General features: G+C 61.8%; 52 protein-coding genes and 1 tRNA gene (2 of these 53 cut by a window edge). 31 read left to right on the plus strand and 22 right to left on the minus strand.

Annotated features, from left to right (window positions below):
* Positions 1-200 carry the beginning of a PhoH family protein gene (locus VGU25_11380; protein ID HEV2577801.1) on the minus strand. It extends 826 nt beyond the left edge of the window, so only the first 200 of its 1026 coding nucleotides appear in the window; its start codon is at positions 198-200; the stop codon falls past the left edge of the window.
* Positions 201-651: 451 nt separating this feature from the next.
* On the opposite strand from VGU25_11380, the gene rpsT reads away from it, so the two are divergent.
* Positions 652-927: a 30S ribosomal protein S20 gene (rpsT, locus tag VGU25_11385; protein HEV2577802.1), complete on the plus strand. Its 276-nt coding sequence runs from the start codon at positions 652-654 to the stop codon at positions 925-927.
* Positions 928-994: 67 nt separating this feature from the next.
* Here the strand turns inward: rpsT and VGU25_11390 are convergent, their stop codons facing one another.
* A complete protein-coding gene (locus VGU25_11390) occupies positions 995-2794 on the minus strand; it encodes a hypothetical protein (GenBank protein HEV2577803.1) in 1800 nt (599 codons plus the stop codon).
* Between the two features lie 387 nt (positions 2795-3181).
* On the opposite strand from VGU25_11390, the gene VGU25_11395 reads away from it, so the two are divergent.
* The 3 genes from VGU25_11395 (at position 3182) to VGU25_11405 (ending at position 7011) form a co-directional block, all read left to right on the plus strand.
* Entirely contained in the window at positions 3182-5296 is a 2115-nt protein-coding gene (locus VGU25_11395) for a M13 family metallopeptidase (GenBank protein HEV2577804.1), read from the plus strand.
* Positions 5297-5540: 244 nt separating this feature from the next.
* Positions 5541-6455: a DMT family transporter gene (locus tag VGU25_11400; GenBank protein HEV2577805.1), complete on the plus strand. Its 915-nt coding sequence runs from the start codon at positions 5541-5543 to the stop codon at positions 6453-6455.
* Between the two features lie 58 nt (positions 6456-6513).
* Complete coding sequence (locus VGU25_11405) at positions 6514-7011, plus strand: DUF3761 domain-containing protein (protein ID HEV2577806.1); 498 nt, start codon at positions 6514-6516, stop codon at positions 7009-7011.
* A gap of 65 nt (positions 7012-7076) precedes the next feature.
* Here VGU25_11405 and VGU25_11410 read toward each other — a convergent pair whose 3' ends face one another.
* Entirely contained in the window at positions 7077-7298 is a 222-nt protein-coding gene (locus VGU25_11410; protein ID HEV2577807.1) for a hypothetical protein, read from the minus strand.
* 44 nt (positions 7299-7342) lie between these two features.
* Between VGU25_11410 and VGU25_11415 the strand changes: the two genes are divergently transcribed.
* The 20 genes from VGU25_11415 (at position 7343) to VGU25_11510 (ending at position 25693) form a co-directional block, all read left to right on the plus strand.
* Entirely contained in the window at positions 7343-8245 is a 903-nt protein-coding gene (locus tag VGU25_11415; protein ID HEV2577808.1) for an HAD family hydrolase, read from the plus strand.
* A 32-nt stretch (positions 8246-8277) separates the two neighbouring features.
* A complete protein-coding gene (locus VGU25_11420) occupies positions 8278-9219 on the plus strand; it encodes a hypothetical protein (GenBank protein HEV2577809.1) in 942 nt (313 codons plus the stop codon).
* A gap of 137 nt (positions 9220-9356) precedes the next feature.
* Positions 9357-10019 carry a lytic transglycosylase domain-containing protein gene (locus VGU25_11425; protein HEV2577810.1) on the plus strand — a complete coding sequence of 221 codons (663 nt, stop codon included), beginning with the start codon at positions 9357-9359 and terminating at the stop codon, positions 10017-10019.
* Positions 10020-10054: 35 nt separating this feature from the next.
* Positions 10055-11092 carry a lysylphosphatidylglycerol synthase transmembrane domain-containing protein gene (locus VGU25_11430; GenBank protein HEV2577811.1) on the plus strand — a complete coding sequence of 346 codons (1038 nt, stop codon included), beginning with the start codon at positions 10055-10057 and terminating at the stop codon, positions 11090-11092.
* Between the two features lie 56 nt (positions 11093-11148).
* On the plus strand, positions 11149-11634 hold the full coding sequence (nrdR, locus tag VGU25_11435; GenBank protein HEV2577812.1) for a transcriptional regulator NrdR: 486 nt from the start codon (positions 11149-11151) through the stop codon (positions 11632-11634).
* Between the two features lie 31 nt (positions 11635-11665).
* Positions 11666-12691 (plus strand): isocitrate/isopropylmalate dehydrogenase family protein, encoded by a 1026-nt coding sequence (locus VGU25_11440; GenBank protein ID HEV2577813.1) that lies wholly within the window; start codon positions 11666-11668, stop codon positions 12689-12691.
* Positions 12692-12745: 54 nt separating this feature from the next.
* Entirely contained in the window at positions 12746-13525 is a 780-nt protein-coding gene (locus VGU25_11445; protein HEV2577814.1) for a carboxypeptidase regulatory-like domain-containing protein, read from the plus strand.
* A gap of 70 nt (positions 13526-13595) precedes the next feature.
* Entirely contained in the window at positions 13596-13913 is a 318-nt protein-coding gene (locus VGU25_11450; protein ID HEV2577815.1) for a hypothetical protein, read from the plus strand.
* 35 nt (positions 13914-13948) lie between these two features.
* Positions 13949-15094 carry an aspartate-semialdehyde dehydrogenase gene (gene asd, locus VGU25_11455; GenBank protein HEV2577816.1) on the plus strand — a complete coding sequence of 382 codons (1146 nt, stop codon included), beginning with the start codon at positions 13949-13951 and terminating at the stop codon, positions 15092-15094.
* Positions 15091-16542 carry a lysine-sensitive aspartokinase 3 gene (lysC, locus tag VGU25_11460; protein HEV2577817.1) on the plus strand — a complete coding sequence of 484 codons (1452 nt, stop codon included), beginning with the start codon at positions 15091-15093 and terminating at the stop codon, positions 16540-16542. The genes asd and lysC overlap by 4 nt, the downstream gene beginning before the upstream one ends.
* A gap of 14 nt (positions 16543-16556) precedes the next feature.
* Positions 16557-17246: a dihydrodipicolinate reductase C-terminal domain-containing protein gene (locus VGU25_11465; protein ID HEV2577818.1), complete on the plus strand. Its 690-nt coding sequence runs from the start codon at positions 16557-16559 to the stop codon at positions 17244-17246.
* A gap of 63 nt (positions 17247-17309) precedes the next feature.
* Entirely contained in the window at positions 17310-18581 is a 1272-nt protein-coding gene (locus VGU25_11470; protein HEV2577819.1) for an aminopeptidase, read from the plus strand.
* A complete protein-coding gene (locus VGU25_11475) occupies positions 18565-19047 on the plus strand; it encodes a GNAT family N-acetyltransferase (GenBank protein ID HEV2577820.1) in 483 nt (160 codons plus the stop codon). The genes VGU25_11470 and VGU25_11475 overlap by 17 nt, the downstream gene beginning before the upstream one ends.
* A 15-nt stretch (positions 19048-19062) precedes the next feature.
* A complete protein-coding gene (locus tag VGU25_11480; GenBank protein ID HEV2577821.1) occupies positions 19063-20694 on the plus strand; it encodes a trehalase family glycosidase in 1632 nt (543 codons plus the stop codon).
* A 24-nt stretch (positions 20695-20718) separates the two neighbouring features.
* The gene (locus VGU25_11485) at positions 20719-21333 is read left to right on the plus strand and encodes a TMEM175 family protein (GenBank protein HEV2577822.1); all 615 of its coding nucleotides are present in this window, start codon (positions 20719-20721) and stop codon (positions 21331-21333) included.
* A 13-nt stretch (positions 21334-21346) separates the two neighbouring features.
* Positions 21347-22261: a 4-hydroxy-tetrahydrodipicolinate synthase gene (dapA, locus tag VGU25_11490; GenBank protein HEV2577823.1), complete on the plus strand. Its 915-nt coding sequence runs from the start codon at positions 21347-21349 to the stop codon at positions 22259-22261.
* Between the two features lie 7 nt (positions 22262-22268).
* Positions 22269-22865: a hypothetical protein gene (locus tag VGU25_11495; GenBank protein HEV2577824.1), complete on the plus strand. Its 597-nt coding sequence runs from the start codon at positions 22269-22271 to the stop codon at positions 22863-22865.
* Positions 22862-23740, plus strand: coding sequence for a 2,3,4,5-tetrahydropyridine-2,6-dicarboxylate N-succinyltransferase (locus VGU25_11500; protein ID HEV2577825.1), 879 nt, complete (start codon positions 22862-22864; stop codon positions 23738-23740). The genes VGU25_11495 and VGU25_11500 overlap by 4 nt, the downstream gene beginning before the upstream one ends.
* A gap of 67 nt (positions 23741-23807) precedes the next feature.
* Positions 23808-23999: a hypothetical protein gene (locus VGU25_11505; GenBank protein ID HEV2577826.1), complete on the plus strand. Its 192-nt coding sequence runs from the start codon at positions 23808-23810 to the stop codon at positions 23997-23999.
* A 32-nt stretch (positions 24000-24031) separates the two neighbouring features.
* Positions 24032-25693 (plus strand): ribonuclease J, encoded by a 1662-nt coding sequence (locus tag VGU25_11510; protein HEV2577827.1) that lies wholly within the window; start codon positions 24032-24034, stop codon positions 25691-25693.
* Between the two features lie 10 nt (positions 25694-25703).
* On the opposite strand, the gene VGU25_11515 is transcribed toward VGU25_11510, so the two are convergent.
* The 12 genes from VGU25_11515 to VGU25_11570 form a co-directional block, all read right to left on the minus strand.
* Entirely contained in the window at positions 25704-26258 is a 555-nt protein-coding gene (locus VGU25_11515) for a DUF2059 domain-containing protein (protein HEV2577828.1), read from the minus strand.
* A gap of 26 nt (positions 26259-26284) precedes the next feature.
* Positions 26285-28540, minus strand: coding sequence for an oligopeptide transporter, OPT family (locus tag VGU25_11520; protein ID HEV2577829.1), 2256 nt, complete (start codon positions 28538-28540; stop codon positions 26285-26287).
* A gap of 130 nt (positions 28541-28670) precedes the next feature.
* Entirely contained in the window at positions 28671-29579 is a 909-nt protein-coding gene (locus tag VGU25_11525; GenBank protein HEV2577830.1) for a tetratricopeptide repeat protein, read from the minus strand.
* Between the two features lie 184 nt (positions 29580-29763).
* Complete coding sequence (locus tag VGU25_11530; GenBank protein ID HEV2577831.1) at positions 29764-31215, minus strand: hypothetical protein; 1452 nt, start codon at positions 31213-31215, stop codon at positions 29764-29766.
* Positions 31212-32414, minus strand: a complete 1203-nt coding sequence (locus tag VGU25_11535; GenBank protein HEV2577832.1) for a glycosyltransferase family 2 protein — start codon at positions 32412-32414, stop codon at positions 31212-31214. Before VGU25_11535 ends, VGU25_11530 begins: the two co-directional genes overlap by 4 nt.
* Before the next feature lie 193 nt (positions 32415-32607).
* Positions 32608-32683, minus strand: a tRNA-Thr gene (locus VGU25_11540).
* 620 nt (positions 32684-33303) lie between these two features.
* Positions 33304-34410, minus strand: coding sequence for a DUF6599 family protein (locus tag VGU25_11545; GenBank protein HEV2577833.1), 1107 nt, complete (start codon positions 34408-34410; stop codon positions 33304-33306).
* Between the two features lie 83 nt (positions 34411-34493).
* A complete protein-coding gene (locus tag VGU25_11550; GenBank protein HEV2577834.1) occupies positions 34494-36773 on the minus strand; it encodes an N-acetylmuramoyl-L-alanine amidase in 2280 nt (759 codons plus the stop codon).
* 165 nt (positions 36774-36938) lie between these two features.
* Positions 36939-39638 (minus strand): alanine--tRNA ligase, encoded by a 2700-nt coding sequence (gene alaS, locus VGU25_11555; GenBank protein HEV2577835.1) that lies wholly within the window; start codon positions 39636-39638, stop codon positions 36939-36941.
* A 19-nt stretch (positions 39639-39657) separates the two neighbouring features.
* Positions 39658-40587 (minus strand): hypothetical protein, encoded by a 930-nt coding sequence (locus VGU25_11560; GenBank protein ID HEV2577836.1) that lies wholly within the window; start codon positions 40585-40587, stop codon positions 39658-39660.
* 13 nt (positions 40588-40600) lie between these two features.
* Positions 40601-41068 carry a regulatory protein RecX gene (locus VGU25_11565; protein ID HEV2577837.1) on the minus strand — a complete coding sequence of 156 codons (468 nt, stop codon included), beginning with the start codon at positions 41066-41068 and terminating at the stop codon, positions 40601-40603.
* 261 nt (positions 41069-41329) lie between these two features.
* Positions 41330-43678 (minus strand): S9 family peptidase, encoded by a 2349-nt coding sequence (locus tag VGU25_11570; GenBank protein ID HEV2577838.1) that lies wholly within the window; start codon positions 43676-43678, stop codon positions 41330-41332.
* A 179-nt stretch (positions 43679-43857) separates the two neighbouring features.
* Between VGU25_11570 and VGU25_11575 the strand changes: the two genes are divergently transcribed.
* The gene (locus tag VGU25_11575; GenBank protein HEV2577839.1) at positions 43858-44748 is read left to right on the plus strand and encodes a hypothetical protein; all 891 of its coding nucleotides are present in this window, start codon (positions 43858-43860) and stop codon (positions 44746-44748) included.
* 3 nt (positions 44749-44751) lie between these two features.
* On the opposite strand, the gene VGU25_11580 is transcribed toward VGU25_11575, so the two are convergent.
* Positions 44752-47139, minus strand: a complete 2388-nt coding sequence (locus tag VGU25_11580; GenBank protein HEV2577840.1) for a M1 family aminopeptidase — start codon at positions 47137-47139, stop codon at positions 44752-44754.
* 109 nt (positions 47140-47248) lie between these two features.
* On the minus strand, positions 47249-48427 hold the full coding sequence (locus VGU25_11585; GenBank protein HEV2577841.1) for an acetyl-CoA C-acetyltransferase: 1179 nt from the start codon (positions 48425-48427) through the stop codon (positions 47249-47251).
* A 403-nt stretch (positions 48428-48830) separates the two neighbouring features.
* On the opposite strand from VGU25_11585, the gene VGU25_11590 reads away from it, so the two are divergent.
* Positions 48831-49538: an RsmE family RNA methyltransferase gene (locus VGU25_11590; GenBank protein HEV2577842.1), complete on the plus strand. Its 708-nt coding sequence runs from the start codon at positions 48831-48833 to the stop codon at positions 49536-49538.
* 90 nt (positions 49539-49628) lie between these two features.
* On the opposite strand, the gene dnaJ is transcribed toward VGU25_11590, so the two are convergent.
* The 5 genes from dnaJ to VGU25_11615 form a co-directional block, all read right to left on the minus strand.
* Positions 49629-50768: a molecular chaperone DnaJ gene (dnaJ, locus tag VGU25_11595; protein ID HEV2577843.1), complete on the minus strand. Its 1140-nt coding sequence runs from the start codon at positions 50766-50768 to the stop codon at positions 49629-49631.
* Between the two features lie 60 nt (positions 50769-50828).
* Entirely contained in the window at positions 50829-51392 is a 564-nt protein-coding gene (grpE, locus tag VGU25_11600) for a nucleotide exchange factor GrpE (protein HEV2577844.1), read from the minus strand.
* 99 nt (positions 51393-51491) lie between these two features.
* Entirely contained in the window at positions 51492-52559 is a 1068-nt protein-coding gene (gene hrcA, locus VGU25_11605) for a heat-inducible transcriptional repressor HrcA (protein ID HEV2577845.1), read from the minus strand.
* Positions 52560-52595: 36 nt separating this feature from the next.
* Positions 52596-53429, minus strand: a complete 834-nt coding sequence (locus VGU25_11610) for an Mrp/NBP35 family ATP-binding protein (protein ID HEV2577846.1) — start codon at positions 53427-53429, stop codon at positions 52596-52598.
* Positions 53430-53473: 44 nt separating this feature from the next.
* Positions 53474-53995: an acyl-CoA thioesterase gene (locus VGU25_11615; protein HEV2577847.1), complete on the minus strand. Its 522-nt coding sequence runs from the start codon at positions 53993-53995 to the stop codon at positions 53474-53476.
* Positions 53996-54140: 145 nt separating this feature from the next.
* On the opposite strand from VGU25_11615, the gene VGU25_11620 reads away from it, so the two are divergent.
* The 5 genes in view from VGU25_11620 to VGU25_11640 are tightly spaced (at most 60 nt apart) and all read left to right on the plus strand, a layout consistent with a single transcriptional unit that may run on beyond the window.
* The gene (locus VGU25_11620; GenBank protein ID HEV2577848.1) at positions 54141-55100 is read left to right on the plus strand and encodes a zinc-binding alcohol dehydrogenase family protein; all 960 of its coding nucleotides are present in this window, start codon (positions 54141-54143) and stop codon (positions 55098-55100) included.
* Positions 55101-55111: 11 nt separating this feature from the next.
* The gene (locus VGU25_11625) at positions 55112-55495 is read left to right on the plus strand and encodes a tetratricopeptide repeat protein (protein ID HEV2577849.1); all 384 of its coding nucleotides are present in this window, start codon (positions 55112-55114) and stop codon (positions 55493-55495) included.
* A complete protein-coding gene (locus VGU25_11630; protein ID HEV2577850.1) occupies positions 55495-55812 on the plus strand; it encodes an ABC transporter in 318 nt (105 codons plus the stop codon). The genes VGU25_11625 and VGU25_11630 overlap by 1 nt, the downstream gene beginning before the upstream one ends.
* A 46-nt stretch (positions 55813-55858) precedes the next feature.
* Positions 55859-57430 carry a sigma 54-interacting transcriptional regulator gene (locus VGU25_11635; protein HEV2577851.1) on the plus strand — a complete coding sequence of 524 codons (1572 nt, stop codon included), beginning with the start codon at positions 55859-55861 and terminating at the stop codon, positions 57428-57430.
* Positions 57431-57490: 60 nt separating this feature from the next.
* On the plus strand, positions 57491-57671 hold the 5' portion of the coding sequence (locus VGU25_11640; GenBank protein HEV2577852.1) for an alginate lyase family protein. 917 nt of this gene lie beyond the right edge of the window; 181 of the gene's 1098 nt are visible here — the first part of the coding sequence; the start codon lies at positions 57491-57493; the stop codon falls past the right edge of the window.

Raw genomic sequence — 57671 nt, forward strand, 5'->3', positions numbered from 1 at the left:
CCGTTCCGCCGCAGGTACTCAAAATCCGCAAATATCCCCTCCACCCGGGCCACCTCTGCCGCCTCGCCCAGCACATGGATTGAATCCGAACGGAGGTCAATCTGCACCCCCAGGCCGTCTTCCATCAGCCGAAGGTTCTCGTCGCGAGTGCCGTACAGCGGCTCGATTCCGGGGGTAAGCTGCAGCGATTTTTTCACCAAGGTTGGACCTGACCTCCAGCAGAGAACTGCCGTTTGTTTGTCTGAGGATTAGATGTTGAAAACAGGACACAGTTGCGGATCGCGAAAGGACAATCAGCGGACGCATCACGGCTCTGGACCTGGCCGCCGCGCCTGCTTCCCGCCGCAGCCCCTGTCCCACCCGTAATGGTCAGAATTCCCAAATCTGTGCCGATTGTTGGCTGTACAGTAACCCCGCCACTTTCCCTCGTCAAGCACCATTGTGTGAAAAGAGGTACCCAACTCACTCCGTTACCTTTGGATCGCTGCACGACTACGTTCCCGGCTGGCTCGCTAACCCGCTGACTTGCTAACACACTCCCTCCCACGTTATCCTTAGGTGTTGCAGAGGATGCGGCCGCGCTGTGTCCACACCAGCCCTCCGGCCTGCAGCCCAATCTCCCGCTAAGTCCGGGTAAAAAGAGAGTTTTCGATGGCAAATCATGTCTCATCCTTGAAGCGCGCCCGCCAGACCGTCACCCGCACGGCCGTCAACCGCGCCAACAAGTCCAAGCTCCGCAGCGCCCTCCGCTCCATGCGCGAGTCCATCACTGCCGGCGACCACAAGTCCGCCACCGAGGCCTACCGTTCGACCGTCTCCATCCTCGACAAGAGCGTCCAGAAGGGCGTGCTCCACAAGAACACTGCCAGCCGCTACAAGGGCCGCCTCAACGCCCGCGTCAAGGCCATCGCCCCCAAGGCCGCCTAAGCGTCTTCCACCCGACACACCAAGGCCGGCATCAGCCGGCCTTTCTGATTCCGCCATCCCGAGTCCGCTACCTCGAGCTCGACTGCTGCGTTGGTGGCGATTTCACCTTCTCCACCGTCTCGCCCGGCCCCAGCAGCGTCGGCGGCTTGCGCCTCGCCGCATCGCCCGGTCCCGCATCACTCGCCGCTGCTCCCGCATCCCCACCTGCCGGACCATCTGCTGCCGCGCTCTGATTCGAGTGCGCAACATCCTTCCTCATCGCGGCCATGGCTGCCTCATCGCTGATCGAACTCGCCGACTCATCCGCAGCCGCAACCTTCCCGCCGCCATCCCCGCTGCCACCAGACCCGCCCGCGGCCGGCCCCGTCAGCGACACATCCTCCTTCTTCGCCTCCGCCGCAGGCGCCGCGCTCGCACTCGCCGGAGCCGGCGTCGCCGAAGAAGCCACATCCGTCGTCGTCGCACTATCGCCAGCCTCGCCCGCCTCTTCCATCTTGGCGAGCGTCACCTGCGCCTCAGACTTCGGCGGCGAGAAACTCTTCGCCAGCTCCAGGTCCTTCACGTCCTGCGCGCTCGGCTGCGGCAGCTTGAACACCATCACCGTCCCTGCGCTCACCGCGGCAGCCACCATTCCGTCGTCACTCAGGTCGAAGTTCTCCGCGAACCGGGTCACCGGCGTCGTGGGCACCCTCAGCAGCAGGTCTCCGCTCTCCGTCTGGTACACCCGCATCTCCTGCGTCGCTCCATCCGGAATCATCGACCCCAGCATCAGGTCTCCGGTCGGTGACACGATCCGGCTCATCGCGAACCTGCCCGCCTCCGGCGCAAACACCATCTCCGGTACGCCGTACGTTCCATTCAGCGTCTCTTCCCAGGTCTCGTGCCCATCCATCCCGAACGACTGCATCCTCGACCGCGTGTCCGACACCCTGCACGTGAACGCCAGAAATTCGAAACGGCTCACCATCTGCAACCGGGGCAGGCAGCTCGAATCCAGTTGCGTGATCTTCACCTCGCGCCCGCCGAACTCGTTGAACGTCACCGGCCAGCGCCCATGTCCACCATCATCCGGCCACAGGTATCCGTCCCCATCCATCGGCAGCAACACCGGCTGCGGTGATTTCACCACTCCTGCCGGCCTCACTTTGAGCGGAACATCCGGGGCATCGCCCCCGCTCACCCGATAAAAATCCACCATCACTACCTGCCGCGGGTCGGTCACAATCATCCCGCTCTTCGAAGGCACCACCATGTCCTTCGTCTTCGGCGCGATCGTCTCAACCGTCACCACGCTCTTGTCCGGCGAGATCATCGCCGCTACCGGAATTCCCTCCCGCTTCGGAAACGGTATGAGTCGCAGGGGATCATCCGCGTGCAGTCTGTTCTCCGGCAACAGCAGAAACAGGTTGTTCTTCCTGCGCACCAGGAAGCGGCCCTTGCCCAACCGCCACAGGTAGCGGCTGTGGTCGTTCATCTTCCAGTCCGCGCGTGCCAGGATCCTTCCCGTCGGCAGCTCCACCAGCTCCGCGGCCACCATGCGGCACTCTTCTTCAGGAGAGTCACTCGGGTCGCGCGGCACCAGCCCGCGCGAGCTGAACGTCAGCAGCAGATGCGTGTCATCCACCAGGTCCAGCGTCAGCATCGAGCTGCCCACCTGCAGAAACGCCTGTGGAATCGCGGGCACACCCAGCGTCCCCAGCGACATCGTCACCCATGGCTGTATTGTTGGGTCTCGTCTATCTGCAGGCCGCTCCGCACCCCACGCGGTCGCGCTCAACATCACCAGCGCCGCCGTCACGCACGCGCCAATCAATCTGCCGCCAACCCGGCAGGCAGAGCCTTCCGTTTGTACGCTGGCCCGGATCATAGGAACCGCCTGCATTACTCTTGCACAAATCCCCCGCGCTCTGCCAGTGCCGGGGTCCCCGTGGAACTGTGCGCTGGGGGACGGAGTGCTCAGGTCCGGCGGGTGCTCGAAGAACCCCAACTCTGCCCTTGCCGCGAAAACCGCTCGAGCCTTTTCCACCCGATCCAACAACCAGCAGAACTGGCACATTTCCCGCCGGCCAACAGCGTACACGCCTTCGCTCCTCATATTGTCATCCGAATGTCATCCCGGCCACGAGGGCCTGGGAACCTGGCACTGGACCCGAAACCTGGCCGTTGGTCACCGAAACCCCCGTCACGGAACCACAGCCCCATCCATTCGTATACAAATATCAAGGCTACCCGCCACACCTCGGAGACTCTCGTTATGCCGCATCTCCGGTCGTCTTTCGCGACCTCCTCGCTCGTCACGCTTTCGTTCGTCCTTGCCTGTACGCCTCTCCTTCGCGCCCAGACCGGAGCGACACCCGCAGCCACCCCGGCCTCTCCTGCGACCGCCGCCGCGCCTGTCACTCACTATGTGCCCGGGCCAGCCTTCGACGCCTCCGCCATCAACAAGGCCGCGGATCCCTGCACCGATTTCTATAAGTTCGCCTGCGGAAACTTCGCGGTCGAGCATCCCATCCCCGCCGACCAGACCGGCGTCGACCAGTTCTATCTCCTCTACAACGTCAACACTCAGGAGCTGAACGGAATCCTGACCAAGTACTCCGACCCCGCCAACCAGAAGAGCTCCAACGAGCAGAAGATCGGCGACTATTACGCCGCCTGCATGAACACCGACCTTATCAACCAGAAGCAACTGGCGCCTATCCAGCCGTTCTTCGATCAGATCGACAAGGTATCCAAGCACGGCCTCGCCTATCTTGCAGGTGAGCTTCAGCGCGACGGTGTCAACGTCTTCTTCGGCTTCGGCGAGATGCAGGATTTCAAGGATTCGACCAAACAGATCGCCGTCGCTTCCCAGGGCGGCCTTGGTCTTCCCGAGCGCGACTACTACACCCGCACGGGCGACAAGGACGTCAAGCTTCGCCAGCAGTACGTTGACCACATCGCGAAAATGCTCACCTTCGCCGGCGAAACACCCGAGCAGGCCGCCACCGACGCGAAGAACATCCTCGCCTTTGAGACGAAACTCGCCGAAGCATCACTCACAATCACCGAACAGCGCGACCCGCAGAAAATCTACCATCCCACGACACTCGCCGACTTTGAGAAGACCGAGCTCAGCAACGTTCCCTTCGCCAGCTTCCTCGAAGCCATTCACGCGCCCCAGTTCACAACACTCAATGACTACAGCCCCGGGTTTTTCCCCGCGATGGTCCAGGCTGTCAGCGATACGGACATGCAAACCCTGCGTGCCTACATGAAGTTCCACACGATGAGCGATTTCGCATACGATCTTCCTTCGCAGATCGATGCCGAGCACTTCAACTTCTACGGCCGCATCCTCTCCGGTCAGCCCGAGGAAAAACCGCGCTGGAAGCGCTGCTCCGCCGGTGTTGATGGCGCTCTTGGGGAGGCTCTTGGTCAGGTCTACGTCGACCAGTACTTCCCCGGCGATGAGAAGGCCAAAACCCTGCAGATGGTCCACGACATCGAAGCCGCGATGGATAAGGACCTCGACACGCTTCCATGGATGAGCCCCGAGACGAAGGAGAAGGCCAAGGCCAAGCTCCACGCCGTCGCCGACAAGATCGGCTACCCCGAGCATTGGCGTGACTACTCCAAACTCGAAATCTCCCACACCGATGCCCTCGGCAATCTCGAGCGCGCCAATGCCTTCGAGAACGACCGCGAGCTCAACAAAATCGGACAGCCGGTCGACAAACTCGAATGGGACATGTCGCCGCCCACCGTCAATGCCAACTACAACCCGTCGATGAACAACATCAACTTCCCCGCCGGAATTCTGCAGCCCGGTTTCTATGATCCCAAGGCCGACCTGGCGACCAACTACGGCCATATCGGCTCCATCATCGGCCACGAACTCACTCATGGCTTCGACGATGAGGGCAGCCAGTTCGACGCCACCGGCAACCTCAGCGACTGGTGGACCGCCGCCGACAAGAAGAACTTCGAGGCCCGCACCGGCTGCCTCGTCAACGAGTACGGCAGCTTCGTCGCCGTCGACGACCTCCACATCAATGGCAAGCTCACCCTCGGCGAAAACACCGCCGACAATGGCGGGCTCCTGCTCGCCTACATGGCCTACCTCGACCGCGCAAAGAAGGATGGCCTCGACATCAACAAGAAGATCAACGGCTTCACCGGCCCGCAGCGCTTCTATATCGCCTACGCGCAGAACTGGTGCGAGAACGCCCGCCCCGAACAGGTCCGTGAACAGGTCCAGACCGACCCCCACTCACCGGATCACTTCCGCGCCGACGGTGCCATCGTCAACCAGCCCGGCTTCGGCCCGGCCTTCGGCTGCAAAGAGGGCCAGCCCATGACCCCGGCCAAAAACTGCCGCGTCTGGTAGCGTTCTACAGCGCTGGGTGCCCCCATTCATGGCGACGTCTTTTGTCGTCATGGGTGGGGGTCCACAGAGCCACCTGAGGAAATCCCCTTGACGCCGCCGATATACTTAACTTAAGGGAACAACTCTGGCCCGGCCCACGCCGGGCCTTCGCTTTTGAGCCTCCGGAGACGCCTTAGGTCCACCCCTAAAGTCTCTCGTTCCAAGATTTTGCGCAAAAAGTACGGGGGGGGGGGAGGGGGTACCACTGGAGCCGCACGAAAAAACACAACGCTCCCTCGGCTTCGCCGCCTGCTGCCTCGCCAGCATGTTCTGGGGCTGTGGATTCTTCTTCGGCAAAATCGCCCTCGCCGAGATGAACTCCGGAGCGATGGTTTTCTACCGGTTCGTCTTCTGCGCCCTCGCCCTGACTCCTTTCCTCATCACGCATCGCCCAGGCCTGAACCGCCGCGAGTGGCTCATCCTGCTGCTCGCCTCGGTCCTGGGCGTTCCGCTCCAGTTCCTCTTCCAGTTCCACGGCCTCGCGCTCACCACCGTCTCCCACGCCTCGCTCATGGTCGGCACGATGCCCGTAATCCTCGCCGTCGGCGCCACCATCTTCGCCCACGAGCGCCTCCACCGCCTCGGCTGGATCGCCCTCTTCGTCTCCACCACGGGCGCCGCGCTGATCGCCCTCGGCGGAACCCACCACGCCTCCGCCAACGGCCCAACCCTCCGCGGCGACCTGTACGTCGTCTTCTCCCTCTGCATCGCGCTCTTCTGGGTGCTGCTCAACCAGCACCTCGTCATGACCCACAGCGCCGTGGTCGTGACAGCGTACGGTCTCTGCGCCGGGACGCTGATGCTCATCGTCGTCGTACCGCCGCTCTACGGCCTTCCCCCCATCCACCACATCTCGCTGAAGGCCTGGCTCGCGCTGGCCGCCAGCGGTCTGCTCTGCACAGCATCCTCCACCTTCCTCTGGAACTGGGGAATGACCAAGGTTCCGGCCTCACAGGCCGGAGTCCTGCTCAACATGGAGCCCCTCATCGGCTCGCTGCTGGGCATCTTCGTCCTGCATGAGCACCTCGGCCCCATAGCGTGGCTCGGCGGCGCCCTGATCCTCATTGCGGCCATCGTGCTCACCACGCGGGAGCACCCGCCCGTGTCGCCCGTGGGCTGAAGCTGGTAGCATTGCCGCCGTAGCCGGCCCCGAACACAACATCTACGAGGAGACACTGATGCGCGCACGACTCTCGATCATCGCACTCGGCTGTATGTTCTTTGGCTCACTCGCCGCCCTTGCCCAGGCGCCCGCCAAACCGGCCAATGCCACCGCCCAGTGCAAGGACGGAAGCTACTGGACCGGCACCACCAAGAGCGGAGCCTGCCGAGGCCACAAGGGCATCCAGACCTGGTTTGCCGACTCCGGGGCTGCCGCAGCACCCGCCGTCAAGCCCAGTCCTGCCGCGCCCTCCAAAGCAGCCAGCAGACCGACTCCTCCTCCTCCTGCTCCGGCGAAGACCGCAGCGGCCACGCCAAAGTCCATGCCAGCCCCGGCAGCCAACGCAGCCGCGGGCGGTGGCCCCGGCCTTGTGTGGGTGAACACCTCCACCAAGGTCTACCACTGCTACGGCGATCGCTACTACGGCAAGACCAAGGATGGGAAGTACATGACCGAGGCGGATGCGAAGGCCATGGGCGCACGCGGTGACCGCGGACAGACCTGTTCGAAGTAATAAATGACCGCAGGCAGCGAGATGCGACTCCGACGTTGATCTGAAGTGGCATCTCGCTTCGGCGGTTAGACCGGCGTAATAATCCCGCCGACAGGCATCGACGTCGGCAATAACTTCAGCCGCTCAAGACGTAGCGCCGCTGCTGTCGAGCGGTCGTCGCCCGTTATCGAGCGGTCCCCCAAAGCGGGGACGATGTCCGCAAGTGCCTCATCGTTCTCAGCGGAATCTACAGCAAGCATTTGCGGATGACCGCAGCGGGCGCAGGCGAGATGAACGACTCGGGCCATGCTCTCGATGGTACCGGATAACGCGCCAGCTATTCTTGAAGCGGATGCCTAAACCTCGCCTCATTGCCATCGACGTTGACGGCACGCTCCTTCACTCGGATGGTCATGTCAGTGAACGTAACCTCAAAGCGATTCGTGAGGCCGAATCCCGCGGGATTGAAGTCGCGATTGCAACTGGCAGGCGGCATTGTTATGCAATGCGTGTCCTGCGTGAACTCGATCGGCCGGCAGACACTGCGCTGATCAGCTCAAACGGCACGGTGATTCGTACGCTCGGATCGGAGTTGCTGCATCGATCGCATATGCCGGTGGAGACCGCTCGCTGGCTGTGCGAGCACGTGAAGGAGTTTCGCGGCACGCTCGTGCTGACCTTCGACAAAGTTCTTCCTGATGGCGAAGATGAGCGCGGCGCGCTGGTGTGCGAAGGGGTCGACGAGCTGAATGCGAGCATCATCCGGTGGATGGAAGTCAACGAGCCCTACATGGAATATGTCTCACCCATCGAACTCGCGCTCGAAGATGCGGCGCCCATCCAGATGATGCTCTGCGGACCGATCGATCGCATGCGTGAGGCTGAGGCGCACCTGCTGAGCGATCCAAGGATCACAAACGTGGATGGAGAATGCGCGCCGGGGATTGAAGTAACGCTGCACCGAACGGAGTATCCGCATCGCGATCTCTGCATCCTCGATATTCTGCCGAGCGGATGTTCAAAAGCCTCGGCGCTTCTGCATCTGGGTGAGCTGCGCGGGATTGGGGCGGACGAGATTCTCGCGATCGGCGATAACTGGAACGACGTGCCCATGTTGCAGATGGCGGGTCAGGCCGCGGTGATGGCGAACGCTCCGCCGGATCTGCGAGCGCTGGCGGCGGAGCGCGGATGGATGATCGCTCCTTCAAACGATGAGGATGGCGTTGCAGTTGTGATCGAGGCGGCGCTCACCTGATGCACCGGTCGAATCGGGAAAGGAAGAACTGGATGGCAGTATTTCGCTCGCGCCTGCATCTCGCGCTTCTTTTGACAACCTGCCAACTCTTGATCGCGACGACATTGGCGATGGCACAGACGACCGTGCTGCGCGTCGATCCTCACGACACGGATGTTTCGATTGAGACGGTGCACGGGCCGCACCTCGCCGTGTACGATCGCCAGGCGTTAAAAGCGGCGCAGCCTCGTCTGCTGCTCTTCCTGGTTGGCACCCACGCAAAGGCTGAAGGCACTCTCAAGCTCGACACGGCGTTCAGTCGAGGGGGATTTCACGCGATCAGTCTGGACTACGAAAACAATGTGGTCACGGTGATCTGTGCACACAGTGAAGATGCCGGGTGCTTCGACCGATACAGGCAGACCATCGTGACGGGTGCAAGCGGAAGCGAGAAGATCCAGGTGGATCCGGCGAACTCGATTCTCAACCGCTTCGACAAACTTCTGGCTTACCTGGTCGAGCACGATCCGACGGGTGGATGGGACGACTTTTTCGCGAACGGCAAACCTGTCTGGAGCCGGATTGTTATTGCGGGCCACTCGCAGGGCTCCGGACATGCAGCGTTCATCGGCAAGATGTTTGCAGTAGAACGCGTGCTGATCCTTTCCGGTCCGCAGGACTTCCTTGACGATCTGCATGAGCCTGCGCCCTGGCAGTCGCGTCCGAGCGCGACGCCTGCGACACGCATTTTTGCTTTCCTGAATCTCAAGGACGAGTTCAATGAGCAGCATCAGGTTGCAAACTGTTCGGTGTTGATGAACCTGTCTCCGGAGCAGGTGAAGCAGGAGACGGCAATGGTCCAGCCCGGCGAGTCGATTCAGGGCAGCCCGAGGATTCTGGTCAACGACATAGCCACGAAAGACCATCACAACTCGACTGTCCTGCCGGAATTCGAGAACGTCTGGAAGTACATGGCTACCACGGACGTTCACTAAGTACGCTGCAACTGCTTTCGTTCGTGCAGTTTGCGGAGGCGATCGCAGGCACGAGCGAGGCAGAACGGGGTATCTGCTTACCCGGAGCCCGAATGGTAGTCTCATATTCAGTGCTTCCCCGCCGGTTCCAGTGTGGCTTGAGTCTCGCCATTTTCGCGCTCGCGGGCGCGTCTGCGCATGCGTTTGATCGCGTGACGCTGCGCAATGGATTCAGCTACGACTGCAATCACCAACAGGCGCTGGAGGATGGCCGCGTGCGGCTGTTTCTTGCCAGCGGCGGCGATGAGAGCTATATCGATCTGCCGGTGACAGAGATTGAGTCTGTCGCGACGTTGCCGGATCCACCTGCTGTTGGAGCGTCACCTAAGCCGGCCGCCGCTTCCAATGCTGACGTGCGGACTTTGTTGAGTCATGCGGGCGAGCAGCACGATATCGATGTAGAGCTGCTGGCGAGCGTCGTGCACGCGGAGAGCGGTGGACGAGCGACGGCGGTTTCGCGCACAGGCGCGCGGGGCCTGATGCAGTTGATGCCAGGCACGGCTCACACTCTGGGCGTGAAAGACAGCTTCGAGCCCGCGCAGAACATCAATGGCGGCACGGCGTATCTGGACGAACTGCTTACGCGCTACCACGACAATCTGGCACTCGCGCTGGCGGCGTATAACGCCGGTCCAGCGGCCGTCGACAAGTACCATGGGATTCCGCCGTATCGCGAGACGCGCGCGTATGTTGCGCGCGTGATGAATGAATTCAAGCGGCGCAAACTTGTGGCAGAACGCAGCGCGATCGCCTCCAGGTAGATAACTTTCCGAAACAAGCAGGAGTCAAGGGACTGATGAGCAAGTCCGCCAGAAATGCTGTGATCGCTGTCGTGCTTGTCGGCCTGTTGGCCGCGTGCGCCTGGTTGGCGCGAGGGCGGGTGCACTTCGACTTCGCCAATTTGAAGGTGCAGCTACGGGCAGTTTCATGGGCGCGGGTGGCGCTGGGTGTCGCCCTGATCTGGCTCTCGGTCGCGATTCGTGCGCCGCGCTGGCGGGTGCTGCTCGGGTCCTCGAATACAACCGGCACAGCGAAACTTCTTGGACCGCAATTTATAGGCTTTACGGTGGTTGCGCTGTTCGGAAGAGCGGCTGACCTCGCTCGCCCGTACCTCACTGCAAAGCGTACGGGGACACCGATCGCCACGCAGTTGGCGGTCTACTTCATCGAGCGGGCGCTTGATCTCGGATCCGCTGCGATCCTCTTCGCTATTACGCTCGCCCTGGCTCCGAAAAACATGCCTCACCATGAGGAGTTCAAGAAGGCCGGGCAGGGGGCTCTCATTCTGATGGCAGCGATTGTTGTGTTCCTGCTCGCCGTTCGCTTTGCGGGACCCGCGGTTGCGGGATTTGCCCGCAAAACGCTTCGGGTGGCTTCGAAGACATTTGCTGAATCAGTGGCTGTCAAGATTCTCGAATTTCGCGAGGGGCTGCGCACGATCAAGACATTCGGGCAGTTTGGCGCGGCGCTCATCCTGTCCCTGCTGATCTGGGCGATGATCGCTGGTTCGTACTTTGAAACCACGCGGGCTTTCCGTGACTCTGCCCAACTTGCCTATTTCTCTGTGCCGCAGACAATGCTTCTACTGGCTTCGAGCATGGCGGGTTCACTGATCCAGTTGCCGGTGATCGGCTGGTTTTCGCAGATTGGCGTGCTTACCGGAGCGTATCTCGCATTTTTCTCTGTGCCGGTCGAGATTGCGTCGGCTGCCGGCGCGATCCTGATGGCGGTCACGACGCTCGGTATCGTGCCTGCAGGTCTGGTTGCAGCGCGCATCGAGGGCGTGAGCCTGCGTGATGCGGCGCGCAGCAGCGAAGCTGTAAGCATCGCTTAGGATCTGGTTCGGCGAAGCGCGAGCATTTCGTCAGTGCTTGCTAAGATTGAAGTTGCATGAAGTGTCCCTACTGCGGCTTTACTCAGGACAAGGTGATCGACTCCCGCGAGAGTAAGGACGCCGACTCCATTCGCCGACGCCGCGAGTGCGAGCGCTGCACGAAGCGCTTCACCACCTATGAGCGGCTCGACGAAATTCCCTACATGGTTGTGAAGAAGGACGGCCGGCGCGAGAAGTTCGACCGCCAGAAGTTACTCGCCGGCCTGCTGCACTCGTGCCAGAAGCGCACGGTATCGGTGGCGCAGATGCAATCGATCGTGGATGCGGCGGAGGCGTTTGTTGTGGATTCGCCGGAGCGCGAGCGGTCGACAACCGATATTGGCGAGCTGATCATGCAGCGGCTGAAGGAGATCGATACGGTTGCCTACATCCGATTTGCCAGTGTCTATCGCGACTTCAAGGACGTGAACGAGTTCAAGGAAGAGCTCGAGGGCCTGCTGCGCGGCAAGGACCCGAAACCCAAGCGACACAACGTGCGCTAAGCATTCGAGAAAAATAGAAGGAAGTTTTGCAATGAAGGCAGCAACACGCACACACAAGATTACGTTGATTCCGGGTGATGGCATCGGGCCGGAGGTTACGGCAGCGACGTTGAGCATCCTGGAGGCCGCGGGCGCTGCGACCGGATGCAGCTTTGACTGGGATCGCCATGATGCGGGCGCGGATGCGTTCGCCAAGACGGGCGAGTACATTCCGCAGGCGCTGTATGACTCGGTGACACAGAATAAGGTGGCGCTGAAGGGCCCGGTGACGACGCCGATCGGGCAGGGATTTTCGTCGATCAACGTGACGCTGCGCAAGAAATTTGACCTGTATGCGAACTTCCGGCCGGTGAAGTCGCTGCCGGGGTTGAAGACGAACTATCCGAAGATTGACCTGGTGATCTTCCGCGAGAACACGGAGGATTTGTACGCGGGGCTCGAGGTGATGGTGCAGCCGGATGTGGCGCAGTCGCTGAAGATCATCACAACGAAGGGGTCGACGCGGATTGCGCGCGCGGCCTTTGAGTATGCGCGCAAGCACGGGCGCAAGAAGATCCACGCCATCCACAAAGCCAACATCATGAAGCTGACGGATGGGCTGTTCTTGCGATGCTGCAAGGCGGTTGCGGCAGAGTTCCCGGAGATTCAGTATCTGGAGCACATCGTCGACAACGCGTGCATGCAGCTGGTGCTGAACCCGTATCAGTACGACATCATCCTGACGGAGAATCTGTACGGCGATATTCTCTCGGACCTGTGCTCGGCGTTTGTTGGCGGACTGGGACTGGTGCCGGGAGCGAACATCGGGGCGGATGCAGCGATCTTTGAGGCGGTGCATGGATCGGCGCCGGACATCGCGGGGCAGGACAAGGCGAACCCGACTGCGCTGCTGCAGTCTGCGGTGCTGATGCTGCACCATATCGGCGAGGCGGAGACTGCGGGGCGCATCCAGAAGGCGCTGAACCATGTTTACGCCGAGGGCAAGACGCTTACGCGGGATGTTGGTGGGACAGCGGGCACGAAGGCCTTCACTGAGGCTGTGCTGGCGGCTCTGTAGGTTTCACATACTAACCGGCGGCCTCCGCCGAGCATCCAAAGGAGCACCGTGGCTATGCGTGCATCTGTTGTCTGGTTTACGATTCCCGCTCTCCTGATGCTCGGCGGTTGCCGCCGAAATACCGCGAACACTGAGGCTCCCATCAACCTCACGGATACGGTGAGTTCCAAGGCTCCTGCGATCGATCCCGCGACGGCTGGCAACATCTCCGGCGTGGTGCACTTCGCCGGCAAGGCTCCGGAGCGGATCAAGATCGACATGTCGGCAGATCCGGCGTGCGCCATGAGCGATACGCCGAACTACACCGAGCAGTACGTGGTCTCGGATGGGAAGCTCGCAAATGTCTTCGTCTACGTAAAGGGCGGGATTCAGCCGTGGTCAGCGCCCTTTGACGCGCCGCCGGTCGTGCTGGACCAGAAGGGCTGCCGGTATGTGCCGCACGTGACCGGCGTGCAGATGGGAGGCAAGGTGGAGTACCGGAACTCCGACCCTGCGACGCATAATGTGCACACGCTGCCGCAGGAGCCGGCGAATCACTCGGTAGATGTTTCGGAGATGCCGGGCGGTGAGCCGCAAACGGAGACGTTTCGGTCACCGGAGCTGATGATTCCGGTGCGTTGCAATAATCATCCGTGGATGCAGGCGTTCATTAACGTGGCGCCGAACGGATTTTTTGCGGTGACGGGGCCGGATGGCAGCTTTACGCTTCACGGCTTGCCTCCGGGCACCTATACTGTGGCGGCCGTGCATGAGAAGCTCGGCGAACAGGACATCCAGGTGACTGTTCCGGCAAAATCAACGGCAAAGGCGGACTTCACCTACTCCGCGAAGTGAATCAAAGCAGGTTGAACAGGTTTGGTCCTGCAGTTTTCGCTGTACCCATACCCTTATTGAAAGGCTGCCGATGCACTTCTCTCTTACCTTTCCGGTTCACGCGATTCCACTGTGGTTTCTGGTACTTTCGCTTTTTCTGCCGCGCATCTGCATCGTCGTCGCGTGGTTCCAGCACAGCCTACCTGCGACGTTTATCCCCGCGTCGGTCAATCTGATCGAGATCATTGTCGCAATCTTGATTCCGCGCATCCTGATCCTCTTCTGGATCTATCAGGACCAGGGGATCACGATCTGGTTCCTGCTGCACGTCATCGCGCTGATCATTGCCTGGGGCGGCGGATCGCGGCGGGTTGTCACGCGGCGGCGGGTTGTCGAGGTAGATGGCTAAATCGCACCTGTCTCCCGCTGCGATAAACTTGGTGGATGGAACGGCGTAATGTAGGCATTCTGGGGGCAACTGGAGCTGTCGGACAACGATTTATCCAGTTGCTCGCCGATCATCCCTGGTTCAACATCACCTGGCTGGCCGCCAGCGACCGCAGTGCGGGCAAGAGATACGCGGACGCGTGTGCATGGCGTCTGGACACACCGCTGCCGAAGCGCATCGCCGAGATGGTGCTGCAGCCGAATGTGCCTGAAGGCTCGGCGACTGAGCTGCCCCGCATCATTTTCTCTTCGGTCGATGCTCCAATTGCGCGCGAGCTTGAGCCGAAGTTTGCGGCCGCCGGCTGTGCCGTGATTTCAAACAGTTCCGCCTTTCGCATGGGAGCGGATATTCCGCTGGTCGTGCCCGAGGTGAACGAAGCCCACCTCGACGTGATCGAGGCACAGGCTACGAGGAAAACTTCAGGCGGATACCTGGTCACAAATCCGAACTGCTGCGCGATTGGCCTTGTGCTGCCGCTGGCGCCTCTGCACCAGCGCTTCGGTATTGAGAAGCTGTTTGTCTCGACGATGCAAGCGGTCTCCGGCGCGGGATATCCTGGCGTCGCGTCGCTCGACATCCTCGGCAATGTGATTCCCTACATCAAGAATGAAGAGGAAAAGCTGCAGGAGGAGGTCGCAAAATTGCTGGGTGGACTGCGTGTTGAAGGAGATGACGCCCGCGGCTTCCAGTTCGCAGACCTGACCGTGTCAGCGATGTGCAATCGCGTGCCGGTCCTCGAAGGACACACGGAGTGCGTTAGCGTGAAGCTGCGCAAACCAGCCACGCACGAGGAGATTCTGGAAGCATGGCGCAGCTTCCAGCCGTTGAGCGGCAGAGGTCACGAGGGGTTGCACCTGCCGTCGGCGCCGCTGCACCCGATCGTATATATGGACGGCGAGACGCGGCCGCAACCAAAGCTCGACCTGAACCGTGGCCACGGCATGACGACCACTGTGGGACGGCTGCGACCATGCTCGATCTTCGACTGGAAGTTCACGCTGCTTTCGCACAACACTGTGCGCGGCGCGGCGGGCGCGGCGATCCTGAACGCGGAGATTCTCGCGGTGCTGGGCAAGTTTGATTTCAGGCGCTTCCCGGCTGTCGGCTCGGCCGCACTCGAAGAGAGCGCGGTGCCCGCATGAGTGCGAAGGCACGAGCGTCCTCTGCGCATCCGGAGATCGTTGTAATGAAGTTTGGTGGAACGTCCGTTGAGGATGCGACCGCCATGCTGCGCACAGCGAGCATCGTCGAAGGCCGAGTGAAGAACGGCTTGCGCCCGGTTGTCGTCGTCTCCGCGATGGCCAAGGTCACCGACCAACTGCTCGCATGCGCGGCGGCGGCGCTGGCGGGACGCGGCGATCGCGATGCTGCGCTGGAGATCGCGCGAAGGCTGCGCACGCGGCATCTGCAGGTTGCCGGTGAACTGGTAAAGGATGAGCGGCTGAAGTCGCTTGAGCTCGATATCAACCGCGCCTTTGATGGCCTGGAAGAGCTTGTTCGCGGAATTGCCGTTGTGGGCGAGTTGACCCCGCGCACCTCAGACCTGATCGTAAGTTTCGGCGAACGGCTCTCGAGCGTGATGGTCACGGCCGCGTTCGCCGAGCGTGGGCTGAACTCGGTGCACGTCGATGCACGCGACGTAATCCTCACGGATGATCACTACGGTAAGGCTGCGCCTGACGAGGCGGCGATCGAGCGCGCGCTTCGCGCGAAAGTGCTTCCGCTCGTAAGCACAGACCGTGTGCCGGTGATGGGCGGGTTCATCGGTTCGTGCAACGGAGTGACGACGACGCTGGGCCGCGGAGGCTCGGACTACACAGCGGCGCTGGTGGGCGGTGGACTGCATGGCGGGGCGATCGAGATCTGGACCGATGTCGACGGCATTATGACGACGGATCCGCGCATTTGCCCGGATGCTCTGCGAGTGCGCACCATCAGCTTTGAAGAGGCGGCTGAGCTCGCCTACTTCGGCGCAAAGGTGCTGCATCCGGCGACGATCCTGCCGGCGGTGCAGAAGAACATTCCGGTGTTCGTGCTGAACAGCCGAAATCCTAAAAATGAGGGAACGCGCATTACGGCAACGCCACCACCATGCGCGAGTCCGTTCAAGTCGATTGCGGCCAAGAAGAAGCTGACGATCATCGACATAGTTGCCAGCCGAATGCTGTTGGCGCACGGGTTTTTGAAGATGGTTTTCGACATCTTCGACAAGCACAAGTGCGCGATCGATATGGTGTCAACGTCGGAGGTTTCGATCTCCGTGACGGTCGACTCGCGCGAGTCGCTTCCGGCCATCTGCGAGGAACTGGGGCGCATCGCCGATGTGAAGTATGAGAGCGACAAGGCACTGATCTGCCTGGTGGGTGAGGACATTCGCGGCCAGAGCGGCATTGCGGCGCAGGTCTTTGCGGCGGTTTCGCACGTCAATATCCGTATGATTTCGCAGGGCGCCAGCGAAATTAATATGAGCTTCATGATCAACGAAGAAGACGTCGAGGAAGCGGTGCGATCGCTGCACAAGAAATTCTTCACAGCCGCTGATCCGGCGATCTTCGATGTGGAAGCACGGCCTGTTACGTCAAACGCTTAGGAGCACGATCCCTCATGCGCATTCTCGTTCTCGGTGTGGGCAAGACCGGCAAGCTTGTTGCGGAAGTGGCAGCAGAACGCGGTCATAGCGTTCACGTGCTCGATGCGAAGGAGAACAAGGATGCGGCGGCACTGACGCCTCCGTTCGTCGCCGGCTTCGACGTCATTATTGACTTCACCACGCCGGAGGCAGTGATCGCGAATATGCGAGCGTGCCTGGCGAATGGCGCGAAGATGGTTGTCGGCACCACAGGCTGGTATGACCGTCTGCCTCGTACCAAGGAGACGGCCGAACGCAAGGGAGCCAGTCTGCTCTACGGCACGAACTTCTCCGTCGGCGTGCAGACTATGCTGAAGCTCGCGGAGATCATGACGAAGGAGCTCGCGGGCATGGATTATCACCTGTCGATTTCCGAGACGCACCATCTCACGAAGCTTGATGCACCGAGCGGCACCGCCCTGACCCTGCGTGACGTCGTCAGACGAGCCAGCAATATGGGTGATATTCCTATCAAGTCCATTCGCCATGGTGAAGCAGTCGGGCTGCACGTCCTCGAGGCGGAGAGCAACGGCGATCGCATTCTGCTGACGCATGAATCGCACTCGCGCCGGCCGTTTGCCGAGGGCGCAGTGCGTGCCGCGGAGTGGCTGGCCACGGCGAAGCCCGGCGTATACGATTTCCGCGACGTCTTCGATAAGTTCTGAACTGTGCTGCGTTCGCCCGGCGCCGGAGTTGCGCGAACGCGCGCGCCCTCCTAGGCTAACGGTATGAGCTCTGCCACACTCGCCGCGCCGACCTTCGCCTCCCTCAGCTTTGAGCAGAAACTGGACCGCCTTGCAGAGGTCGCCATTCGCGTCGGCCTGAACCTGCGCGAGGGGCAGGAGCTGGTGCTCACCGCGCCAACGGATGCGTTGCCGCTGGTGCGGCGCGTTGTCGAACAAGCGTATAAGGCGGGCGCAAAGTTCGTCACGACCTTGATCAGTGACGACGAACTCGCGCTGGCTCGCTACCGGCACGCTCCTGACGCGAGCTTTGACTATGCACCGGAGTGGTTTTATGACGGGATCGCGAACGCGTTCCGGTCCGGAGCCGCGCGCATGGCGATCACAGGCGCGAACCCGGCGCTGCTCTCAGGACAGGATCCGCAGAAGGTCTCACGCGCGAATATTGCCGTGTCCAAGGCGTATAAGCCTGCGATGGAGCTCATCACGCGGCATGAGATCAACTGGACAATTGTTGCTGCGGCAACTCCCGCGTGGGCTGAGCTTGTGTTTCCCGGCGAGCCTGAAGAGCTTGCGATGGGCAAGCTGTGGGATGCGATCTTCCGCACGTCGCGCATCACGGGTGATGATCCTGTTGCCGACTGGAAGCGGCACGGAGACAACCTGAAACGACGGGTCGATCTGCTGAATGCGAAGCGGTATCACTCGATCCGCTTCTTCACACCAGACGGCGCAACGGACCTGACGGTGGGACTCGCCGACCAGCACCTGTGGGCAGGAGGCGGCACAACCGCTGGCAACGGCATCTACTGCCAGCCCAACATCCCTACGGAGGAGTGCTTTACGACGCCTCATAAGGACCGAGTGCACGGCGTTGTCTCGGCATCGAAGCCGCTATCGCACCAGGGCACGTTGATCGAAAACATCCGCTGCCGGTTTGAGAACGGACGGATTGTGGAAGTGACCGCCACAAAGGGCGAAGAGGCGATTCAGAAATTGATCTCAACCGACGACGGCGCACGGCGGTTGGGCGAGGTCGCGCTCGTTCCGCACAATTCTCCGATTGCGCAGTCGGGCGTTCTCTTCTGGAACACGCTATTCGACGAGAACGCAGCGAGTCACATCGCATTGGGCCAGGCGTACTCGACGTGCCTCATCAACGGCGAAACGATGTCCAACGACGAGCTGGCAAAGCTGGGTGCGAACGAGAGTCTCATTCACGTGGACTGGATGATCGGCGGCCCGAAGATGAACATTGACGGCGTCAGCTCCAGTGGCGCAGCTGAGCCTCTCATGCGCGATGGCGACTGGGTCTAGCTCATCGCGGCAGTTCAATATTCGGCGCGCGACTCGCGGCGATTTGCAGCAACTTACGGCGTTGCTCGAACGTTATTACACCGAATGGAATGTCGTGCAGCGCGATGCGCCCGAACGCACGCTCGAGTACATCGACCAACCTGACCCGTTTGGTTTCACCATTGCGGAACAAGATGGCGTGCTCGCGGCCTGCGTTCTTCTCCGGAACTTGCCGTCAATCCCGTCCGCCGCTGAGTGCAAGCGCCTCTACGTGCTGCCGGATTATCGTGGCGCGGGACTCGCCTCGCGCCTGATGGATTTCGTAGAGCGCGCCGCCATGTCGAAGGTTGACTGGATCTACCTGGACACCGGCGCTAACTTCACGGCCGCGCAGTCGTTGTACCACGCACGCGGGTACGAAACCTGCGAGCGGTACAACGATAATCCGCAGGCTACACGTTTCTTTCACAAGAGGCTGCCCGGCTGAGATAGCATCAATCGCGTGTTCGCTCACCTGCGTACGATCTCCATCGCTTTGTTTACTGGGCTCGCGCTAGCCGCGCAGTCGCCAGGACCGGCCAAGCAGCCGGACGCCAACCAGCCAGAAATAGACAGCTACATTCATCAATCGTGGGATAAGTTACAGCGATCGATGACCGACTGCAGCTCGCTGGTGGATCCGAAACTCACAACGACTCCCGTGCTCTATCTGCCAAAAGGCGAGGCGGTTCCGAGCGACGTGCGAGCCATGCAGACCAAGTGCCGCGTGGACGTGCGCTCGCTTCCGCGGGCAATCCACCACGAAGGTGAGCTTCCGCCCGAGGATATCTCTACTCCCGGGCTGCTGTATCTCCCGCACCGGTATGTTGTCCCCGGAGGCCGCTTCAACGAGATGTACGGATGGGATAGCTACTTCATCATTCTTGGTGAGCTGGCAGACGGCCGTGTCGATCTCGCGCGCGGCACCGTCGAGAACTTCTTCTACGAGATCGATCACTACGGGTCTGTTCTCAACGCGAATCGAACGTACTATCTCACCCGCTCGCAGCCGCCGTTTCTCAGCTCAATGGTGGTTGCTGTGTACGATGCGGAGCGCGTTGAAAACCCGTCCGCGGCCCATGCGTGGTTGCACGATGCCCTTCCCTATCTCATCCGCGATCACGCACTCTGGACCACGCCGCCGCATCTCGCGGGCAGTACCGGGTTGTCACGCTACTTCGATCTCGGTCATGGCCCGGTCCCGGAGATGGCTGACGACAGCAGGTACTACGTCGACATCATCCGGTGGCTTCGCGCACATCCACAGCAGACACCAGCCGGATATCTTGAGCCGGCCAGCGCCACACCGAGTGCACACTGCACCGACCGCGCGAACTGCCTGCAGACGAGCCTCGACGGCTTCGAACTCACGCCGCAGTTCTATCTTGGCGATCGAGCGATGCGTGAATCTGGCTTCGATACCAGCTCGCGCTTCGGCCCGTTCAGTGGATCGACGGAGGATTACGCGCCCATCTGTTTGAACGCTCTGCTTTACAAATACGAGCGTGACATCGCGACCATTGAACGGGCACTGGGTCAGCTTCCCGCCGCATCACATTGGGATCAACTGGCAGCCGCCCGCAAACGGAGCATCAATTCGCTGCTCTGGGATGATGCGGCTAGCCTTTTCGTCGACTACGACTCACGAACGCGGCACAGTTCGACTTACCGTTACGTCACGACGTACTACGCGCTTTGGGCCGGGCTTGCGACTCCCTCGCAGGCGAAGCGGCTCGTCGCCAACCTGCCGCTCTTTGAGCGCGCCGGCGGGCTGCAGATGAGCACTCAAGACACCGGTGAACAGTGGGACGCTCCCTTCGGCTGGGCGCCGACTAACTGGCTGGCTGTCGACGGTCTTGCCCGTTATGGCTATACGGAGGATGCCGATCGCATCGCACACAAGTTCATGACCACAGTGCAGAACGGATACGAGCGCGACGGCACGATCCGCGAGAAGTACAACATGGACAGCGGTTCATCCAATGTAGACGTAACCACGGGCTACAAGACGAACGTCGTCGGTTTCGGATGGACGAATGGCGTCTATCTCGAGATGAAACATCTATTGGACTCGAATTCTGCTGCACCCAAATAAACGGCTGTAATTCTGGAAGACTCTATGCCTCGCGACCTGAACTCCTCGCGCCTCGAAGCATTTTCCGATGGTGTCATCGCGGTGATTATCACCATTATGGTGCTTGATCTGCGGGTGCCCTCCACGCGTGAGCTCGGCGATTGGGCCGCAGTGCGCATGGACCTGAAGCTGATCGTCGTATATCTGCTGAGCTTCATTCAGACCGGCATTTACTGGGTGAATCATCACTACCTGCTGGACGACGTCGAACAGGTTACGCACGGCATTCTGTGGTCGAACCTGGCGCTGCTCTTCTGCCTTTCGCTCATCCCGTTCGGGACCAACTGGATTGCCGTCCGTGGCGTGGGGCCCGTGCCGGTTGTGGTTTACGTGCTCTGCTTCCTCGCGCCGGCAACGGCATGGGCGGTATTGTCGAATACCATCTGCAGCCGGACTGGGGTTCGCCCTGCTGCAGGCATGGGCAAGCAGCTTTTTTCGCTGGCGATGAACCTTGGAGCGGTTGCCATCGCGTTCTTTTCTCCGTGGAGCGCGCTGGGGATGATTGCCATCGTGACATTTGCCTGGCTTTTGCCGCCACGCCGCATCCTGGAAAAGACCCGCCACCACACCACATCTGCGCCATCGGTGGATTCGCGCTAAACTCTACTTCGAAATGAATTTGCAAGGCTGCGGCACCGCCCTCGTCACCCCTTTTCGTTCCGACGGCACTCTCGATGAGCCCGCTCTTCGCGCGCACATTCACTGGCAGATCGCCTGTGGCGTCTCACTGCTTGTTCCGTGCGGGACCACTGGCGAAGCCGCGACCCTGACCGAGCCCGAGTGGCTGCGCGTTGTGGAGATCACGGTGGAGGCCGCCAACGGTCGCGTGCCGGTCTTTGCGGGGGCCACGCACAACTCCACGCGCGAGGCGATTCTGCGCGCCAAGCTACTCGGACGGATTCACGGGCTCTCCGGCATCCTGACGGCAAACCCCTACTACAACAAGCCTGGGCAGGAGGGCCAATACCAGCACTTCCGCGCGATCGCTGAATCCGTGCACCTTCCGATCCTGCTTTACAACATCCCCGGCCGCACCGGCGCAAATCTGGAGCCGGCCACAGTTCTACGGCTCGCCGAGATTCCCAACATCATCGGCATCAAGGAATCCAGCGGCAATATGGTGCAGATTACGGAGTTGCTGACCCAGGTGCCGCGCGCTTTCCAGGTGCTCTCCGGCGATGACGCACTGGCGTTGCCGACGCTGGCTGTCGGCGGTTGCGGGCTCATCTCCGTCGCATCGAACGCCATTCCACAGCAGATGTCGCAGATGATCAACGCCGCGCTGAACGATAACTGGATCTCGGCTCGCCGGATTAATCGTCATTACTTCCAGCTGCTCCAAGCCAACTTCTGCGAGCCAAGTCCAGCGCCGATCAAGGCTGTGATGTCGCTGCTCGGCCGCGGAAACGAGGAGCTTCGTCTGCCCATGGTTCCCGTGACGGCGCAAACCCGCCGCAAGCTGGAGCGGATCCTTGGCGAACTCGGCCTGCTGACCAACTCGCCGCACGAAAACCTGCGCGTCTTCTAAGTTCGCGATGCTCGCACGCTCTTTATCCCAGATGGCTCTTTGGCTGATGGTCCTTGGCGGCACCGTGGTGGGTCAGACGGCCGATTGGACCGCAGCTCCTGTCGCCAGGCCGCGCTCAGGTCTCGCGCGCCTGCTACCCGGCGAGCGCGACACCGCGATCCGGCTTCTCCGGCCCCAGCTCGGCCCACTGTTTCAGGGAGAGAGCAGCGCAACTGCCGATCGAGCGATTCTCTCGTTCTCCGCGGAACGCATTCGTCTGGGCTCAATGGCGGCACTTGTCGTGCAACCAAACGGCGGCGAGCTCTGCTCCCCAACCGGAAACTGCTCGCTCTGGATTATCGATCTTGCCCGGAACAGGATCATTCTCGACCATGGCGCTGTGCAGGGATTCGGTGTTGTGAAAGCATCAGGTCAGGGCATTCCGAAGATCGTCACTCGCATGCACGGGTCGGCATTTGACTCAGAACAGATCCTCTGGCGATTCAACGGCAGCCGCTACGAGGCCAAAAAGTGCGTGGACATTCAGTTCGATGAGAACGCCACGAACGCGCCACCTGCCACAAAACCCTATCCCTGCTCCGCTGAAGGAAATCGACAGGAATGACGATCGCTGCACCGCACAAAGAACTGCAAGAGGCCATCGAGCACTGGTTCTCCGCCGGATCAGAGGCCATCGGCAACGCGAACGCGATCGGCGCCTTCCGTGAGCTGCGCGATGCGCTCGAGGCCGGCGCGCTTCGCTCGGCGGAGCCGGATGATTCTCAGCCGACCGGCTGGCGCGTGAACCCTTGGGTGAAGCGAGGGATTTTGCTCGGGTTCCGTTTGGGTGCGCTCGAGTCCATGAACGGCCGCGAGACCGCGGGCGATTCCATCCTCAGCTTCGTGGACAAGGCTACCTACCCTGCCCGTCGTTTCGCGCCGAAAGACGGCGTCCGTATCGTGCCGGGCGGCAGTGCTGTGCGTTCCGGCGCGTTCCTCGCCCCTGGTGTCGTCATGATGCCCCCGGCGTACGTCAATGTGGGCGCGTATGTCGATGAAGGCACGATGATCGACTCCCATGCGCTCGTCGGCTCATGCGCGCAGATTGGCAAGCGCGTGCACCTGTCGGCTGCGGCACAGATCGGCGGCGTGCTGGAGCCGGTCAACGCGTCTCCTGTCATCATCGAGGACGACGTCCTAGTCGGCGGAAACACAGGCGTCTATGAGGGCACGATCGTCCGCAGCAAAGCCGTGCTGGCCGCCGGCACCATCCTCACGCGTGGTACCCCGGTCTACGATCTGGCGAACAACACCGTCCTGCGCGCCGCGGCGGACACTCCGCTCATCATCCCGTCGGGTGCTGTCGTCGTTCCCGGCTCGCGCGCCGTCCAGCGTGGGGCTGGGAAGGACCTCGGGCTATCCGTTTACACGCCAATCATCGTCAAGTACCGCGACGAAAAGACCGAACTCTCGACAGCACTCGAAGATATCCTGAGGTAATGGAAACCAAGCGCAGCACATGGAACCGGATGACGTGCGTCTTCGTACCTCTTCTGGAGGCAAATAAGTGATTAAACTGCTCCTTTTCTGCATTCTCCTCGTCGTCTGCTGGCCTGCCGCAATCGTGGCGCTCGTGCTGTACCCCTTGGTCTGGCTGTTGCTGCTTCCCTTCCGGCTGGTGGGTATTGTTGTCCATGGCGTGTTTGAGCTCATCGCAGCCCTCTTCACGCTTCCCGCGCGCGCCATCCGCGCCATCTAAGCAGAGAGCGCACTGCGCTAAACTGAAGATTCATGGCTTCAGACAAGCTGCAAATCATCCCCCTTGGCGGGCTCGGCGAGTTCGGTATGAACTGCCTCGCTCTCCGTTTCGGTGACGACATCATCGTCATCGACGCCGGCCTCATGTTCCCCGAAGAAGAGCTCCTCGGCGTCGACATCGTCGTCCCCGACATCAGCTATCTCGTCGAAAATCGCGCGCTCGTTCGCGGCATCGTGCTCACCCACGGGCACGAGGACCATATAGGCGGCCTGCCCTGGATTCTCTCCGAGCTGAACGTACCCGTCCACGGCACCGAATTCACTCTGGCCTACGTCGAAGGCAAACTCGACGAGCATCGCCTGCTCGATGATGCCGAGCTCATCGAGATGCTTCCCGGCCGTCGCTTCAACCTCGGCGTCTTCACCATTATGCCGATCCGCGTCACGCACTCGCTCGTCGACTGCGTTTCGCTCGCCATCCATACCCCGGCCGGCATCGTGCTCCACACCGGCGACTTCAAAATCGATCTCTCTTCGCCCGACGGCCACCCTTTCGACCTGCAGGCCTTCGCCGACCTCGGCAAGCAGAACGTGCTCTGTCTTCTGCAGGACTCCACCAACGTCGACCGCCCCGGCTTCACGCCCGGCGAGCGCGCCGTCCGGCCTCGCCTCGACGACATCTTCGGAGCCACGCGCAAGAAGCTCTTCTTCTCCTGCTTCTCGTCATCGATTCATCGCATTCGCATCGCGATGGAGCTCGCCGACAAGCACAACCGTAAGGTCGCGCTCATCGGCCGTTCCATCGACAACTCTTCTGAAATCGCGCAGGACCTCGGCTATCTCGACCCGCCACAGGGTCTGCTCATCCATCCGGGACAGATCAAGGAGTACCCCGATCACGAACTTTGCATCCTGATCTCGGGGACGCAGGGTGAGCCCATGAGCTCGCTCTCACGCGCTGCCGTAGACAATCACAAGTTCGCGAAGATCGATGCAGGCGACACGGTCATCCTCAGCTCGCGCATCATCCCCGGCAACGAGAAGGCCATCTATCGCGTCATCGACCACCTCGAGCGCCGCGATGCCCGCGTCATCCATGACGACGGCACCAACGGTTTGATCCACGTCTCCGGCCATGGCTCCCAGGAAGAGCTGCGCATGATGATCAACCTCGTGCGGCCGAAGTTCTTCGTGCCCATCCACGGCGACTACCGTCACCTGAAGCGGCACGCCGAGCTCGCCGCCGCGACCGGCATCCCCGAAAAGATCCTCCTGCTAGAAGACGGCGACGTTCTTGAACTCGATCGCGATGGCGCCGAGAAAACCGGAAAGATCACCACCGGTCGGATCTGCATCGATAACAACTCCACCGCCGACGTCGTCGAAGACACGGTCATTCGCGATCGCAAGCAACTCGGCGGCGACGGCCTCTTTCTCCCCATCATCGCGATCAACAAGCGGACCGGCCAGGTCGAAGGCATGCCTGAAATCTCCACCCGCGGTTTCGCCGCCGATGATCCCGAGCTGCTTCGCAACGCTCGCGACATCGTCGCGCGCACGCTGGAGCAATCCAGCGAAGAAGAACGCCGCGACTATGGCGTTATGAAGGACAAGATCCGCGGCGACCTGAAGCGCTTCATCCAGAAGAACGCCAACCGCCGGCCGCTCATCATGCCCATCATCCTGGAGCTTTAAATTTGACTTGCTACGGTCCGTTCTTCGCCGGCGGTGCCGTCTGCGCGGGCGTCGGCTTTGCAGTCGTCGCCGCCATCTGCTTCATAAAGTCCTGGATCATCTGATTGAACTCAGGCTGCACTTCGCGCATTCTCTGCTGCGTTAGCTCGGTGCTCTTCGTCATCAGCTCCGGCGTCTTTTCCAGCATCTTCTGCCCCACCGGTGATTTGTAGAAGGCGATAATCCCGTCCAGGTCTTCTTCTGTATACGTCGTCGCGTAGAGGTTGATGAAGTCTGGCTCCAACGCCTTCCATCCCAGCCGCTTGTTCACCAGGTCCAGCACGCGCTGCTGAAAATCGGCGACAAGCTTCTTCTGCTCTGGCGTTGCCTGGTCAGCGCCCGGCATAGATTGCGTCATGGTCTGAACCTGCTGCATCACGCTCTTCGTCAGCTGGTCCATTAGCTGATCCATGTGAAGCAGAGTAAAGAGCTCCTCGGCTTTGGCGCGCTTGCTCGCCTCATCCGCTCTCGCGCCGCTGGATGCGACGAACAACACCATCAGCAGTACAACAACAATTCGCCTCATCTCAGCCTCCAATTACGCGGTAAACCCTACTTCTCACGCTCAACCTCTTCCAGCACCGCCTCGCCCGCCAGCGGCTTGCGCGCGAAGTAGTACAAGCTGAAGCCGAGCAGGCCAAAACAGATCACGCTCACCACGTCATGGTGTAGGAAATTATCCGGCGAGAAGTGCGGAAACGTCTTATCGAACGCCTGGAAAGCCACCCCAACCAGCCCCATAATGCCGCCCGACGCGATCAGCCCCGACGCAAACAGGCTTCCCGGCGACACCTCGCTCTCCGCCTCGGTCACCGGCGCGCGGCCGGCCCGCTGAACCGCCAGGTCCGCCAACCACCGCACGAAGCCGCCGCAAAAGATTGCCAGAGTAGTCCCAATCGACAGATAGGCACCCACGGCAAAGGTCAGCGATCGCACGCCCAGCAGCTCCACTCCAATAACCAGAGCGACGCCAAGAAGTACCAACCCCCATGGCAGTTTGCGGCTCAAAATTCCATTGATAACCGTCGCCATCAGCCGTCCTTGCGGCGCCGCGGCCTTCTCGCTGCCGATGCCTTGGGTCCACTGCACCTCGACCTTCTGCGTAGCCGGGTTGTAGAGATATTTGCCGTCTTCGAGCACCGGCGACCCAATCGCGTTCAGCAGGACATAGCTCCGCGGATTCGCCAGATCGCCCACAACAGGTGCGCTGGAAGATGCACTCGCGCGCAGCTTCACCTCATCGCGAGTGAAATAGCCCTGCTGCTGCACACCCTCAGGAAGCGCGCTGAGTGTAAGTTGCTTGGGTTGCGGGATGCGGCTGAAGCTCTCAAATCCCTTGTTCACGAGGTTCAGCGTCACACCGATCACCAGCGTCGACACAATGACCCCGATCATCACCGCGAGCTGCTGCTTCCACGGCGTCGCCCCGATCAGGAACCCGGTCTTCAGATCCTGCGATGTGTCGCCCGCATTCGAGGCCGCGATGCACACGACACCTCCAATTGTGATCGCCAGCGCGCCAAACGCCGGTGCCGTCCATCCTTTCACCAGGAAAATTGCTGCCGTTGCCATCAGCGTGGCGATCGTCATTCCGCTTACAGGACTAGCACTGGAGCCGACGATGCCCACGATGCGCGCACTCACGGTGACGAACAGGAACCCGAAGATCACCACCAGGATTGCAGCGGCAAAGTTTGCCGCTGCGCTCACCTGCGCTCCCGGAACAGGACGAAAGACCAGGAACGCGAACATCAGCAGAACCAGCAAAATGCTGCCCCCGATTACGACGCTCATCGGCAGATCGTGTTCGACGCGCGACCTCCTCGGCACATCCGCGTTCTTTTCAACGCCGGGCTTCGCTCTGATCTGAGCCAGACCCGCCGTGAACGCGCTGATGATTGTCGGCGCCGTCCGCAGCAGCGTAATCAGGCCGCTCGCCGCAACGGCACCCGCGCCCATAGGTCGCACGTATGTGCGCCACAGTGCGCTCGGGTCCATCATGCTGATCGGCACCGTGCCCGGGTAGAGCGGCGTCGTCATGTGCTTGCCGAAGAACACAATCGTCGGCATCAACACCAGCCAGGAGAAAACACCGCCGGCAAGCATGATGGCCGACACGCGGATACCGATGATATAGCCGACGCCCAGATACTCCGGCGTGACATCCGCGCGGAGCGATGCGCCCTTCATCAACTGCTGGCCGTTCGGGTCGAAGTTGAAGTCCTTCTTCGGCGTAGCCGGAAAGAGCGCGGTCAGGCCTTCGTTCTGGAATAGCGCATAGAGCGCACCAAACCCAAGGCCTAGAAAGACTCGGCTCGCGAATGATCCGCCGCGCTCGCCAGCGGTCAATACCTCGGCGCACGCCGTGCCCTCCGGATAGGTGAGCGCCCCGTGCTCTTCGACAATTAGCTGGCGCCGCAGCGGGATCATAAACAACACGCCCAGCCAGCCGCCGAAGAGCGCCAGAGCAAAGATGCGAAAGCCCTCAAGGTCAAAGCCGAGGAAGACCAGCGCCGGCAGGGTGAAGATTACGCCCGACGCAATCGACTGACCCGCATTCCCCGTGGTCTGGACGATGTTGTTTTCAAGGATTGACGCGCGGCCAAACACCCGCAAAATCGAGATCGACAGCACTGAAATCGGAATCGAAGCCGCAACCGTGAGGCCCGCCTTCAGCCCTACGTACACCGTCACGGCACCGAAGATGATCCCGAAGATCGCCCCCAGGATCAGCGCCCGCGCCGAAAGCTCTCTTGGGCTCTCCTCGGCAGACACAAAGGGGCGGAAGGTCGTGGTGGTGGTTGCCATCAGGCGTCATCTCCTCAGTCAGTAAGTCAGCTATCAAGTCAAAGGCTGCACCGGAGTGTACCAGCGCAGCCTCTTCGAACGCTTTCGCGTCTTCCCTCTTCTATTTCCCCACCTGCCGTCGCCCTTGCGCCTACCGCATCGTGCGCGCGTGTCTGCTCACGATTACCAGCCGCTCATTGGCCAGAATGCGCTTAGCCTGAGTCTTCGCATGGCTCGCCCACGGGCCGCTCGGGTCAAGCTGAATGTACCGCGTCCAGTGGCGCAGGGCCCGCCGCGGCTCCTGCATGCGCTCATAGGCGAGCGCCAGATTGTAGTGCGCATCCGCGTACTGCGGAACCAGCCTCAATGCCCGCTCATACGCTGCAATCGCATCCGGCAGCCGCTGCAGCTCATCCAGAACATTCCCCAGGTCGAAGAACGCCAGCGCATACTCCGGGTCGGCCTCCGTCGCCCGCCGATACAACGCCTCCGCGCTGTAAAAATCTCGCTCGTTATAGCGGATCGTCCCCAGATTGATAGCCGCCGCGGCATGGTGGGGCTGAATCTCGAGGATCTCGCCGTAGAGCTCCTTCGCCTCGGCCAGCGTCGCCGAATTCTCCTCCAGCCGCACCGCGCGCAGGAACATCTCCTGCACCTCAGCCGTGACCGAGTTTGCATCCGCCCCATAACGGCAAGCACGCCGGACCACTGCCAGCCCAGCCCTCGGAGTCAGTTCAAAATCGAACGCCATCTGACGCGTCATCGGATCCACCAGCGCCCCGCCCTGCCGGAACGCCAGCCGCGACCCACGCGGCACCACCGCCAGCTCCAGCAGCGGATTACTCAGTCCCGCGACCTTCTGCATGGCATCCACCGACTGCCGGATGCTCTTTACGGAAATCCTGGTTTCGGCCAGCTTTCGAAGCTTCCGGAGCTGGACGAGCTCGTCGAACGAATAGTGTTCCGAGGCGGAGATCAAACCCGCCCGCTCCCATGCATTCAACTGTCGATGAGGGAGGCGAAGGATGCGCAGAACGTCTTCTCGGCGGTACTGGCTCACGGCTCGTCTCTCGGTTCCGGAGCGGCCGCCCCACGCGACCGGCTCTGCTCCAGAGTATGCGGTGCCCACCCGTCGGCATCAAGCAGAGAATGCCTAAGACGTATCTTTTCAGTGGATAACTGGAATCAAATCAGGTTCAGCGCCGTCCATACAGCCAAACCAGGCCTCAGTCGCCGCCCCGGTCTCACCTGGGCAGGTAAATCGTGGCTCCCTCATGCTCCAGCACCGGCTTGTAGTTCTGGTTGATCGCCGCCGCGATCGCCGGATCGAACCGATCCGAAAAGGCGTCGTCATCCTGCAAATTGTCCAATTGCACCGCACCATAGCGATGCTCTCGCAACGCGTCCAGCATCACGCTGTCATCCAACTTATGGAATTTGATCAACCGCGTCGCGTTGAACGGATCGTAGTCATACGGTTTGCCGGCAAAGTAACACCTCAGCAGACTCTCGCACAGCGCAGGGCCGTTCTGCGCCGACAAAAGCGCAACATCCGCATCGAAGTACCGCTGGTCTGCAATGGTCTCGCGCAACCTTCCCACCGGATTCCACGTATTCCCCACGATCAGCGGAATCACCATCCACGCCAGAACAGCCACAGGAGCAAACCGCCGTACCCTCGGTCCCGCCCATCCCCAATCGCCCCGCCAGATGCGCAGCAGCGCAATCCCCGTCAGCATCGCCGTAGCCAGAATCGCCGTGAACTGAGCGTTCACCGACACTCCCGTTCCTCCGCCGAAGACCATCCCTAACACTAGACCCGCCGCGAGCAGGAACGCGAGCACCCGAACCCGCACATCCGCTCTCTCCCGTACCGCCGCATAGACAGCCAGCGCCAAAGGCAGCAGCAGCGGGCCAAAGACAGATCCCATCTGCTCCAGCCCCTTCACCGCTGAAAAGGTACGCGGCGCGGCGAGCTGCAAGAAGAACCCTGGCCCGCCGTACTGGACATTCAGCCAGACCGCCGGCGCCACAAACGCAGCTCCCCAGGCGCAAAACCACACCGCCTTGCGCCACGAAAGCAGCAGAAGATCCAGCACGACCGCAACCGGAAAGCCCAGAGGATCGTGCTTGATATTGCCGGCAATCACAAAAATCGCGGCCACGCCAGCCAGAGCTACAAGGTTCTTACGCCCGGCCACATAAAGCAGCAACCCCGCCATGAACACAGCAAGCGCCAGCATCTCCGGGTCGGCCTGCCCAACATAAAAGTCCGCCAAGCCGCAGAAGATCGCAATCGTGTAAGCGCCGGTGATCCATCCCGCACGTCCGGATCCCGCAATCCTTCGCACGATCAACCCGGCCAGAACACCGCACGCCAGCGTCGCCAGTAAACTCAGCACTCTCGCCGTGAACAGGTAATCGTGCGTCAGCCGGTGAAGCCACGCGACAATCGCGAACGACAGCATCGGATAGTTCACCGTCGTCCATCCATAAGCCGCTGGATAGAGCATCTGGTGGTGCGCCACCGCGCTCGCGTTATAGACGTTCCAGCCTTCGTTGTACGTAATTTCTACGCGATAGAACGCCCGCACCATCGGCAGCATCGCTGCGAATGCGGCGACTGCAAGGTAGCCCCACACAGTCCACCGCGCCAGAGCCTCATCACTGTGGGCATCGGCAAGCTGTCGGTTCAACGATAGGGCTCCAAATCAGCCGCCAATGGCTCAACAGCGGCTTGCATCACCGCAGTCCGGCGTGGCGTCTGCCACGTAAACAGGCTCGTCACCGAATAGTTCCAGACCGCGCTGAGCAGCGTCCCCAGCATTCCCGCCGCATACCACGGCAATCCACCGGCATACAGCGATCGCGCGACAATCACATTGGCCCACGCACCAAACGAGCAGGCCACGCAAAACGATGCCAGGCCCGTCAGCCATCGCAACCCGCGCAGGCTGCGATCGCGATAGGTAATCAGGTTATTCAGGAAGAAGTTCTCAATCATCGCGACGGTCGCCGCGATCGCCTGCGCCGCAATGAAGTGCAGGTGGAAGCCGTACAGCATTATTGCCAAAACAGCCAGATGGGTCGCCAGCCCGATCGCTCCCACCAGAGCAAACGCCGCAAACCGCACCGGCAGCAGCCCGCCCATCAGCTTGCTGATAACGAGCAGCAGATACTCCACGCCGGTGTGGACGCACAGCTTGCTCTCCCCGCGCGTCCGCCTGCGAAACTCATACCCCATCTCCGCCAGCCGTACCGGCCGCGGGCTCGACGCCAGCATGTCGACCAGTATCTTGAACCCGTTGCCCTGGAGATGTCGCACAACCTTGAGAAAGAAACCCCGCCGCACCAGGAAGAATCCGCTCATCGGATCGCTCAGCTCGCAGCGGCAAACCGCCCGGCTCACCCACTGCCCCACCTTGCTCAGGAGAACCCGATGCGCGGGAAACTCGCCCATGCTGCCGCCATCCGAGTTCCGGGTCCCTATAACGACATCCAGCGAGTCCTCTCGGAGTTGCTCCAGCATGCGCGGCAGCAGCGCCTCGTCATGCTGCATGTCCGCGTCCATCACGGCAACGCATTCCGCCGAGGTCGCCATGATGCCCTCAATGCACGCCGAAGACAACCCTCGCCGGCCTATCCGGTGCAGCAGTCGCACCCGCCGGTCTCGCGACGTCCACTGCCGCACCACCTCCGCCGTCTCGTCCGGGGAGTCGTCATCCACGAAGATCAGCTCCCAGGAGAGCCCCGCGAGCGCAATCCCCAATCTCCGGATGAACTCAGCAATGTTTTCCCGCTCCTGATAGGTCGGCACCACCACAGCCAGATCGAGCGCGTTTCCGGTTTCTTCGATAGATTCTTCCGCTGGGCCTACACCCACAGCTGTCTTCAACTGGTCGCCTCACTGGCCGAAATCGAGAAGCAGTTATTCGCATAGACGTGATTCTTCGGGCCGAGTTCCGGCCTGCGACCAAATTATGTCGGCAGGAGTACACACTCCTGCTCCGCCCAGCGTCCGCCAGGTCAGCAAGCTTCCTCCGCGTGAGTTCGCGGATCGATTAGGAATGTGAGGGATGACAAAGAAGTGGAGCCGACGAACGGACTTGAACCGTTGACCTGCTGATTACGAATCAGCTGCTCTACCAACTGAGCTACGTCGGCTTACTCTCCTCATTCTAACGGCAAAGCGAGGAGACGCCAAACGTCGCAGCTCTCTTGCATTCTCGAAACTCTCGCGCGTTACTCCAGCTCGTCGCGCTCCATGCGACCGGCCAGCGCGACCAGTGCAAGCACAGCAATCATCACTACCGTGGTCATCCAAACCGCGATCGTAGGCATGGGCTTTATCCCTTCAGACTCTTCATGTTCTGAGCCAGCGTTGCCTTCTCACTATCGCGTCTGTCTTTGTCTGGACAAATCCCCCGCTGCAAGTTCCGGAGAATCTGCGCTGTTACGTCCTCTGCAACGAAAGGGGTACGACCTCAGGTCTCGCCAGTCTCACGAACCCACCTTGTTCGCAAACGCGGCTGAGTGAAACATCCTTAACGGCAAAAGGGCCGCCCGGCAACAGGGCGACCCTTTTTCTATGGGAGGCAGCTCCAACGGAGGCAAAGCCATCGGAACGCTCTGGTGCAAGAGTATGTTCGCCTCCGGGTGGTGTCAAGACACAATTCCCATAAATCGTAAACATAAGTTAACAAACGATTTATGGGCAATAATGGGTTTTTGCCGCTGTTTTACCCTGTGATTCCCTCAAAGCTCCTGCAATCGGCTTAGTTCGGTCAGGAATGGGCGTTGGGCCCTGGTGTCTCCCAATGAGGCACCGGGTTCTGCGTCGACAGATGCAGACTCAGAAACTCCGGTTCACTCGCTGCCGGCTTGCCCTGCATCACCCGAATCAACGCCCGCCCGCCACCAAGGAACAGCCCCAGTAGCACCGCGCTTGCCATCAGCACGCCCGATAAAATCGCAATGCTGGTCAGCAGGCTAAACGTCTTTTGCACCTCGGTTTGAAAGACAGGCGGCATGTACTGATCCACGGCAACGATCTGCTTCATGTGCACGTTCTCAAGCATCGCGCCCGCTTCATTGCCAGGGAGCGCGCCGGAGGCCACCATCACCAGCTCCTGGTCACGCCGCACTCTCGCGTTTGCAAAACTCGGCCCTAACCCCTTCACACCCGTTGAAAACTTCTTCTCAAACGCCTGCGCGATCTGCGGCGTTGGATAGATCACCATGGTGACCGTCTCGCGCCCATGCTTCTCGTCGTAGTTGGCCGTCACGGCCTCGGCGCTCTTGTCCCATCCCAACGCGTTCGCCGGCAGCACGCCGCCCTCGGCTGCATAGCTCTCCGGTCCCAGCGCATACCGTAACCCTGAAGGCACCAGATGCTCCGCCGGCACAAAGCTCGGCAACAACGGCGCCACGCCCGTACTTCCCGTCGCCTTGGGCAACACCTTCGCCAGCTGGCTCAGAGCCGACGCATCGGCCGCGCTCGCCGGCGACGCAAGCACCAGCGTATCGCCGATCGTAAACAGCACGACGCCGTCGCCCACCGCATCGGACGAACCGACCTCTTTCCCTACGCGCATCTCCGGCCGCTCCGCGAGCGTAAACGCGCTATAGGCGCCCGTGCGGTCGCCAAATTCAACCGCCTCCACACGCATCGTGCGCCCGGCACGTGTATAGGTGTTCACCTGCGACCGCAGCGGTCCCGCCTCCTGCAGCGCAGCCTTGTTGACCGTCGTGAGGGAAACCGTCCCCGGTTCTGAACTTCCGCCCTGCTGCCACCCGCCGAAGTTTTGCGGAAGCAACTGCACCGGCGGCTCTGTCAGCGTGACACCCTGCGCGCGAGCCTGCACCGCGCCCGCCGCAAGCGCACACGCCACCGCTCCAATTGCAATTCGTGTACCCGCGCCCATACAGGTTCAGACTACACCCGCAGGCGAAGTGTTAGCGAATCCAGTGACCATCAACGGCCTATCGCCGCCCGCTCCGTTGCGACCGGCTTCTTCACGCCGTTGATGGTCTTCGCATATCGCGCCACACCCGCGTAGAGGCTCTCCGCCACGCGCTCGCGATACTCCGGCCGGCGCAGCTCATCCGCGTCCGTCGGGTTCGTGACGAAGCTGATCTCCGCTAGGATCGACGGCATATTCGCGCCGATCAACACGACAAACGGCGCCTTCTTCACCCCGCGATTCTTCAGCCCCTCATTGACCTTGGCCAGCCCGCCGTACAGTGACGTGTCCACGTCCTCCGCCAACTCGCGCGACTCATCAATCTTGTCCTTGAGTGCGATCTTCTTCACCAGGTCGCTCAGCTCATGCACGCTCTGCGTCGACACTGCGTTCTCGCGGCTCGCCACCTGCATCGCCTCCGGATCGCTCGTGAAGTTCAGGTAGTAGACCTCCACCCCGCGCGCGCTCGCATCCTGCGAGCTGTTCGCATGCACGCTGATGAATAGATCCGCCTGCGCCTTGTTCGCAATCGCCGTCCGCGTTTCCAGCGGAATAAACGTGTCGTCCGCGCGCGTGTAAACAATCTCCGCGCCCAGGCGGTCGTGCAGCAGCTTGCCCAACCGCAACGCCACATCGAGCACTACATCTTTCTCCTCAATACCGCCCGCGCCCAGCGTGCCCGAGTCATGTCCGCCGTGCCCCGCATCAATCACAATCCGGCCGATCTTCAGCCCCAGCGCGCGCATCAGCGTCGCCTCGCCATCGGCCGTCGGAGGCGGCGGCTCAGCCGGTTCTCCGGTCACATGCGACTTGCTCCGTGAGCCTCTCGCCTTGGCACTCGTTCCTGCCGACCGCTCCGCAATCGGCTGCGACGTCGGCCTTCTCGTCGCCTCAATCTTCCCCGGCTGGTCGCTGACCGCCGCAACCTCTACGCCGTCGTCAGACGTCTTCGTTGCCACCGAATTCGGTACCGGCTTGGACGTCGTCGGCTTCGACGGGATGATCACCCGCGGCCGCGCCACCGCCTGCTTCGCCTCGCCAGCCGTCTCCCGCGAAGGCAAACCAAACCCCGCACTGCCATCCGTCACCGGCATCGGCGGCAGGCTCGACACCTCCGACCCACTGCCAGGAGCGGCATCACTCTTCGGCACCTCCGCAGTTGTTGGAGCTGCATCCGGCACCTTAGCAGCCGCGATCTCCTGATCTCTGATCTCTGATCCCTGATCTCTCGTCTTCCCGTGGATATCGATAATCAGCCGGTACGGATTCGGCAGCAGAAACGCCGAGTACTCGCCCACCTGGTGCACATCCAGCACCACCCGCGTCACATCACCCGAGAACTGCGCCGCCCGGATCCTCGTCAGAAATCCATCGTCCGTCACCGCAAAGCTCTTGCCTACCAACTGCTGCGCCAGCCGCGCATGATGCAGATCGAAGAAGATGCGGTCCGGATTCTCCACCCGCGCCGCCTGATACTCCACCGCATCTCCAAGATCAATCGCCACGCGCGTATAGCTCGGCGTCGACCAGTGCCGAATCCCGGTCACCGTCGCCATCCGCCCCGGCTTCACAACTGCCGCGTCAACCTTCGCACTCGCCGGATGCTCCGCATCAACCTCAACACCCGCGTCCGGCGTCTCACTCGCCTTCTCTACCGCATCCTCTTCGCTCTTCGCAGCCGCCGGCTTCCGATAGTGCTCAGCCGCCCCTGGCAAACTCGGAACTCCTGGCTCAACCGACGCCTCGTCCGATCTCTGATCTCTAATCTCTAATCTCTTCTTCGCCTCCCGCGCCTCCGCACTCCGCGGATACTCCCCCTCCAGCAGCCCGCGAACCTTCTTCGCCTCCGCCGCATCGTCCGCCGCATCAGGCCCGAGCAGATCCAGCGCATGGCCCAGCGCGCGCGGAGCCATCGATCCCACCGGATACGCCTTCGCCAAAAACTCGTACTGCCCTGCCGCATCGCGCAGAGCTTTCCGGTCGTTTAGTTCCTGCCCCTCTTCGGCCAGCAGCTCCGCGACCTGCTCCACCGCCCGAGCCGCATGCGCATCGCCCGGATTGCCGTGATAGATCGCGCGAAACGCATCCATCACATGCGCGTACTCAATCTTGGTGTGCGTTCCCTGCGGCTTCGCCTCGAACACCTGCCGCGCCAGCACCGCGCTATCCCACGCACTCGCTTCTGTCCGCGCCGCAAGCCCCGCATGCGCACTCAGCAATACACACGCGCTCGCGGCTGCGCACCTCCAGCCGCGGCCGCATCCCATCCCGCTCTGCCGAGACACACGCATAGCCACCCTCAGTTTAGGTTCGCAACGCCCACCTCACCTCGCGAATCAGCCGCAGGTATTCGCCCATGTACCTGTTACCAAGGTGCCGTGGAAAACTCCTTGCACCGGTCGCAACAGCCGCCCCTGACTCGCTGACTTGCTGACTCGCTGACTCGCTGACTCGCTCTACGCGATCATCTCCCCAACAACCGACGCCGCCTGCGCCAGCACACCATCCAGCGCCGCCACATCGCTTCCACCAGCCTCCGCAAGATCCGGCCGCCCACCGCCTCTGCCGCCGACCTTCGCCGCCAGCGCGCCCACAACCTTCCCTGCCTGCACGCGCGATGTCAGGTCCTTCGTGACACCAGTAATCAGCGACACCTTGCCATCACTCGTCGCCGCTCCCAGCACTACCACACCCGAGCCCAGCTTCCCGCGCAGCTCATCCACCAGGTTCCTCATCTGCGACTTATCGAGCGCATCTACACGCCGAGCCAGCACCTTCACACCTTTAACTTCCACAGCCGAAGCCGCCGCATCCGCTGTCGCCGCACTCGCAGACTTCATCCGCATCTGCTCAAGCTCCCGCCGCAGCTTCTTCATCTCTTCGTCACTCTGCGCCAGCCTCGCCTGCAGCGCCGCAGCGTTCACATCGCCGCCAACAATCTGCCCCGCAACCTTTGTGACCTCCGCATCGCGCCGGAACAGCTCCAGCGACCCCGTCCCAGTCACCGCCTCTACGCGCCTCACTCCGCTCGACACCGAACTCTCACCCACCAACTTCAGCAGCCCGATCTCTCCCGTCGCCGCCGTGTGCGTTCCGCCGCACAGCTCCGTCGAGAAATCCCCAATCTTCACCACTCGCACGCGCTCGCCATACTTCTCGCCGAACAGCGCCATCGCGCCCAGCTCATGCACCGCCACATCGATCGGCACATCCACCAGCGTCTCCACCTTGCTGTTCGCGAGCACTTGCGTATTCACAATGTCCTCAATCTCCTGCAGCTCCTCGTCCGCCACACCCGCAAAGTGCGAAAAATCAAACCGCAGCCGCGTCGCATCATTCAACGACCCAGCCTGCTTCACGTGCGTGCCCAGCACCTGCCTTAGCGCCGCATGCAGCAGATGCGTCCCCGTGTGATTGCGCATCGTCGCATGCCGCACGCCCGCATTCACCACCGTGTCGACCACGTCCCCCACCCCAATCGCATGCAACGCCTTCACCTGGTGCGCAAACACACCCTGTACCGGCTTCCTGCATCCGCTCACCTCGGCCACAGCCGTGATGTGATCGCTCGCATACAGCCAGCCCACATCACCAACCTGCCCACCCGAGTCCGCATAGAAGCTCGTCGCATCCAGCACCGCCTCGCCCGTCTCACCCGGCTGCAAACTCGCCACACCAACTCCGTCCTTCACCAGCGCCAGCACCCGCGCTCCATCCAGCCGCGTCGCCCCATATCCCTGAAACTCCGTCTGCGGCAGCTCGCGATACACCGGCGCGGCGCTCTTCTGCGACCCACCCTTCCAACTCGCCCGCGCTCTCTGCTGCTCCTCCAGCTTCGCCCGCTCAAACCCCTCGTAATCGAACTCAATGCCCGCATCTCGCGCCGCGTCCACCATGAAGTCCAGCGGCATACCGAACGTCTCATACAAGCTGAACGCCTTCGCTCCATCGCGCAGCGTCTCGTCGGTCATGTTCCGCAGGCCGAGTTCCAGCGTGCGCGCAAACTGCTCCTCTTCCGCGAGCACCACCTTGCTCACGCGCTCCGCCGACTCCTTCAGCTCGGGATACGCCGCCTGCATCTCATCGCGCACAGCAAACACCATCTCGTGCAGAAACGGCTTCTCCTGACCCAACAACCGTCCATGCCGAATCCCGCGCCGCATGATCTTGCGCAGCACATACCCGCGCCCCTCATTCGACGGCAGCACACCATCCGAAATCAAAAACGTCGACGCCCTTGCATGGTCCGCAATAATCCGCAGCGACGCCGCTCCCTTCACATCGCTCACCGCCAGCTCATCGATCGACAGCTCGCTCTTGAACCACGTCAACTCCTTCGCGCGCTTCAGCAGCGGCGTAAACAGATCATTCTCATAGTTCGAAATCTTCCCCTGTATCGCGCACGACACACGATCCAATCCCATGCCCGTATCGATCGACGGCTTCGGCAGCGGCGTCAGCGTTCCATCCGCTGCCCGATCGAACTGCATGAACACCAGGTTCCAGATCTCGACATACCGCTGCTCATCCTGCGGAAACGGCAGATCAACCGGCTGCCCATTTGCGTCGAACTTCTCGCTCGCCCGCACACCCAGGTCATAAAAAATCTCCGAGCAGGGACCACACGGCCCCGTATCGCCCATCTGCCAGAAGTTGTCCTTCATCCCCATCTCGAAGATGCGTTCCTTCGGCACTCCCGTCTCGATCCAGTACTGCTCCGCCTCGTCATCCCGGGGCACCGTCTCCGAGCCCTCGAAGATCGTCACGTACATCTTCTTGGGATCCATCCCAAACCACTCCGGACTCGTCAGCAGTTCCCACGCATACGCAATCGCGTCTTTCTTGAAGTAGTCGCCAAAGCTGAAGTTCCCCAGCATCTCGAAGAACGTATGGTGCCGCCGCGTAAACCCGACGTTTTCCAAATCGTTATGCTTTCCACCCGCACGCACGCACTTCTGGGACGATGCGGCGCGTGTGTACTCGCGCTTCTCCGCGCCCAGAAATACATCCTTAAACTGGTTCATCCCCGCGTTCGTAAACAGCAGCGTGGGATCATTCGCCGGCACCAGCGAAGACGAGTGCACCCGACGGTGCCCCTTACCCTCAAAAAACCGCAGAAAATCTTCACGAATCTGATTGCCGGACAAGTTGCGCATAACCCTCAGTTTATCAGCGCTACAGGCTCACTCCCGGCCGCCACGTCAGCCCTTCGCGCCGCAGCTCCGGATCACGCGTCGCCTTCAGCTTCGCAAACTCATCCGCATATCTCGCCATCTCCATCACGCTCACCAGTGCATCGAACGCATCCTCACTGCCCTTCGCCTTCGTCATCACCGCACGCCCAACAGGCTTGTACACCGCATCCGTCTTACACTTCGCCGCAAGATACTTACTCCTCGCCTCCGCATTCGACTTCGCCACCGCTCCTGTCATCAGCCGCGTATACATCTCCACCAGCAACGGCTTCGGCCTCCCCGCATCGAGCGCCGCAGCCTCCAGCGGCCACACGCGAAAACCCGCATCGTGCAGCCGCTCCAGCATCTGCATCGCTCGCAGCGATCCTGTCCCCACGCTCCCACTTCCGCCAATCTGAAACGGCGACTTCGGCGTGATACCGCGCATCTTCGCCGCGCGCTCCGGATCGCCGCCCTCCATCCCCTGCGCGATCTTGTTGTCATAGTCCGCAAACCGAAACATCCGCCGATATCCCGCCCCGCAGAACTGCGCCGGCCTCTTATGCGGCTTGCCCCAGAACCGCTCATCGCGCGCAATCTCGTCGCACTCGCGCGCCAGCCACTGCTCGGCCAGCCCCGCATTCGCCTTCCGCCAGAACGCGAACATGTCCTCGCAGCCGTGCTCCTCCAGAAACCATCCCGGAAAGCTGAAGCAACAGTCGATGCTCACCACCAGCCGCGGCGCCTCGCGCGCAAGCTCGATCAGCCACTCGGTGATCTCATCGCGCGTGCGGCCTGCCTCAAGCTGGACCTTGATCCCACTCTCGCTGCGCGTCCAGATCGCGGACCAGATGTGCCGCCGCTGGCCGGCCGCGTCGATGCGGCCCGACCAGTCGATCGCGATCAGCCGCAGCGTCTTTGCCTTATTCACTATTCACTACTCACTATTCACTGCTTTCCTCAACATCAACCTCTTCGATGTCGCTTCCAGCCCAATCGCGCAACACCACCCAGACGGCTCGCGAGGAGAATCCCGCGGCGACCAGCCGGCGCATGATCTTCGCCGTCTCCTTCTGGCGCTGCTCGCGGTCGCCGCCGGGCGGCTTCAGGCGCTTGCGCTCTATGTATTGTCGGGCGAGCGCGACCTCATCCACATCCTCATACTGCTTTGTTACCGCTTCATTCACCAGCGACGACGCGATTCCCTTCTGCATCAGGCCCTGTTGAACGCGGCGTTTCCCGAACTTCTCGTTCTCCTGGCGAAGGCGCGCGAAGTCGGCGGCGAATCGCTGATCGGATAAGTAGCCGAGTTCCTTCAGCTTTGCGATCACCTTCTCGACGGCTTCGCGGCCGGTTTCGTCGGGAGAGACACGATCCGACAACCGGCGGCGAAGGTCGCGCTCGCTCTTCATCTTTGCGCCGAGGGACTTTACGGCGTAATCGAGCAGCTCAGGTTCCGTGAGCGGAGACTTTGTTCTGGCGGATTTTTTGTGGAATGGTATGGGCTACCCCCCTCCCCCGTGTTTTTTGCGCAAAATCTTCAGGAGAAAAGACTTAGGTCCGGACCTAAGTGCGAAAATCCAGTATTTTGAGGCGCTTTGGCTGCAAAATATTCAAAACAAAGGAGTAAGGATCATAGGGAGCTGCACTCGCGGCGCACAAAGCACGGTGTTTCATGGCTTTGCGGCGGCGGGGTTTTTCTCGGGACCGGCGCCGGCGTACTTGTTCATGCCGAGCCACTGGTCGCACCAGTCGTCGACGGTCTGGTACCAGAGCTGGGAGTTCTGGGGTTTGAGGACCCAGTGGCCTTCGTCGGGGAAGTAGAGCATTTTGCTCGGGACGCCGAGGAGCTGGAGCGCGGTGAAGAGTTCCATTCCCTGCGAGACGTCGAGCCGGTAGTCACGCTGCGAATGGATGATGAGCGTGGGCGTGTGGGCGTCCTTGATGTAGCGCATCGGCGACCACTTGATGAAGGGATTTTCCGAGTCGGGCTTGCCGTAGAAGTCCCACGGGTGCGAGGGGCGGTTTTGTTCGACGACGGCGTCGGAAGCATTGGAGGCGAGCGGGCGAAATTCCCATTCGTTGAACCAGAGCTCTTCGGTGTCGCCGAAGGCTGCCGTGGCATCGCTCATGCCGTCATGGGTGACGATGCACTTGAAGCGGTTGGTGTGGGTGAGGACCCAGTCGGCCATGTAGCCGCCGTAGGAGGCGCCCAGGGCGCACTCGCGGTTCTTATCGATAAACGGGTATTTCGCCTCGGCGAAATCCAGACCTTTCATGAGGTCGACGTAGGCGCGGCCGCCCCAGTCACCGGAGACCTCTTCGACGAACTTCTGGCCGTAGCCTGTCGAGCCGCGGCGGTTGATGCCGATGACGACGTAGCCGTTCGCGGCGAAGAGCTCCCAGTTCCAGCGGTAGGACCAGGCGTCGCCCCAGGCAGTCTGCGGGCCGCCGTGCATGAGGAATTTGACGGGGTATTTTTTGGAGGGATCGAAGTTGGGTGGCTTGACGAGGAAGCCCTGGACCTTGGTGCCGTTCGCGCCCGCGAACCAGAAGGATTCGAGTGGGGCAAGCGAAATCTGGGATTCGACGTCCTGATTTAAGTGAGTCAACAATTTCGGCTCGAACGATGGCTGTGTCACGTCCCGACTCGGGCCCTTTCCAACGAGATCGAGCTTGATCGTACGCGTGCCGTCATCCATACCAAGCCAATCGAACCTTGCAATTTCCGTCGGCCGATCCACACGCATAAGACTGCCGACCATTTCGAAGTTGCTGTTAACGCGCCGCAGGGACAGCTCGCTCCATTCACCTGTCGCTTTGCCAAAGCGGCGGAGTTCGCGTCCGTCTATGTTGACCGAATAGATCGGCGCCTCGCCTCTGTCTTCGGAGACAAAGAAAATTTCTTTTGAAGTGTCTGACCAAACGAATTCATCAATCCACATGTCCAGGTTGGCAGCCTTGCCACCGCCGGTCTCCGAATAGTCGAAGCGAACGTGATCAAGCGGCCCGAGGTTGCCGGTAGCGCGATCCATCAGTGCGAGTTTGAATTGGTCCGACTCATACCCATTCCTCGCTTGTGACCGCCAGGCAAGGTATTTGCCGTCGGGCGAGTACTGCGGGCCGTCGTCGCTGCCGGGTGAGGTGGAGACCTTGACGGCCTTTGCGTTGGGGTCGTCGAGCTTGAGGGTGAAGATGTCGTTGTTGGTGGACTCGCCGGGTTGCGGGAAGACGCCGGGCTTCGCGAAGCCGACCTCGAGGTTGGTGACGTAGGCGATCTCGTGCGAGTCGGGAGCCCAGGCGTAGCCTAGCGGGCCGCCGAGGGAGAACGTTGGGGTTTCGGCGTCGCCGACGGCGGAGCGCGGCGTGAGGTCGCGGAGGTTGTGGCCGTCGGCGTCGACGACGGCGATGTGGCTGCGACGTTTGCCGGTGAAGTGGTCCCAGTGGCGATAGAGGAGTGAGTCCCAGATCTGCGCTTTGACGGGCGAGGCGTCGGCGGCCTTCTGCTTGTCGGCGTCGCAGGCGTCCTCTTTCTGCCAGTCACCGAGGTCGGAACACTCGGGGTAGACGGAGACAGTAAAGAGGAGGCGTTTGGAATCGGGCGACCAGATCGCGCCGTCAGCTCCTCCATTAACATTCGTCACCTGTGTGGGCGAGCCGACCGTGCCCGCGGCTTCGTCCCAGGGCATGGTGTAGATCTGGTCCTTCATCGTCAGCGCGATGGAGTGGCCGTCGGGGGCGAAGCGGCCGTTGGATTCGCCGTCGCCAAACGTGACCTGGTGTTCTTTGGCACTGCCGTCGAGCGGCACGGCCCACAGATGATTCGTCTTCGTGTTCTTCTCGAGCGAGACGTCGGTGACCGAAAAGAGGACCCATTTGCCGGAGGGCGAGATTTGCGGGTCGGAGACGCGCTTCATGGCCATGAGGTCGGCGAAGGTCATGGGGCGCTTTTGCTGGGTGGGCCGTTGCGCGGCAATGGGGAGGGCGAGGGCGGCGAGCAGGACGGAGGTGGCGAGGCGCATCGGGGGTAAGTGTAAGGCAATCCCAACATTTGTGGCGGGCGAGCGAAAAGCAAATACAGAGGTCCTTCGCCTACGGCTCAGGATGACGGCGATTTGAGGTCAGCGGTATGGCCGGAACTGCGGCGCTTGCAGAACCTTTTTGGTCGGCCTACCGTCTAGTTCAGTAGGGATTTCAGGACATGGTTCGCAGATTGCTCGCTCTCGCTCTTGCTGTTGGTGTCTCCTCCATTGCTGCGCCCGGCTTCGCGCAGTCGAACGCAACCCAGGGATTTGGGCCGCTGGACTCGTCGCAGCCGACCGGAATCACGATTGAACAGATTGTCCAGAAGATGGGTCAGCAGGAGGCGGCGTACGAGCAGGCGCGGAACCAGTACGAGTTTCGTCAGACGGTGAAGATCCAGACGATCAACGACGACACCGGGCGGCCGGACGGCGAGTATCAGCAGGTCACGGACATCACCTTCGATCCGACGGGCAAACGGATGGAGCACGTCGTCTTCGCTCCGCAGAACACGATTGAGCGCGTGATCCTGACCGAGAACGACATGAAGGATATTGCGGAGCGCATTCCGTTCATCCTGACGACGGCGCAGCTTCCCGACTACAACCTGACCTACCTGGGCAAACAGCACGTGGATGAGCTGAATACGTACGTGTTCGACTGCGCGCCGAAGGTGCTGGTGAAAGGACATCGCTACTTCCAGGGAAAGATCTGGGTGGACCAGCAGGACAATGAGATTGTCCTGGTGAACGGGCTGAACGTTCCGCAGGACACGCGCAAGGGACACGAAGACCTGAGCCCGCCGTTCACGACCTACTACGAGCAGATCGACGGCGTGTACTGGTTCCCGGTGTACACCAAGGCGGAGGGCATTCTGCACTTTGCGGCGCAGAACGGTGCGCTCAGCCAGGATGATCACATTCGCGCGACGGTGCACTTTACGAACTACAAGAAGTTCAACTTCCACACGAACATCAAGATCACGTACGGCAATGACACGATCGCTCCAGGCGCGAAGCAGCCGGCCGGCGGTGAGCAGCCTGCGCAGGATTCGCAGCAGCCGAAGTAGCGGCTAGTCGCTCAGCACATCCTCGTTGTAGTTGATGAGCAGCTTCTTGCCGGGCGAAGGCAGCTTGCCGAGCTTCACTGTCTGGTCAAAGGCGGTCACGCCGCGCATCCTGACCGTGGCGAGACGGATGGTGTTGCCGTTGGCCATCTGCATATATATCGGCACGAGCATGAGGAAGTTATCGGAGACACCGCTCTGCGCGATCTTGACGTGGACGGAGGTGACGCCGTCTTCGCCCGTGCTGAAATCGGAGCTGACGTCGTAGTGCGGGACCTCGGTACCGTAGACGTACTCGTTGAAGAACCAGTCGAGCTTGCGGTCGCCCGCGGCGTCGACCCATTTGGGCATGGTTTTCTCGAGTGAGTGCTTGAAGTCTTCGGTGGACGCTGACTTGCCGGCGTACTCCTGGACGAAGGCCTGCATGGATTTCTTGAACGGCTCGTCACCATTCTGCGGCGTCCAGTACATCATCTGGATCATGTGCAGGATGTAGGCGCCCTTGGCATAGATGACGGCGCGCGCAACGTCGTCGCCGGTTTTGTTGCTGTTGACGCGATAGCCCATGGTGACGGGCCCGACGTCGATGGGCCGCTTGCCGTAAGCGTTCTTCTCGAAGAGCAGACGATGCTGATCGTTCCAGTACTTGTGATACTCGTCCATCTTGGCGGAGGTCTGCATGAGGAAGAGGCTGGCGGAAAAGGTGGCGAAGCCTTCGCCCATCCACTGGTCGCGATAGCTGGACCATCCGATGAGATCGCCCCACCACTGATGCGCGACCTCGTGCGGCGTGACGGACTCCCAGAAGGACGGCATGTCGAAGTCGCGAAGACCGAAGGCGTGCTGCTCGGTGGTGTCCCAGAAGGCGCAGATGGGAAGGTAGACCATGGTGGGCCAGCCCTGGCCGTCGAGGCAGGTCGTCTGCTCGGTGAGTGAGACATGGTCGTAGGGCAGCTTGCCGAAATAGTTGGTGTAGATCTGGATGGCGGCGTTGCCCTGCGAGACCTGGTTCTTCAGACCGGGCGGCGTGGCGAGACTGCCGATGCCGTTGTTTGCGAAGTTGACGACAGAGTCAGGCAGATTGACGTTTGCGAAGCCGTCGACGGCGAAGCCTTGCGGCGTTTTGATCTCCTCCTGCCTGAAGTCGCCGATGTTGAAACCGGCGACGGGAATCGGCGCGCGCGTCTGCCAGACGTAGCGCTCGAGCGAGCCGTCGCGGTCGTGCGCGACGAGGTCGCCGGTGGCAACGGCCTGCAGGCCCCTGAGCAGATGGAAGGTGAGACGGTAGTTCGCGAAGTCGCCGAAGACGCCGTTTGGAGCGGGATACCAGGAGTCGCGCGCGGAGTGCAGGAGCTCGTAAACACCCTCGCCTTCATGCTGAACGGCGTCGGGGCCGGAGTACTTGATAAGCAGGCGGAGCGGATGATCGGTCGGCGCGTCGTGCGGGAGCTCGACCGCGAAGCCAGGGTCAGCCTTCTTGTCCTCCTGGATGAAGTCGAGCGGAGCGCCAGTCTCGGAGTAGACGCCGCTGACGCGAAGCGTGGGAAAGAGATTGAAGCCGACGACGCGCAGACCGGGACGATTCGCGGTGAGCGTCACGGTCGCGGCGCAGGTGAGCTTGCCGGACTTTTCCATCGCGATGTCGATGGCTTCGTCGGTGACATGCGTGGGAAGCGCAGCGGAGTCTGCGCGCTGCATCCGGTAGGCGGTCCAGCCGTGAAACTCGTCGGTGCCCCAGGTTGCGAGCTCAACCTGGTCGCCGTCGGCGAGCGGTGCGCCTTCGGGGTCGACGACAAAGAGCAGGTTCTTGCCGGCGAAGAATCCGCCGGCTCGGAAGGATGCGAGGAAGAAGCTGCCGTGCGCGTCAGCGGGATGATCGGAGAGAACGTCTTCGAGAATGCGCTCGTCGAGATTCCAGTGGAGCGTCAGGCGGAGGTTCTTCGCGAGCTCGGCGGCGGCCCTGGAGGCCTCGGTTGCGTCGGCGCTCGCGGAGCCTGTGGAGGCCTTGCGGATATCATCGGCGGTCGCGTCCGTGAAACGCAGAACAACGGTGGCGAAATCCTGCGACATCTCCGGCGTCTTCGTCAGCAGCGCGAGCGACCGGCGCTCGTTGGGATCGGTGGGCGAGAGTGTGAAGCGGCCTTTGCCCTCGAACACTGCGCCGGTAATGTGCCCGTTCACGGGGCCATAGAGAAAGAAGCTGCCATCGTCGAAGTGGAACGTGCCGCCCTCGCGCTCGATCGAGAGACCCTTCACTGCAATGCCGGGACCCGCGGGAAGGTTGGAGCGCATCGCCGCGTAGGTCGCTTCGGAGTTTGGCGGACGGGCAGTGCCGTTAGCTTCAATGACAGGAGCCGAGAGCTGCGCGAGGCACACGGCGGGCGCAAATGCCATCGCCAGGATGAGTGAAAGAGGCCGGACTGCGGGGAACATGGCAGCCAATATATAGCGTGTGCGCAGACTTCCGCCGCAAAATTTTGTGCACTTCCGTACTGCGCCACAGCTAGCTGCGTTCGAGCGCCATCGCAACCGAGTTGCCGCCGCCGAGGCAAAGCGCAGCGACTCCCTTGTGCACATCGCGCCGCTGCATCTCATGCAGCAATGTGACGAGCACGCGCGCTCCGCTGGCGCCGATGGGATGACCGATGGCGACGGAGCCCCCATTGACGTTCACGCGTTCGAGCGAAAGGCCAAGCTCCTTCGTAACGCCGAGCGCCTGCACGGCAAACGCCTCGTTCAGCTCAAAGAGATCCACATCGGACATCGCCCAGCCGGCGCGCTCGAGAACGCGGCGCACGCCCGTGACGGGAGCAAGCATCACCCAGCGCGGCGCAACCCCGCTGGTGGCCTGCGCGCGAATGGTCGCAAGCGGAGTGAGTTTGAGCTCGCGCGCTTTCTCAGCCGACATGACAACCACCGCAGCAGCGGCGTCGTTCACGCCGGGAGCATTGCCGGCGGTCACAGTCCCCTGCTTGCGAAACGCCGGCTTGAGCGCGGCGAGCGCCTCAAGTGTCGCATCGTCACGCACGCTCTCGTCGCGCGTAACGGTGGTGCTTCCCTTCTTGCCCGGGACTTCGACGGGGACAATCTCCGCATTGAAGCGGCCCTCCTTCCACGCGGCCGCAGCTTTGCGATGCGATTCAAGCGCGTACTGGTCCTGCTGCTCGCGCGTGAAGCCGTGCTTGTCGGCGACGAGCTCGGCGGTCTCGCCCATGTGGAAGTCCTCGCACGCGCACCACAAGCCATCACGAACCATCGAGTCGACGGCAGCGCTGTCGCCCATACGCATGCCCTTGCGCGCGGCGGGCAGAAGGTACGGCGCGTTCGACATCGATTCCATGCCGCCGGCGACGGCGATTTCGCTGTCTCCCTGCGCGATGGATTGCGCGGCGAGACCGACGGCGCGAAGCCCGGAGCCGCACACCATGTTGATCGTGAGCGCGCTTACCGAATCGGGAATACCGCCGCGCAATGCCGCCTGGCGTGCAGGATTTTGACCAAGCCCAGCGGGAAGAACACAGCCCATGACGCACTCGTCCACACTCGCAGAATCAATGCCGGCGCGGTCAATCGCTGCGCGCACCGCGATTGCGCCGAGCTCGATTGCGCTCAATGATGACAGTGCGCCGAGAAATTTTCCGACCGGTGTGCGAACGGCGCTGACGATGACGACTTCCCGCATTGCTTGCTTCTCCTCAACGTAACTTCGCGACGAAGTATACGTGTGCTTTGGATGCGCTGGCACTCGTGCGCGGTGCGCGAGTGAAGGAGCGTGAGAGCAAGTTGGAGGCCGACGAAGAGACGCGGAGGCTGTGCAAAGCAGGGTAGAAATTTCGCTCTTAATCTTCTTTTTTCTCTTGACTCTAACGCGCAAGAAATCTATACCTTCGTTAGCTGCATTGCAGCGTCGATGGTCTTCATCGATTGGGAGCGCAGGCAAACGCAACCAAGGCAAAGCATCAAACCAAGGCAACACACTCGGGGGACGCTAATAAAGAGCGTCCCCCGAGGTGTTTTCCGCCCTTTATTCATGCGCCTTTTCGCGTGCTCTCACAAATTCCCGCTTCGCAGTATTCTGAGAGGCGATGACACGCCGACGCTGGATCGCAGACAAATTCACCGACACAACCGCATCCCTCACCGGAGACCAGGCGCTGCACCTCGCACGCGTTCTGAGGGCGCAACCGGGACAAATTTTCGACGTCGTGGCGAATGGATTCCTCCGGCGTGCCACAGTGGTCAATGTCGCCGAGCAGGAGGTGACGTTCGCGTTGGGCGAGGAGTTGGAATCTGAAGCCGCGCTTCCGGTGCACCTTCTGCTCGCAATCATCAAGTTCGATCACTACGAGTGGGGAATGGAAAAACTGACAGAGCTCGGCGCCGCGCGAATCACGCCGGTGATTGCGCGCAGGACAGAGAAACATCTCGCGCACGCCGCGGCAAAGCGTGTAGAGCGGTGGCGCAGGATCGCGCTCGAAGCGGCGAAGCAGTCGCGCAGAAGCGATCTGCCGCAGGTGGATGATCCGCTGCCGCTGAAGCAGGCGCTGGCGCAGGTGAGCGCGCCGGTGAAGTTGCTGCTCGCCGAGACGGAGCAGGAGAATTCGTTAGCCGCTGCGCTGAAGGATGGGATGGGAGAAGTTGCGCTGGCGATCGGGCCGGAGGGTGGATGGACGCCGGAAGAGATGGCACTGTTCAGCGAGAACGGGTGGCGGCACGTGACGCTGGGGCCGAGGATCCTGCGCGCCGAAACGGCGGCGATTGCGGCGCTCAGTGTTTGTTCGGCGCTGCTTTGAAAAAGCAAATCCCCTGCGGGGATGACAGAAAGAAAGCAAAAACGGCCGGAGTTCTCCGGCCGCTCTACTGTCTATTCTCTACTGTCTTCCCTACGAGAACATCTCCTTGACCTTGTCGAAGATCCCGCGCGACTGCGGGATGTTGTCGACCTTCATCGACTCGTTCAGCTGCCGCATAAGCTCCTTCTGCTGCTTCGTGAGCTTTGCGGGGGTCTGCACGCGGACCTCGACGATGAGGTCGCCGCGGCCGTGCGCGTTCAGGTGCGGAACACCCTTGCCGCGCAGACGGAACTCCTTGCCGCTCTGCGTTCCTTCCGGAACCTTGAGCGTCTCGGGTCCGTGCAGCGTTTCAATCTCAAGTTCGGTGCCGAGCGCGGCCTGCGGAAAACTGATCGGCATCACGCAGTGCAGATCGTCGCCGTCGCGCTCGAAGAACTTGTGCGCGCGGACTTCCAGCACGACATATAAATCGCCTGAGGGGCCGCCCCACTTGCCGGCGTCGCCTTCGCCGCCGTAGCGAATTCGCGTCTCGTTCTCAACACCCGCGGGGACCTTGACGAGAATCTTGTGCTCGCGCGGAACACGCCCATCGCCGCGGCAGGTCTTGCATGGGTGACGAACGATCGAGCCTGTGCCCGAGCAGACCGGGCAGGTGCGCGCGACAGAGAAGAAGCCCTGCTGCGTGCGAATCTGCCCGCGGCCGCCGCACTGCTGGCATGTCTCGGGCTGGCGTCCGCCTTCGCTTCCGGTGCCGCTGCAATCGGTACACGCCTCGGCACGGCGGATGTTGATCTCGCGCTCGATGCCGAAGACGGCCTCTTCGAATTCGAGCCGCAGGTCGAACTTGATGTCGCGTCCGCGCTGCGCGCGCGAGGCACGGCCCCCGCGGCTGCCCATGTTGAACATCTCGCCGAACAGATCGCCGAAGATGTCCCCGATGTCTCCCTGCGCGAAAGGACCGCCGGCGAACGGGTTGCCCGCCGCACCCGCGGCGCCCACGCCCGCGTGGCCGTACCGGTCGTAGGCGGCGCGCTTATCCGGGTCGCTCAGCACCTGGTAGGCTTCGCTGCACGCCTTGAACTTCTCCTCCGCGTCCGGATTATTCGGATTGCGGTCGGGGTGGTGCTGCATCGCGAGCTTACGGTATGCGGCTTTCAGTTCCGCGTCCGTCGCCGTGCGCTCTACCTGTAAAACCTCGTAGTAGTCCATCTTCATCGTTGCGGTCGCCATCTACACACTTCCCATCATCGCTCGCGGGCCGTTTCGGCACGCGGCTGAACAGAACTTCAACTATTCACTAACCTGCTTCGCATTCGTTGCGATCTTCACCAGTGCGGGACGCAGGAGCTTGTCGCGCAGCTTGTACCCCCGACGGATCTCCTCAACGACCTGGTGGTCAGGCACGTCTTCGCGCTCTTCGCTCCCCAGCGCCTCATGCACGCGCGGATCAAACTGCGCCCCAACGGCGTCGACGGGCTGCACGTTCAGTCCGCGCAGCGCCTCCTCCATCTGCTTCAGGATGAGCTCCACTCCGGCGCGAAGCTGCTCGACGGAACCCTGCGCCTTAAGCGCCAGACCGAAGTTGTCCATCACGCCGAGGAAGGGTTCGACCGCAGATTGCACCGCATAGTCGCGCGCATCCTGGCGCTCCTTGATCTCGCGCTTGCGTGCGTTGTCGAACTCCGCCTGCAGGCGCGCGAGACGGTCCTTGGCCGCGTCGCGTTCCTCGCGCAGTGCGGCGATCTCGGCTGCCTGCGGGTCGGGCTGCGCTTGCTCGGCCGCCGCCTCAACCTGTCCATCCGGCGCGCCCTCCGGCGCCTCTTCAACCCGCTGCATCTCTTCTGTTTCCGCCATACGTCTATCCTTTCCAAAAACTCCGGGCCGGCCCCACCGCGCAGCTCGATCTCGAATATTGCTCATCGCTAACCTCTATCTCTCTATGTACAGATGCCGCTAGGAGCTTCGCGGCATCAGGGCGCGCTCCAGCATCTGCGCCACGTAAGCCACGGCGCTCATGTTGCTCGGATAGTTCATGCGCTTGGGCCCGATCACGCCAACCGAACCGAGATTTTCGCCGGCGACGCGTGCAGGCGCGGCAATGAGCACCAGGCCGGCCATTTCCGGCGCCTGCTGCTCGAGGTCGAATACGACGCGCACGGACTCCTGCCGCGTATCCACATAGGCGTTCAGCAGCTCGATGAGCCGCTCCTTGGTTTCGAGCGCGGTGAGCATCTCGCGCAGCCGCTCGCGATCTTCAGGCAGCCCGAGCAGGTTCGCGACGCCATCCACGAAGACCGCCTGGCTGCCCGCCGCAATGCCAACCGTCTGGTTCCAGAGCTGCTGCGCGGCCTCCATCATCTGCTGGTAGGCGCTGCGCTCCGTCTCGATCAACCGCGCCAGCTCCACGCGAATGCGCTCCATGCTCCATCCGCGGAAGTGCTCATTCAGGAACCTCGCCGCGGTCTCTAACTCCAGCATCGTGAGGTCGCGATCGAGCGCCAGCACGCGGTCGCGCACCATGCCGCTGCGCGTGACTACGACGGCCAGCACACGCCGCTCCACGAGACGACTGAAATGCACATGCTCCAGTGTGTCGTGCGAACTCGCGGTCGACATCGCAATCCCAACGCCGCTCGACAGCACCGCCAGCACATGCGACGTCCGCTCCAGCAGCGCCTCAGCTCCGGCAATGCCCGCAAGGCTGTTATCGATGCGCGACTGCACCTCAGCGGCCGAAGGTCCGGTCAGTCGCGCGATATTGTCCTTGCTGAGCTGCTCAACGTACAGGCGAAACGCGCGCGCCGACGGAACGCGCCCCGCCGAGGTGTGCGGCTGCTCGAGAAATCCCTGCTCAGAGAGCTCCACCATCTCATTGCGGATCGTTGCCGAGCTCGCCGGACCCGACGCAAGGTTCTCCAGGCGCGCAATCGCACCCGAGCTCACCGGCTCGCCCGTAGCAATATATTGCTCGACGACCGCCGTGAGAATCTCGCGCTGCCGGTTTGTGATTTCGTTCCGCATGCTTGCGTCCCTAACTTCCTAACTCCTAATTCGTTTCTACGAAATCTCCAGCACATTCTCGCTCTGCGCGGCGACCTGCTCGGCGCGTTCCTTGATCTTTTGCGCAATCGCGGCGAACTCACGCCCGCGCGCCGACTGATCACCGGCCAGCGATGCGGGCAGCCCGCGGTCGCCGCCCTCACGCACCTGCGGGTCGAGATCCACTGACCCGAGAAACGTGATGCTGAACTGCTTCGCCGTCTGCTCGGTCGCACCCGCGCCGAATACGTCGATCACGGTTCCGTCGGGCAACGTCATCTGGCTCATGTTCTCAATCATGCCCAGCACCTCGACGTTCACCTGGTGGAACATCTCGAGCGCCTTGCGCGCATCCTGCAGCGCCACACTCGATCCCGTCGAGACAACGACAGCGCCGGTCAGCGGCACGGTCTGCACCAGCGAAATCACCACATCGCCCGTGCCCGGCGGCAGGTCGACGATCAAAAAGTCCAGTTCGCCCCACGCCACCTGCTGCAGGAACTGCTTGATGATCCCGTGCAGCATCGGCCCGCGCATAACCATCGGCTTGTCGCCCGGCGAGATCAGCCCAACCGACATGAACTTCACGCCATGCGCCGTCAGCGGCTCAATCATGTTGCCCGGCAGCACTGAAGGCTGACGCGTAACGCCAAGCATCGTCGGCACATTCGGGCCGTAGATGTCTGCATCCAGCAAGCCCACCTTGTAGCCCTGCTTCGCCAACGTCACCGCGAGATTCACCGCAACCGTGGTTTTGCCGACGCCGCCCTTGCCCGAGCCCACCGCCACCACATACTGCACGCCCGGAAGCGCCTGCGGTCCCATCGGCTGTCCTGATCCTGTATGTCCCATCAGTCTTCTCTCTACTCTCTACTGTCTACCCTCTACTGTCTGTCTCAAACATGCCACTCGGGAGGAAGCGTCGCGCGCAGTTCCCTGCGCCGTGCCACCTCACCGCTGCGCATCTCGCGCCTGCGGCCCGCATCCTCGAACCGTCGCTTCTGATGCTCGGTCTCCGCGATCACCTGCGGCACCTCGATGCGGTTGCCGCTCGCGTCGACCGCAACGAACGTCAGATACGCCGAAGCCACCTGCCGGAAGCCGCCTCTACGAACGTCCTCCACCATCGCTTTGACGCCGACCTCCATGGAGGTGCGAAAGGCACGGTTCACACTCGATTTGAGGATGAGCAGGTCGCCAACCTTCACCGGCGCCACAAAATCCAGGTGGTCCATCGAAGCTGTGACCGTGTACGCCCGCGCGTGCCGGCTCGCGGCCATCGCGCCAACCAGGTCGATGAACTGCATCAGCCGCCCGCCGAAGAGGTTCCCGATTGCGTTCGCGTCATTCGGAAAGATAATCTCGCTGCGTTCGGACTGGGACTCGGAGACCGGCCGCGCGGCCACACCTTCGCTCATCCTGCTTGCCATACCTCCGCTCAAGTTTCGGGATTTGATCCCTCTCTATATTCTAAATCTCCCGCCAATTCTTCGCGTCCGGCGGCGTCGGCCGCGCATCTCACTCCCGAACACCCACAGTTCCAGCCACTTACAGGAGCCGCCGATGAACGCCGCCCTGGTCGAATCCTTCCAGTCGCCGCCGCGCTACACGCAATTCGACGATCCGCAGCCGCAACCCAGCGAGTCGTTGGTCGCCGTCCTCGCCGCCGGCCTGCACCCCATCGTCAAGGCGCTTGCCAAAGGTTCGCACTACGGCAGCACCGGCAAGCTGCCGTTCGTTCCTGGCCTCGACGGCGTCGGCCGGCTCGACGACGGCCGCCGCGTCTTCTTCGGCGCCTCGCGTCCGCCGTTCGGCTCCATGGCCGAGCGCACCATCGCTCGGCCGCCGTTCCTCATCCCGCTGCCCGACGCGATCCCTGACGCCGCAGCCGCCGCGCTCGGTAACCCGGCGATGTCTTCCTGGGCCGCTCTCGCGCATCGCGCAAAGTTCACCGCCGGCGAAAGCATCCTGGTCCTCGGCGCGACGGGCGTGGCCGGCCAGCTCGCCGTGCAGATCGCGAAGCGCCTCGGTGCCGCACGCGTCGTCGCCTGCGGCCGCAATCCTGAAGCTCTCGCCAAAACCAAATCGCTCGGCGCGGACGCAACCATTTCGCTCGAGCTTTCGCACGACGAGCTCGTCACCGCACTCCGCCGCGAGATCGACAACGGCATCGACATAGTTCTCGATTACCTCTGGGGCGCACCAGCCGAAGCCACGCTCGAAGCCATCGCGAAGAAAGGTCTCAGCCACGCGACCGCGCGCATCCGCTACATCCAGATCGGCAACAGCGCCGGCGCGAAAATCTGGCTGGAAGCCTCAGTGCTCCGCAGCTCTGGGCTCGAGCTTCTCGGCAGCGGCTTCGGCAGCGCCTCCATGCAGGATCTCGCCGCGTCCATCGCCGACTTCTTCGCCGAGGCCGCGCGCAAGCCATTCGAGATCAGCGTCCGAACCTTTCCTTTACGCGACGTCTCCGCTGCATGGAATGAGCCCGACGGCGACGCCCGCTTCGTCTTCGTGCCATAACCCACCACTGGGTGCTCCATTCATCGTGCGTCGTACGCGCGCTGGGTGGGGTTGCGATCACTCCCATCCCACCGCATCCTAAGAACATGGACAAGATCGCCATGCTCACCGACATCCTCGCGCAGCACCCCACCGACGCCTTCGCGCGCTACGGCCTCGCCATGGCCTACGCCGCGGACGGCAAGACCGACGACGCCCTGCGCGAGTTCGCAACGACCATCCAGCACAACCCGGACTACGTGCCCGCCTTCCAGATGTCCGCGCAGACGCTGCTCAAGCTCGGACGCACCGACGAAGCCCGCCAGCAGCTCAATCAAGGTCTTGCCGCCGCCGCACGCAGCGGCAACGCCCACGCCGCAAGCGAGATGCAGGCCATGCTCGACGACATCAGCTGATGAATCACCAATATCAACTCGTTTTTCAGTTTGCGTCCGACGGGATGGACCTTGACGCCTATCTAGAACTGGAGGACGAAGTAACCAACGGCTTGTCTTCTCACCAAGAGGCAGTCGTCGATGGACATGACTTCGGACTCGGCGAATTCAACATTTTCATTCACACCAACACACCGCTAGAGACCTTCGAGATTACCGGTGACCTTCTCGGAAACCTGCGGCCCGAACTGCCATTCGCGGCTGGATATCGTCATTTCGATGAAGACGAGTACAAACCTCTCTGGCCCAAGGGTGCAACATCGTTCCATGTAGCTTGATGCACGGCGAATCCCCGCTCCCGGCGCCACATCTATACTTGTATCTATGCCGCAAACCGCGCTTCCGACCACACTGGGCCAGCTTCGCAACTCTCCTGACTTCACCCCCGACCGCGTCTCGCGCTCGGTCAAGGACGAGCTCCGCGACAATCTCATCGCGCGTCTCCGCCAGATCTCCGGAAGTGCCCGCGGCAATGGAGAAGAAGCAGAATCACTCTTCCCCGGCATCGTCGGCTACGACGACACGGTCATCCCGCAGGTCGTCAACGCCATCCTCTCGCGCCACAACTTCATCCTGCTTGGCCTGCGCGGCCAGGCAAAGTCCCGCATCCTCCGCGCGCTCACCACGCTGCTCGACCCCTACGCGCCCTACGTCGCCGGCTCCGAGATGCGTGACAATCCCTACGCTCCACTCAGCAAGTTCTCGAAGGACCTCATCGCCTCGCTCGGCGATGACACACCCATCGCCTGGATGACGCCCATCGAGCGCTACGTCGAAAAGCTCGCCACGCCCGACGTCACAGTCGCCGACCTCATCGGCGACGTCGACCCCATCAAAGCGGCCCGCTCCGGCCACGAGCTCGGCTCCGAGCTCACCATGCACTACGGCCTGCTCCCGCGCGCCAACCGCGGCATCTTCGCCATCAACGAACTCCCCGACCTCGCCGGCAAGATTCAGGTCGCGCTCTTCAACATCATGCAGGAGGGCGACGTCCAGATTAAGGGCTACCCCATCCGCCTCGAGCTCGACGTCGCCATCGTCTTCTCCGCCAATCCCGAGGACTACACGGCGCGCGGCAAGATCGTCACCCCGCTCAAGGACCGCATCGGCAGCGAAATCCGCACGCACTACCCGGAGTCGCTCGACGAGGCCATCACCATCACCGAGCAGGAAGCCTGGACCGCCCGCAGCTACGCCGCAGACAACGACCAGATTCAGCGCATCCACATCCCGCACTACATCCGCCAGATCGTCGAGCAGATTGCCTTCGTCGCGCGCGAGGAGAAAAAGGTCGACAAGCGCTCCGGCGTCTCGCAGCGCCTGCCCATCAGCACCATGGAGCTTGTCGTCTCGAACGCCGAACGCCGCGCCCTGCTGCACGGCGAATCGCTCGTCGTTCCTCGCGTCGGCGACATCTTCTCCGCACTCCCTGGCATCACCGGCAAGATCGAACTCGAGTACGAAGGCGAGCTCAAGGGCTCCGACGTCGTCATGCGCGAGATCATCCGCCAGTCCGTCGCCACCATCTACGACACCTACTTCGCCGGCGCCGACACCCAGCAGATCGAGCAGTGGTTCAACCTCGGCGGCACCGTCGAGCTCAACGACAAGCAGCCCTCGACGGCCGTGCTCAAGTCGCTCAAAGAAATCCAGGGCCTCTTCGACAAGCTCACACCGCTGAAGCTCCCGAAGAACGCCGAACCCGAGCTCGCCGTCTCCGCAGCCGAGTTCCTCCTCGAAGGCATGACCGCCCACAAGCGCATCTCGCGCTCCGAGGCCCGCACCTTCTCGGCCGGCGAAAAGCGCAAGCGCGTCGAAGACGCCGCCAACCTCGGCGAGCGCATGCGCGAACGCGAGCGCGAGGCATTCAACCGCACCCGCCGCGGCTTCAACTAAAGCGGTAGCAAGATTGCTGAGCCGGTCGCCCTGCGCGCAGGGTAAGATTTTCTCGTCACCATGACGACGAAAATCCCCGCGCTCTCGGCCCTCGTCCTCGTCCTCACCGCTCCCCTCTCAGCCCAAAAGATCTCCAACCCTGCCGCCTCCGTACTCGACGCCTCCGCGCGCCAGGCGTTTCTCAAGTCCACCGATAACAGCCTCATCCGCGATGCCGTCGCGCACCTCGGCTCGTGCACGG

The sequence above is a fragment of the Acidobacteriaceae bacterium genome (genome assembly GCA_035944135.1).
In the GTDB taxonomy this organism is placed as follows: Bacteria; Acidobacteriota; Terriglobia; order Terriglobales; family Acidobacteriaceae; genus Granulicella.

What these genes read in the sequence shown, in the direction of transcription:
- rpsT (HEV2577802.1), top strand. Translation starts at nt 652, where the DNA reads ATGGCAAATCATGTCTCATCCTTGAAGCGCGCCCGCCAGACCGTCACC.
- VGU25_11390 (HEV2577803.1), bottom strand. Translation starts at nt 2,794, where the DNA reads ATGATCCGGGCCAGCGTACAAACGGAAGGCTCTGCCTGCCGGGTTGGC.
- VGU25_11395 (HEV2577804.1), top strand. Translation starts at nt 3,182, where the DNA reads ATGCCGCATCTCCGGTCGTCTTTCGCGACCTCCTCGCTCGTCACGCTT.
- VGU25_11405 (HEV2577806.1), top strand. Translation starts at nt 6,514, where the DNA reads ATGCGCGCACGACTCTCGATCATCGCACTCGGCTGTATGTTCTTTGGC.
- VGU25_11410 (HEV2577807.1), bottom strand. Translation starts at nt 7,298, where the DNA reads ATGGCCCGAGTCGTTCATCTCGCCTGCGCCCGCTGCGGTCATCCGCAA.
- VGU25_11415 (HEV2577808.1), top strand. Translation starts at nt 7,343, where the DNA reads ATGCCTAAACCTCGCCTCATTGCCATCGACGTTGACGGCACGCTCCTT.
- VGU25_11420 (HEV2577809.1), top strand. Translation starts at nt 8,278, where the DNA reads ATGGCAGTATTTCGCTCGCGCCTGCATCTCGCGCTTCTTTTGACAACC.
- VGU25_11430 (HEV2577811.1), top strand. Translation starts at nt 10,055, where the DNA reads ATGAGCAAGTCCGCCAGAAATGCTGTGATCGCTGTCGTGCTTGTCGGC.
- nrdR (HEV2577812.1), top strand. Translation starts at nt 11,149, where the DNA reads ATGAAGTGTCCCTACTGCGGCTTTACTCAGGACAAGGTGATCGACTCC.
- VGU25_11440 (HEV2577813.1), top strand. Translation starts at nt 11,666, where the DNA reads ATGAAGGCAGCAACACGCACACACAAGATTACGTTGATTCCGGGTGAT.
- VGU25_11445 (HEV2577814.1), top strand. Translation starts at nt 12,746, where the DNA reads ATGCGTGCATCTGTTGTCTGGTTTACGATTCCCGCTCTCCTGATGCTC.
- VGU25_11450 (HEV2577815.1), top strand. Translation starts at nt 13,596, where the DNA reads ATGCACTTCTCTCTTACCTTTCCGGTTCACGCGATTCCACTGTGGTTT.
- asd (HEV2577816.1), top strand. Translation starts at nt 13,949, where the DNA reads ATGGAACGGCGTAATGTAGGCATTCTGGGGGCAACTGGAGCTGTCGGA.
- lysC (HEV2577817.1), top strand. Translation starts at nt 15,091, where the DNA reads ATGAGTGCGAAGGCACGAGCGTCCTCTGCGCATCCGGAGATCGTTGTA.
- VGU25_11465 (HEV2577818.1), top strand. Translation starts at nt 16,557, where the DNA reads ATGCGCATTCTCGTTCTCGGTGTGGGCAAGACCGGCAAGCTTGTTGCG.
- VGU25_11470 (HEV2577819.1), top strand. Translation starts at nt 17,310, where the DNA reads ATGAGCTCTGCCACACTCGCCGCGCCGACCTTCGCCTCCCTCAGCTTT.
- VGU25_11475 (HEV2577820.1), top strand. Translation starts at nt 18,565, where the DNA reads ATGGCGACTGGGTCTAGCTCATCGCGGCAGTTCAATATTCGGCGCGCG.
- VGU25_11485 (HEV2577822.1), top strand. Translation starts at nt 20,719, where the DNA reads ATGCCTCGCGACCTGAACTCCTCGCGCCTCGAAGCATTTTCCGATGGT.
- dapA (HEV2577823.1), top strand. Translation starts at nt 21,347, where the DNA reads ATGAATTTGCAAGGCTGCGGCACCGCCCTCGTCACCCCTTTTCGTTCC.
- VGU25_11495 (HEV2577824.1), top strand. Translation starts at nt 22,269, where the DNA reads ATGCTCGCACGCTCTTTATCCCAGATGGCTCTTTGGCTGATGGTCCTT.
- VGU25_11500 (HEV2577825.1), top strand. Translation starts at nt 22,862, where the DNA reads ATGACGATCGCTGCACCGCACAAAGAACTGCAAGAGGCCATCGAGCAC.
- VGU25_11510 (HEV2577827.1), top strand. Translation starts at nt 24,032, where the DNA reads ATGGCTTCAGACAAGCTGCAAATCATCCCCCTTGGCGGGCTCGGCGAG.
- VGU25_11515 (HEV2577828.1), bottom strand. Translation starts at nt 26,258, where the DNA reads ATGAGGCGAATTGTTGTTGTACTGCTGATGGTGTTGTTCGTCGCATCC.
- VGU25_11520 (HEV2577829.1), bottom strand. Translation starts at nt 28,540, where the DNA reads ATGGCAACCACCACCACGACCTTCCGCCCCTTTGTGTCTGCCGAGGAG.
- VGU25_11550 (HEV2577834.1), bottom strand. Translation starts at nt 36,773, where the DNA reads ATGCGTGTGTCTCGGCAGAGCGGGATGGGATGCGGCCGCGGCTGGAGG.
- alaS (HEV2577835.1), bottom strand. Translation starts at nt 39,638, where the DNA reads ATGCGCAACTTGTCCGGCAATCAGATTCGTGAAGATTTTCTGCGGTTT.
- VGU25_11565 (HEV2577837.1), bottom strand. Translation starts at nt 41,068, where the DNA reads ATGAAGAGCGAGCGCGACCTTCGCCGCCGGTTGTCGGATCGTGTCTCT.
- VGU25_11570 (HEV2577838.1), bottom strand. Translation starts at nt 43,678, where the DNA reads ATGCGCCTCGCCACCTCCGTCCTGCTCGCCGCCCTCGCCCTCCCCATT.
- VGU25_11575 (HEV2577839.1), top strand. Translation starts at nt 43,858, where the DNA reads ATGGTTCGCAGATTGCTCGCTCTCGCTCTTGCTGTTGGTGTCTCCTCC.
- VGU25_11580 (HEV2577840.1), bottom strand. Translation starts at nt 47,139, where the DNA reads ATGGCATTTGCGCCCGCCGTGTGCCTCGCGCAGCTCTCGGCTCCTGTC.
- VGU25_11585 (HEV2577841.1), bottom strand. Translation starts at nt 48,427, where the DNA reads ATGCGGGAAGTCGTCATCGTCAGCGCCGTTCGCACACCGGTCGGAAAA.
- VGU25_11590 (HEV2577842.1), top strand. Translation starts at nt 48,831, where the DNA reads ATGACACGCCGACGCTGGATCGCAGACAAATTCACCGACACAACCGCA.
- dnaJ (HEV2577843.1), bottom strand. Translation starts at nt 50,768, where the DNA reads ATGGCGACCGCAACGATGAAGATGGACTACTACGAGGTTTTACAGGTA.
- grpE (HEV2577844.1), bottom strand. Translation starts at nt 51,392, where the DNA reads ATGGCGGAAACAGAAGAGATGCAGCGGGTTGAAGAGGCGCCGGAGGGC.
- hrcA (HEV2577845.1), bottom strand. Translation starts at nt 52,559, where the DNA reads ATGCGGAACGAAATCACAAACCGGCAGCGCGAGATTCTCACGGCGGTC.
- VGU25_11610 (HEV2577846.1), bottom strand. Translation starts at nt 53,429, where the DNA reads ATGGGACATACAGGATCAGGACAGCCGATGGGACCGCAGGCGCTTCCG.
- VGU25_11615 (HEV2577847.1), bottom strand. Translation starts at nt 53,995, where the DNA reads ATGAGCGAAGGTGTGGCCGCGCGGCCGGTCTCCGAGTCCCAGTCCGAA.
- VGU25_11620 (HEV2577848.1), top strand. Translation starts at nt 54,141, where the DNA reads ATGAACGCCGCCCTGGTCGAATCCTTCCAGTCGCCGCCGCGCTACACG.
- VGU25_11630 (HEV2577850.1), top strand. Translation starts at nt 55,495, where the DNA reads ATGAATCACCAATATCAACTCGTTTTTCAGTTTGCGTCCGACGGGATG.
- VGU25_11635 (HEV2577851.1), top strand. Translation starts at nt 55,859, where the DNA reads ATGCCGCAAACCGCGCTTCCGACCACACTGGGCCAGCTTCGCAACTCT.